Source organism: Virgibacillus salarius (genome assembly GCF_039521925.1).
GTDB lineage: Bacteria > Bacillota > Bacilli > Bacillales > Amphibacillaceae > Virgibacillus > Virgibacillus salarius.
In genome coordinates this window covers 1-42,191 of record NZ_BAAACY010000112.1, presented here as the reverse complement: position 1 = coordinate 42,191, position 42,191 = coordinate 1, and the positions used below count along the sequence as shown (strand labels likewise).

Below are 42,191 nucleotides of genomic sequence, written 5' to 3'. Positions count from 1 at the left end.
CGAAAGCGAAGTAATTAGTCGGAGCATTGCCAATATACATCAAACATTTCAAAATAACTACTTGGCTTAAAGCAGTCATTGCGCTGATTTTATACTTTCTTAACTTATAAAAAAAGCCATCTACCAAAGAATATACTTTGGCTAGATGGCTTGCTTTTTCAATCAAGAAATACGTTTCCCTACTAGATATAGGATCCAGCTATTTTAACAAGCTATTACAAAATATAGAATACGCTCCAAATCCTTTATGAAGTATTATTCCATTTGCTTAGCTAAGAAGCTTGCAGCTGTTTCTACAGCTTTTTGCTCAACCTTACTAAATGCATCCCCTTCTTTGGAAAACACCATTACACAGCCAATTGCGTCACCGTTGGCAATAATTGGACTAACACAATAAGAATTCAACTCTTGCTCATTACCATCTGTTACTTCTAGCTGCTTCGCTTCTTTTTCAAATACTTGCGTACGATTTTCAATGATCTTCGCTAACTGAGCACCAATGCTTTTGTTTAAATAATCTTTCTTTGACTCCCCTGCAACTGCAATGACTTCATCACGATCTGAAATAATTACGGGTGACTGAAGCGAATCAAACAAAGCTTCTGCATATTCTTTCGCAAAATGCCCTAACTCATTAATTGGAGAATATTTTTTAAGAATTACTTCTCCTTCTCTATCCACAAAAATTTCTAGTGGATCTCCTTCTCTAATTCGTAGCGTCCTTCTGATTTCTTTTGGAATTACTACTCTTCCTAAATCATCAATACGACGGACAATTCCTGTTGCTTTCATACTAAGTAGCCTCACTTTCTAATGATGATTACTGCTCGTTTTTACACTAGTAAATCTTATCTCTTCGTGTAAAAATCACCAGGTGTGTTTTTAGTATGATGCAAAGCAGGATATCTATACATGAAGTACCAAAATTTTACGCATCTCGATTCGCTTTAGTTAATTTACCTATAAAATCTTCAACAATCTCATATCGTTGGTGCTTGTTATCCCTTGTATATTTAAACACGATCTTCAATTTATTGTTTTCTGTTCCCAATTGAACACCACGGCCAAATGTATTAGCAATTTCAAATAATTTAGCACCATCAATTTGTTGACTTCGATTTTCATCAACGAGCATTTCAATTTTATTCCCTTTCTCACTAAGTGAAGCCACACGTTCTTTCTTTGCAACCATCTTCAGTACAGTTACTGTGAATAAATGCTCTACTTCTTCTGGATAATCGCCAAATCGATCTATCAATTCATCTCGTAAATCTTCTACGTCATTTGTAGAAGCAATAGACTGAAATTGTTTATATATTCCGATTTTTTGCTTCTCGTCCTTAATATACGTATCAGGAATATATGCATCAATGCTCAATGCCAACTCCGTGTCAAATGGTGTGATTTCTTCAATTTCTTTTCCTTCTTTACGCGCATCAATGGCGTCTTTTAACATTTGCGAATACATATCAAAGCCTACAGAATCAATAAATCCATGCTGTTGTGCACCAAGGAGATTACCCGCTCCACGGATAGATAAGTCCCGCATAGCAATTTTAAAACCTGACCCAAGTTCAGTAAACTCCTTAATCGCCTGTAATCGTTTCTCAGCAACCTCTGTTAATACCTTATCCTTCTTATACGTAAAGTACGCATAAGCAACTCGATTTGATCGTCCTACACGACCTCTTAGTTGATACAGTTGACTTAATCCCATACGATCGGCATCATTTACGATTAATGTATTTACATTCGGAATATCTACTCCCGTTTCGATAATGGTTGTACTTACAAGCACATCGTATTCACCTTCTAAGAAAGCGAAAATAATATTTTCCAGTTCCGATTCGTTCATCTGACCATGAGCTACAGCAATTCTTGCGTCAACAAGCATACCAAGGTCTCTTGCTACTTTATCTATGTTCTCTACCCGGTTATACAAGAAGAAGACCTGACCACCACGGGCCATCTCTCGTTCAATTGCCTCACGCATAAAAATTGGATTATACTCCATTACATATGTCTGAATTGGGAAACGATTTTCTGGTGGGGTTTCGATTACCGATAAATCCCGTACCCCTAGCATCGACATATGCAATGTCCTAGGAATAGGTGTAGCCGTTAGTGTAAGCACATCCACATTTGTTTTTAATTGTTTAATTTTTTCCTTATGTTTAACACCAAATCGTTGTTCTTCATCAACAATCAACAGGCCTAAATCACTATATTGTACATCCTTAGATAAAACACGGTGTGTACCAATAACGATGTCCACGGTTCCTTTCCTTAATCCATCAATCGTTTCTTTTTGTTGCTTTCGTGTTCGAAACCTACTTAATAATCCTATCGTTATAGCATGATCCTGAAAACGCTCGCGAATTGTTTCAAAGTGCTGCTGGGCCAAAATCGTTGTTGGAACTAGAATAGCAACTTGTTTACCATCCGCGATCGCTTTAAAAGCTGCACGAATTGCTACTTCTGTTTTTCCATACCCTACATCACCACAAAGCAGTCGGTCCATTGGACGTTCTCTTTCCATATCTTGTTTAATCTCTTCAATACAACGAAGTTGATCTTCTGTTTCTTGATACGGAAAAGACGCTTCAAATTCACGCTGCATTTCAGTATCCTCAGAAAATGCGTAACCCTTCTTCGCTTCTCTTTCTGCATAAAGCTTAATAAGATCATCTGCAATGTCTTCAACAGAGGACTGTACTTTTCGCTTTACCTTTGTCCATTCACTGCCGCCTAGTTTATACAGCTTCGGCTCTTTTCCTTCTGAACCAACAAACTTTTGAACTTGATCAATTTGATCTATTGGCACAAAAAGCTTATCATCACCAGAATACTTGATAAGCATATAATCCTTATGAAGATCATTTACTTGCAACGTTTCAATGCCTAAATATTTCCCAATTCCATGGTTCGCATGAACAACATAATCGCCAACCTTTAACTCCTGATAATTCTTGATTCGTTCGGCATTCGAAATTTTTTGCTGTTTTCGAGCTCGCTTGGTACGCTTTTTAAATAATTCCTGTTCTGTAATAAGCACCAATTTATGCATCGGTAACTCAATACCACTCGTAATATTCCCTGTAGCTATTGTAGGTTTGTCTACAGGAAGCTGTAAATCACTGGCTAACCCCACATCGATATCATAATCCATGAAAATGGAATGAATTTTTTCTGCACGCTTAGAATCGGGAGCTAATACGACAACCGAATACTCACCTTTTTCCCAGCGCTTTAACTCATTTTTAAATAAATGCATTTGCCCATGAAATTCTTGCATAGGTCTTGAAGACAAATTAATAATATTTTGCGGTTGTGTGTTTGGAATATGGCGTAAAAATACGGACATATATAAACGTGGCTGCTTCATATTTGACCAAATCGTATGCCAATCGAATGAAAATATACTGTCCTTCACCATCTGATTGGACTCCAACAAACTACTGTACCAATCAGCCTCCTCCGAATCCAGGTGCACCGCTGTCTCCTGTATACGGCTCATCTCATCAAGTATGATTTGTCCATCACTCGGCATATAATCTAGTAAACTAGCAGGGTTTTTGTAAAGATAGCCGATGTATTTATACATTTCCGGAAAGTGCTCTAAGTTTTTTAAGCGCTCAATATCCCTCTCCATGACCTCTAATAGTTTTTCTTTTGACTCTTTAGATTTCAACGATTTCAACGTTTTGGAAAGCGCTTCCTCAAGACGCTCCCCTCCAGCATGGATATCAGATTGTGATAAAAGTAGCTCTGTTGCCGGTCCAATTATTATTTCCTGTAATTTATCCAGTGAACGTTGGGTATCTGCATCAAAATATCGAATAGAATCGATTTCTTCATCAAACAACTCAATTCGAATTGGATGTTGTTCGGTTATTGGGTAAATATCAATAATTCCACCACGCCTGCTAAATTCTCCAGGAGTTGTTACCATCGATACTCGTTCATAACCCATATCTACCATCGAATTAAGATATTGTTCTACATCAATATCCTCCCCAACTGTAAATGGCAGCTGATAATTACTCCAATATTCTGGCGGAGGTAGTATACGCTTCAAAGCAGCAACAGGAGCAATTAATATACCAGATTTCTTCTTCGTCCAAGCGGTTAAGGATTCAATTCTCTGACTACGTAATTCAGGACTTGCTATTGCAATCTCTGAAGCAATTAATTCATTCACCGGATAGAGATGCACATCATCATCTCCCATAAAAGCTGTGAGGTCATCATATAACTGTTGCGCTTGAACTAATTGATGTGTAACTAATAATACCGGTTTATGAATAGAAGTATGAATGATAGAAACCAATAGACTTCTCGCCGAGCCAGACAGACCGGCAACAAGTTGCTCTTCCATTCCACTAGAAATTCCATGTATAATCGATTTTATATCATCTTTTGATTGTAAATAATTTTGAATACCTTTCATTACTAAACCTCCACGTACATAGGGTGTGCTAAAAGCGCATTGGCTTACTTACCTTTAACCTATCCTAATATTCATTCTTACATGACATTCTACATCTTTCATAGCTGATAAAGTCAAAGTGAGTTATCCACGATAATATGGACAAATACACCCTATGGACCAAATCCTTTTCTATCATTCTCTTTCAAACTAAAAGAAACGATCAAAGCCTCAATAACTATATCTGTGAAAGAAGCGCAAAAATGCCTTGGTTATTACACCAAAGCCTTTGCTGGTTATATTACTGAATAAAAAAATCTAGCTCATGGTAATGTGGATGATGTCCTAAGGCATCTTCACAATTTTCACAAATAGCTTCAATCTGCACATCACCATTTGACTTATATGTGATCATCTCTTCTTTTTCCTTTGCTGTCAATTGATCCAAACCCAGCATAGATGTATCAACTACCTGCTGTTTCAGTCTTCCTATTTCCTGACCGCAGTGTTTGCAAGTATACACAATAGACAAACTGGGAACCTCCTCGAATAACTTTCAACTCATATTAAAAGTTTATCCGAAAAACGCTTATCTTATACAATAAATAAAAGCTCCCGTTGCTATATGAATGTATGTATCCTATCCTATGAAAGCATCATTGATTATATTCATTCATTACCTGCGAAAACGAGGCGCTTAGCCATGCTTCACATGCATCCGCGGCTCTTCCAATACTGTCAGATACAGCTTCTGATTCTCCCTTTGAAAAATTACTAAGAACATAATCTACAACTGAAACAGAAGACGTTGGCCTTCCTACACCTATTCTGATCCGTTTAAAATCTTTTGTACCTAAATGATCGATAATGGAACGAATACCATTATGTCCGCCATGTCCGCCTTTTTGACGTAACCGGATTTTCCCAACAGGTAAATCTAAATCATCATAGATAATTAATATATCTTCTAGTTTTATATCATAATAATCCATTAATGGTCTAACAGCATCGCCGGATAGGTTCATAAAGGTCTGTGGTTCTAGGAGCAATACCTTTTCTCCGTCCAAGTGAACAATCGTATAATCACCCTTATACTTGGACTTATTCAACTTCCATGAATGACGATGAAGTAATTCATCAATGACCATGAACCCAACATTATGCCTTGTACCATTATATTTCTTACCAGGGTTACCTAATCCAATTATACATTTCATTTGCTTCTTCCTTTATCAGAAAATCTTTCCTAGAAAGTATCATACAATACAACAAACCCTCCTGTACAGGAGGGAGTCACTCATTGTTATATAATTTACATGTTTATCCCATATGAACGGGAAGTAAAACCATCAATGATGGAATGGTTGCTTTATTCCTTTTTTGCATCTGCATCATCTTCAGCACCTACTAATTTAGGCTCAGCATTCTCATCTGGAGTCTCTTCCACATCTTCCAATGTGTCAGGAGCCAATACCGTTGCAATCGTAGTGTCACTATCTTCAAGTACTTCGTAATTTCCTTTAATCGTTATATCCGAGACAGATATGCTATCTCCAATCTTAAGGTCTGTAATATCCACGATAATTTCCTCTGGAATATTTCCAGGTTTTGCTCGAACTTGTAACTCATACATTGGCTGTTGAAGTACGCCACCATCTTTTGTCCCTTGAGCTTCACCTTCTAAACGAAGCGCAACCTCAACATCCATCTCTTCAGCCATATTAACGATATAAAAGTCTGCATGAATTAGCTCGTCCTTCAATGGATCAATTTGGTAATCGTGTAACATAACATCTACCGATTTATTGTTTTCCACATTTAGCGTAATAATAGCATTTTTCCCTTCATCTCGAACCGTCTTTATTAATTCAATGCTATCTACAGATATGGATTCCGAATCCTTTTCTTTTCCGTAGATAACAGCTGGTACTCTACCACTATTTCGTATTTCCTTTGTTGCCGATTTAGTAAGATCCTCTCGTAATGTTGCTTCTAATTTAACTGCCACGTACATCACCCTCCAAGTTATTAGAAAAATCCTAGGCTTTTAGTTATAAGCCCTTTCTTCTTTTCTACTTTGTCTGTGTAATTCATGCAGTTGTCTATAAAAAAACATTCATATAGAGAATACCCATTAAATGCAATATCTAAACATTTAATCGAATAAGATACTTACTGATTGCAATTCGTGGACACGAATAATTGCCTCGCCAATTAACGGCGCAACCGATAACTGAGTAATTTTATTAAGCTGCTTGTCCTCTGGTAAAGGAATCGAATTCGTAATAACAAGTTCCTTGATTTTAGAGTCATTAATACGTTCAATCGCTGGACCAGATAATACTGGATGTGTACAACACGCATATACCGCTTTAGCACCATTTTCTACCAATGCATTTGCAGCAAGTGTAATAGTTCCTGCTGTATCAATAATATCGTCTATTAGAATAGCTGTCTTGCCTTCAATATTACCAACGATATTCATAACCTCGGCAACGTTAGGGCGAGGTCTACGTTTATCAATAATACCTATTGGCGCTTTTAGTCGATCAGCCATTTTACGAGCACGTGTAACTCCACCGTGATCTGGAGACATAATAATAATATCTTCTAAGCTCTTCGCTTCAAAATAATCAGACAGAATAGGAACACCTTGTAGGTGATCTATAGGGATATCAAAAAATCCTTGGATTTGTGGAGCATGTAAATCCAATGTAATGACACGATCGGCACCAGACGTTTCTAATAGATTTGCAACAAGCTTAGCAGCAATCGGTTCACGAGAACGAGCCTTACGATCTTGTCTAGCATATCCATAATATGGCATTACAATATTTATGGATTTAGCAGACGCTCGCTTCAAAGCGTCAATCATAATTAATAACTCCATAATATGCTGATTTACCGGGGAACATGTAGATTGTACAACGTATACATCACAACCACGTACACTTTCTTCGATGTTGATCTGAATTTCACCATCACTAAAGCGAGATACAGTACATTTACCAAGCATTGTACCAATATGCTCCGCAATATCTTCAGCAAGTTTAGGATTAGAATTTAATGTGAACACTTTCAAAGATGTATCTTTGTAAGTAGATGCCATGAGTTAGAACCCTCCGTTAGTCTTTTTGTCTGTTTTTAATTTTTGACGCATATCCTTCTTTATTCGTTTGTCTAGCTCTAGCTACAGACAAAGAATCTTCCGGTACATCTTTAGTAATTGTTGAACCAGCCGCCACATAGGATCCTTTTCCGACAGTAACTGGAGCAATTAGATTAGAATTACATCCAATAAATGCATCATCTTCTATCGTCGTCAAATATTTATGCTTTCCATCATAGTTTACTGTTATTGTACCACAACCAATATTGACATTGCTGCCAACTTTTGCGTCACCAATATAGCTTAAATGTGATACTTTACTCTTCTCAGCTAAATCGGTCTTCTTAATCTCTACAAAATTTCCAACTTTTGCTTGATCACCTATGGAGCTTTCTGGACGAATATGTGCAAATGGCCCAATTTTGACATGATTACCAATCTTACTATCACTAGCAACACTTTGTTTAATAACAGTCCCATTCCCCACGTAACAATTCGTAACTTCTGAATGTGGTCCAATTTCTGCATTGCCTTTTATAACCGTATCACCCTTTAATATCGTTCCAGGATGGATGATGGTATCCGGCTCTATCTCTACATCTGGTTCAATATACGTATTATCCGGATCGATTATCGCTACGCCATTTCGTAAGTGCTTTTTATTAATGCGTTGTTTCATGGTTTTTTCTGCTTCTGCTAAGGCTATACGGTCATTTACTCCTAGTGTTTCCTCAAAACTAGCTGTCATAAATGCACTGACCTTATCACCCTGTTTTTGAAGGATTTCGATAACATCCGGTAAATAGTATTCACCTTGTGCGTTATCATTGGACACATTTTGCAACGCCTGAAATAGTGCTTGATTATCAAAACAATATGTACCTGTATTAATTTCATCAACGAGTAGTTCTTTTTCGGTGGCATCTTTTTGTTCTACGATTCTTTCTACTTCATCAACCGCATTGCGAATAACTCTACCATAGCCATATGGATTTGGAGCTTTTGCGGTTAATACAGTTGCTTTAGCACCTGTCTGCTCATGATGGTCAAATAGTGCTTGATACGTTTCGCTCGTTATTAAAGGGGTATCTCCGCAAACTACTAGTGTTGTTCCTTCAGTTTCTTTTAATAAATCCTCTGCTTGGAGCACTGCATGCCCCGTTCCTAATTGCTCTTCTTGAATAACAAATTTACTTTCGTCGCCAATTTGCTCTTTAACCATATCTGCACCAAAGCCTACTACTGTAACAATTTCATCTGGCTTCACTGTGTTTATCTGATCAATGACATGCTTTACCATTGGACGACCTGCTACGGGATGGAGTACTTTGTATAGCTTAGATTTCATTCTCGTACCCTGACCCGCTGCTAAAACAACAGCATATCGCTTCGTCATAAGGAAACCTCCATCAATTCGATTTATCCATAATGAATATTATCTTAAAACCCTTTTCATTTCAATAGATAAAGCGTATAAAACAAGGTCCTCGGTAATGTAAAACTTTCCATACTTACCGCCTTTATGCACGTCTCAAGAAAAATACAGAGCGATTCGATTCATTCTAATAAGCTTAAGTAGACAAAAGCACAAAAACGATTCGAGCGAAAAAGGAGGCTTTGCGCTAGTTAGCAAATAAAATTATATTTTTTTAGACACAAAAACATTACTAAATCGCTTGCAAAAGAACAAAAGTCGCAAGCCTCCGATTAGAAACGCAGCGACTGGAGCGAGTCAACGGAGATAAAGGAATCACGGTGAGTTTTCTTATCGTAGGGCGATTCGTGAAGTTGCCTAGTTTCTGGGCGCTGGAGCTGGACGCGGCTCAACACGTCCATATTTATCCACATGGGCTACTTTTAAAATTTTCTAGACTACAAAAAAAGAAGGCTAACCTGATGTAGATTAGACCTCTAGTTGCATCCCAAATATTGTGTGCATATTAGGAAGCTCCAGCTTCTTCATACTCCACTTCAGCTTCTCCTGCACGATGGTATTCTTCTAATACAGCATCTTGAATCTTAGCACGTGTCCCAGAATTTATAGGATGTGCAATGTCTCTAAACTCCCCATCCGGTGTTCGTTTGGATGGCATAGCAACGAATAGTCCATTATTCCCATCAATAACACGGATATCATGAACTACAAATTCTTGATCCAAAGTAATCGATGCAATCGCTCGCATTCTTCCTTCCGTATTAACGCGGCGCAACCTAACGTCAGTTACTTCCATGATGTATCACCACCTTTTCCCATTTGAATCTATATTATCTAGTTCAACAAAACTATTTAAAATCCTGCTAAATTATTAAAAAAAATAAAATATTTTCAAATGGATGGAAAAAACAGGTGTTTTTGCCTTACTTACGACCGCCTATTTCTACAAAATTACCAGGATGAACCTCAATGCTTTTAGCTTTAAGATCGACATTTGATATTTTAATTAAGGAAGTATAATTTTCTACAACCCTTTCTTCTTCTTCATCGTCCGCCTCAGCCAATACACCTATTGCCTTCACTTGAGCATTGAATTCTTCTAATAAGTTAATCATTCCAGTAATTGTTCCACCAGCCTTCATGAAATCATCAATAATGCAGACATTTGCACCTTCTCCCAAGCTCCGTTTTGGAAGAACCATTGTTTGAATCTTTCTTGAGGAGCCAGATACATAATTTATACTAACGGATGACCCTTCGGTTACTTTGGGGTCTCTTCGCACAATTACTACAGGGACGTCAAGAAAAGAAGCCACCGAGTAGGCTAAAGGAATACCTTTTGTAGCAACCGTGACAACAACATCAATTTCCATCTGCGAAAATGCAGAAGCAAAAACCCGACCTATTTCTCTTACTGTTTTCGGATTACCTAAGAGGTCACTCATGTAAAGGTAACCACCAGGCAGAATTCGTACCGGATCCGCTAACTGGTGACACATTTCATGAATGAATGCTTCACTCTTTTCATGTAAATACTCTGGGATATACTTCACACCACCACCAGCTCCGGTGGTCCGTTGCAAATAACCCAATCCTTCATTACGAAATACAGCATCAATAATATCCATATCTTCGCTTACGGAAGCCTTCGTTGTTTCTAACCTATTTACGAAATAAGGTAACTGTTTATGCAATCTTGGATTCTCAAGAAAATAATTAGTCAACGCGACTAAACGATTACTTCTTTTCATAACTACACCTCAAAACCGAATATTTCCCTTTAATATACCATTATCATATGTGTTTTATCAATATTTAACCTAAAAGACGTACAAAATATACTTCATCACAAAATCCGCGCATACCGTTATAAATTCTTTTTGCCTTGCTTTCTTGCTCAACTAGACCATATACAGTAGGCCCACTTCCGCTCATTAATACACCTGAGGCTCCTGCTTGTCTCATTGCATCTTTGATCCGTTGCACTTCAGGGTATAATTGTACAGTAATTGCTTCTAAATTATTTCCTGTACTTCTGCAAAGCAGCTCAAAATCATTTGCTCTTAACGCTTGGATCACTCCTTGTGTTTGCTGATGAGCAAGTTCATCCACGATAATTCGCTGAAAAATGGTTCTAGATGACACACCTATGTCTGGCTTGGCTAAAATGACCCAGCATGGCGGAGGCGCTGGTAGGGCATTAATCACTTCTCCTCGCCCACTAGCTAGCGCGGTCTTACCATAGACACAGAATGGTACATCTGTTCCAAGTGTCGCGCCTAAATTTGCTAGTTCATCCATCGGTATATGTAGTGACCAAAGCCTGTTTAAACCTCTTAGAACAGCTGCAGCATCTGTGCTCCCTCCTCCTAATCCTGCTGAAACGGGTATGCTTTTCTCAATTTTGATATGAACCCCTCTACGAATTCCGTATTTCCGCTTAATTGCATCTGCAGCTTTATACGCTAAGTTCCGTTCATCGCTTGGCACAAATCTACTTTCCAACGAGATCTCTATTCTGTCCTGATTCAATTCAAATAATTCGATACGGTCAGACAAGTCTATTGACGTCATAATCATTTCAACGTTGTGATAACCATCATCTCTCTTACTTAACACATCAAGCGATAAGTTAATCTTCGCAGGGGCTTTCTCATAAAGCACCATCACCCGTCACCCTTCTTGTAGATAGATATTAAAATTGTAACATATTACATAATTGGAGGCGACTACAAGCAGGTACAAGTCCCGCCAAAACACAAAAAGGCAAACCCTTTAGGATCTGCCTTTTTGTTGCATGTTTGCTTCAGCAATTTCAATGGCTCGCTTAACCATATTACCAGCATCTCTAGCCTTGATACCGCCCCAACCTTCCTGCTGCACCGTGTCGTAAAATCCTAACTCTTTGGCGATTTCTTCTTTCAAATGGTCTGACATTATTCCACGTCGATTAGCCATGAAAGAACAACTCCCTTCGTATGATGAGTCTTACCTTACGACATTTATAGTTTGTAGCAGATTCGTTGTTTAATTCGCGTTATATGTATACAAAAAAGGAAAAATTTAAATGGAAAGTCAAACTACCTTCGTATAAGTAGTTCATCAAAATTACAGATAATTCAGTTATAAATCTATAAAATAAAAGCAGTAAACCTAAGGGCTACTGCTCAAGCACGGAAGCAATGGTACGTTCGTCTGTAAAACTAAGTTCCACTGTTTCTGTTAAAACGTCTGCATAGCTGTATGAAACACGTTCGAATGCATTTTCTTCTTGGTCAAGCTCAACAATAAACACAGAAGGATACGTTTCTGCTAATATTCCCGACCGCTCAATTGTTTTCCTTCTGCCGCCGTTCGCTCTAAGCTTTAACCGTTTACCAACATGACCTTCAAGACCTTGCTTTATTTCGATTAATGTTTTCGCCACTATACTCCACCTCACTGGATTTAGCATACCATAAACTTGTACAATAGTCAAATAAAACTATTTATTATAACAAGATATCAATTTTAATGTCAACAATTTATTTTGTCTATTTCGCTTATTATTTGGCATATGTTAAGTTTTTATGTATATTTTTTTAAATTAATTGGAACTTTGCTATTTACATGTGTATATTCCATGAAAAAATTACTCGTTCATTTACCAACTTGTACCATTTTTATCCAGCAACCTTACCTGAAGGCAAGTTGCTCATTCGTTTGATTCATCTTCTAAATAGGGTAACCCTGTTCTTAATAATCCTCTCGTTTCTATCCCACCCATTCCTTTATCACCTGTAAGTGTATTTCTTAGTGCTTCCCATACACTAACCTTTTCCATGAATGGTGTATAAGCAATCTTTGCTGCAATATAAACAGGATCTAACGCATGTATATTAATTCGTAGCGGAGAACTTGCGAAATTAGCACCTGCTCGAATTAGTGATTCAAAATGTGATTGGCATGCACCTGCAAAGATAACTAGCTGATCCACATTAGGATTAATCTTTCGTGCTTCTCGTACTGTTTCCACAAAAAACTTAGAATGTCTATATGCACGTATGTCATTTTTTCTGCCCTTGTTCTTGGAAAACGCATCATGTCCTGTAATGACGATAATGTCAGGCTGTATCTTCTCCACCAATTCACCTATTTGTATCGGCATTTCCCTTTCATGTAAATGCACTCCATGTACTTGTAATCCGATTCGTTGATATAATTCAATGCATTTCTTTAAATACATTTGATCGCCGTCTAGATGCAGAACTTTGGCTGGTAATTGAAAAAAAATCGGTTCATGCTGATAGCCTTCGGTTGCGTGATATTCACGTTTCTCTTTCATCAATTGATAGTCCTGCCGAAATAAACGGAAGGAAAATTCCTCTTTTTCCTTTCCTTTTTGTCTACGCTTCTCTAATTCTCTTTCTTGTATCTTCTTTAAATCAGATATAGGCGCATCTGCTTTCAGGCGGATATCTTCACCATATAAATCAGCACTATTTTTTTTCACACTAGCAACCCGAAACAACAAATCATGATTGTAAGATTTTCTTGTAACCAGATCACCCTTCGAATAGTTCATAACTGACACCTCACAGCCTTCCAAAACATTCTGATATAGCGTATGAGTCCATCATAAAATCTGTGCGTTTATTACAGATCACCTATATAATTACTTTTAACTACCTTGGACAGCAAAATGAGAATAAAACATAAAGTAAGTTACTTATAGAAAAAAGCTGAACGATTATTCGAAGCGTTTCAGCTCGCATTCGAATCCGTTCAGCTTTTGTGGGTCAAAACGTTTGTTGCGTTTCAATTTAACCTCATATAGGCAGAATGACTTGAATGCTGCCTAGAGATAATGCTTCGTAATAACCGTCGCAGAAAATGAAGTAGTCTCTCGCAGAGACACCTCTCATCCCAGCATTTTTTATATAGAACCATTCATTTACCATTTTTTCCGTCTCTTAACGGTTAGCGTTTATGTTCTATACCTAATTCACTCTTCATAAGCACATCATGTATTATTATTAACAGCTGAATAAAATGCATTTGCTAATACAGCAAATTCCTCAATAGACAATGATTCTCCACGTCTATTGCCATCAATTCCAGCTTCTTCTAATAGTTGTACAATCGTTTCTTTATCCCAATCAGGTTTAAAATGATTGACTAAATTATTGCGAAGTGTTTTTCTTCGTTGTGCAAAAGAAGCTTTAACAAGCATAAAAAAGAACGTTTCATTGTGCACTTGGACAGGCGGCTTTTCCCGTCTCACTAACTTTAATATGCTGGAATCCACATTAGGCTGTGGCATAAATGCTCGTTTAGGAACATGCATGACCACTTCTGCCTCCGTATAATACTGAACGGCAATGGTCAAGGACCCATAGCTTTTGCTATTGGGCTTAGCTGCCATTCTTTCAGCCACTTCTTTTTGAATCATTACAGTGAAGCTCTCTACAGAAAGATTGTCATGCAAAAGCTTCAGCAAAATAGGTGTAGTGATATAGTAAGGTAAATTTGCAACTAAATGTACCGGTTGTTCCTGCGAAAAGCAGGAGGAAATGACTTCTGATACATTTGCCTTCAAAATATCCTGATGGATAATTTGAATATTTGAGTAGGGTTGTAGGGTATCCTGCAAGACGGGTAATAAACGCTGATCTATTTCAAAAGCAACTACTTTATCTGCATGAATAGCTAATTGCTCTGTCAACGCACCGATACCAGGTCCTATTTCAATTGCACCTGCGTTTTTATCAATTCCTGCATGGGATATGATATTTTCCAATATGTTAGTATCAATTAAAAAATTTTGTCCCAGGCTCTTTTTAAACGAGAAGTTATACTTTGTTAGTATTTCCTTTGTACGTGATGGTGTTGCAATATATTTATTCACTGTCATGCTTTTCCTCCCGCTGTATTTGTGCTAACGCATTATCAAATTCCTCTTTGGTTATTTCGAACATCGACAACCTTTTTAAAAGCTGCTTTCCGTTTGTATGACCAATTTGTAGCAGCTCACCCAATCGTTCCCGTCGTTTCTTTGCTTGCGCCCCTCCGATTAGTCCACTGTTGATTACATTTTCCTTTGCAATTTCACTCGCGTGCGCTTCCTTTAGCTCATATACATCAGCGAGAGCCTTGCGAATCGTTTCAGGTGAAGCGTGTTCTATCCCTAAACTTTTGTTATTAGGATGCTTAGCTCGTGCCTCATGTTGAGTTAAAAACGCATGCTTGCAGCCTGGTACAGCCTGGTCAATAATATGACGAATGCGATCACCAGGATAATCTGGGTCTGTAAAAATAATAATCCCCCGTTTATCCTTCGCATGCTTTATTTGCTTTATAATCGTATCATTAATCGCTGATCCATTTGTTTCAATTGTATCAGCATTAACCGCCTGAAGAATCTTTGTTGTATCATCTCTACCTTCAACAACAATCACTTCTTTTATTTTCACATTTGTTCCTCTTTCTATACCCATAATAAATAATGCTCTTACCACTATATCATGGTAAGAGCATAAATATTAATTAATAACCTTTACTGTTACTGTTTTCCTTCCCCAATTATACGCTGCCTGCTTCGAAGGAACATGAACATCGATGCGATTTCCAACAATATGACCGCCAGTATCAGCAGCTATTGCTTCTCCATAACCTTCTACCCAAACTTTTGAACCTAATGGGATAACACTTGGATCGACAGCTATTACTTTTTTATTCGGATTTGCATTTAAATTGATACCCGTAGATGTATAACCAGAACAGCCGTTACAACTAGCTGTGTACGCACTTGCACTCATTGTAAACACTTTTCCGCCAGAAGGCTTAGAACTTGATTTTTTCTTTGAGCTCGAATGTGACTTCTTGCTCGATAAGGTCACAAGCTTATTTTCCTGTTTCGTACCTACAGCTATAACTCGATTCTCACTTTTTTCAACAACATCCTTGCTTAGAAGCTCGCGGCTAACTTCTTTTCCGTTTTCTTTGACAATCTCATAGACTTTTTTCAGCTTACCGTCTTTCCCTTCCGAAAGAACCCTTTCTTCTCCCTTTGGAAGACTGCTATCTTTTCTTTTCTCTGTCTCGAAGGCAACCGCTTCTGTAACTTCATCCTTAACCTTTTTAACGCGAACAATCGTAATATTCGTATCTTTTTTCACCTTTTCATCCAATGCTGGCTTAATTCTATCCAAGCCTTCCGGATCAAATGAAATGTCTGATTGAGCTAAGATATCTTTTACTGTTCCACCTGTGGTCGGTTTTGATTTTGTTTGGTTGTTTCCATCGTTAATGGTAATCTGGTATGCCTGTTTTACTTGAATATGTAGTCCATCTTCAATGGTATCCCCTTGATTATGTGAGATATCATCATGCTGTTGAAATGAGAGATTCTTTTCTTGTAAAAATTCATCTATTGTGTCTGCAGTTGTATAGAATTCCTGCTTTTCTCCATCGATAGTTACAAAAACCTGCTTGGCTTTGTTGTACTCAATTTCCATACCGTTTTCAATAGAAGCATCTTTACTGTGTGACAAATGATCATGCTCCCCGACGGTAATTCCTACTTCTGCAAGCAGTTCTTCAACGGTATTTTTATGCGTTTTCACTGTTTGTTCTTTACCGTCTTCAGTTATGACTACTTCTGCCTTCGTAGCATCAAATAGTACTAATCCGGAAAATACAACAAGTGCCAAAACACCAATACCTGAAATAACCAGCTTCATTGTCGACGCCGGCATTAGCTTTGAAATCATTCGCATGCTTCTGCCTCCTCTTAATGCATTTTGATTATATTAACAGTTATATGCAAAGTCAAAGTATATCCGATTACGATTAAGTTACAATTAGATTACACATTAATTTGAGGAGCGGATTACTCTTTAATAAGTACAATGAAAGCATTGGTACAACTGGTTTTTCGCCATCTTTTAATTATCAATAAAAAAAAGGTTAGCTTAAATGCTAACCTTTTTTTATACCGTTTTTTTCCTATTTTTTAACAAAATATTTTTCTTATTTTACAACCGTCATAATTTTATCCCGAAGAGAGAAATAGCGTTTTTTGTCGTGTTTTCACTAATTTCTTCCAAGGTTAAACCTCGCAGCTCAGCTATTTTTTCTGCTACTAATTTAACATAGGAAGGCTCATTTCTTTTACCTCTATTTGGATGTGGAGCTAAAAAAGGTGCATCCGTTTCAACCAACAGTCGGTCTAATGGCACCTGTACCGCTACTTCCTTTGGCTCTATTGCATTTTTGAATGTTACTGGACCTCCAAGAGAGATGTAAAAGTTCATATCCAGACAGGCTTGTACATATTTTGCTGAATCATTATAGCAATGCATAATACCGCCAATAGATGCTGCACCTTCTTCTTGAAGAATTTCAATAACATCTTCGGTCGCCTCACGATTATGAATAATGATTGGCATATTTAATTTCTTCGCCAACCGTATTTGTTTACGAAAAACGTCTTTTTGTACATCCTTCGGTGACTTGTCCCAATGATAGTCTAATCCCATCTCTCCGATAGCTACAACCTTTGGATGAGCAGAAAATTCCTCAATCCAGTTTAATTCTTCATCCGTCATATCTATAGCATCCACCGGGTGCCAGCCTACAGCCGCATAAATGGTTTCATATTGTTCTGCAATTTCGATAGCTAACGGGATCGTTTCCCGATCAAAACCGACTACCACCATATAGTTTACGCCGGTATCAAAAGCACGCTGAATTGTTTCATCGCGATCTTCAAAGAAATCCCTCGCATTTAAATGAACATGTGTATCAAATAACAAACCACTTCACTCCTTAAACACAAAGCTCAAACGCTATGTCATATATTTCACCTGTTTATCTTCAAATAAGCTTGGACAGACCGAAGCAAATAAAATTACTTTACTATATGACAAAATAAAACTTCCTTATGCTTAGAAAGGAGCTGTCCCAAAAGCCAGCTCCCTACTTATTCAAACCGAATATACTTCACTTTCCCTACAAGGTTCAACATGTCATGAACAAATTTACTCATAGCTAATGCCTTTCATACGAACCCCATTTCAACTAGAGTCATGTACTTTAAAAATTTAAAAATTGACGAACCTTACAAGCAGCCCGTTTTCCTATTTTTATTTCACGACAGATCCATTCGGCAGTGATTCTTCTACAGATGCTAAAACGAGCTTACCATGTTCATCTTCCCCACAAAGAATCATACCTTCTGATTTTTCGCCTCTTAGTTTTACAGGTTTTAAATTCGTTACACAGATTACTTTTTTACCTGGTAATTCATGTGGTTGATAGTACTGTGCAATACCCGAAACAACTTGCCGTTTCTCCGCTCCAAGATCTAATTGAAGCTTCAATAACTTATCAGCCTTCTTGACAGGCTCTGCTTTTATTACCTCTGCCACTCGCATGTCTATCTTCATAAAGTCATCAAAGGTAATTTCTTGTGTACTTTTGGTTTCTTCCTTCGTAGCTTTTTCCTTAACCTGTGCAGGATTTTGCATCATTGCTTTAATAGTTTGTACTTCTTTATCTACATCCAAGCGAGGAAAGATTGGCTTTCCTTTTTGAACTTTAGTACCTACACTAATTTGCCCTTCACGATAAATGCTATCCCATTCCTTTAATGCCGCTTCTGTGACATGGAGCTGTCGGAAGATTTCTGTAGGTGCGTCTGTTAAGAACGGCTGTAGCATAACTGCAATTTTTCTAAGATATTCAGCTAGATGGGCCATTACATTACCCAATCGTTCCTTCTGATCCTCATGTTTAGCTAATACCCACGGTTCTGTTTCATCAATATATTTATTTGTTCTACTAATTAACTGCCAAAGGGAGGATAGTGCTACAGAGAACTGCATATTCTCCATCGCTTCTTCTACTTTCTGAATCGTTTCTTTTCCAAATGCTTCAAGTGAAGCCTCAATCTCTGTTTCACTTGCTTGATATAACGGAATCTGACCATCAAAGTATTTATTAATCATAGCAACAGTACGGTTTAATAGATTGCCTAGATCATTAGCCAAATCGTAGTTAGTACGTTCTACAAATCCTTCAGGTGTAAATACACCATCTGATCCAAATGGAACTTCGCGAAGCAAATAATAGCGAAGTGCATCAAGGCCGTACTTATCTGTTAGTTGTACAGGATCAACAACGTTCCCTTTAGATTTTGACATTTTTCCATCTTTCATCAGTATCCAACCATGCGCAAAAACCTTCTTCGGCAAGGGAAGATCTAATGCCATTAACATAATTGGCCAATATATCGTGTGAAAACGAACAATTTCCTTACTCATTAAATGAACATCTGCTGGCCAGAACTTTTGATATTTACTATCATCGTCTGTACCATAACCTAAAGCTGTAATATAGTTAGTTAAAGCATCAATCCATACATATATCACATGCTTTGGATCACCGGGAACTTTAATACCCCAGTCAAAAGTGGTACGAGATACTGCTAAATCTTCAAGCCCTGGTTTTATAAAGTTATTCAGCATTTCATTTTTACGACTTTCTGGCTGAATAAACGTTGGATTATCCTCATAGAACTGCACAAGTCGATCGACATATTTGCTCATCTTGAAGAAATAGGATTCTTCTTTTACTTTTTCAACTGGACCGCCACAATCTGGACAATGCCCATCTTCCAACTGTCTCTCTGTAAAGAAGGACTCACAAGATGTACAATACCAGCCTTCGTATTGATCTAAATAAATATCCCCCTGTTTAACAAGCTGATCAAATATTTTGGACACTACTTTTTTATGACGCTCTTCCGTCGTCCGAATAAAATCATCATTTGATATTTTAAGTTTCTTCCATAAATCTTTAATACCACTTACAATGTCATCAACGTACGCTTGTGGAGTTACACCCTTTTCTGTAGCCTTTTTTTGGATTTTTTGACCGTGCTCATCCGTACCTGTTAAATACATTACATCATAGCCACGCATCCGCTTATACCTAGCAATTGCATCGCCAGCAACCGTAGAATACGCATGACCAATATGCAAATTCCCACTAGGGTAATAAATCGGTGTTGTTATATAAAACGTTTTTTTGTTATTTGGCATTCCCATTACCTCCTAAATCCACCAGCATCCTTTATTAAAACTATATACTATTGTAGCTTTTATCCGTTATTTTGCCAAATAGAGTGCAATGTCATCATGTTTTGTAAGAGAAACATAGAAAAACATCGAATTTTGTCGAAAAATATTAGATTGTTTATTTGCTTTTTTCAGATTTATACCTTATTTTAACCAATTAAGTAAAAGACAAAACCTGATATAATAGTATTTATACAGGTATTTCAAATTATTAAATTTTCAGGTAAATATTTATTGACAGAAAAAAGAAACACTGGTATTCTATTGCATAGAGTGATGTCGAAATATGACGATTTTTTTGCTTTACAAATTTTAAGGAAGAACGAAAGCCCTTGCTGACAATTGGCTCGTTTTTCTAACCTTAGGGGGAAAGAAATTGAAATCTACCGGAATTGTACGTAAAGTGGATGAGCTTGGCCGTGTTGTCATCCCAATGGAACTTCGTCGTACGCTTGAAATTCAGGAAAAAGATGCGATGGAAATCTACGTGGAAAATGACAAAATTATCCTTAAGAAGTACAAACCAAACATGACTTGTCATCTTACTGGAGAGGTTTCCGATGATAATCTCTCTTTAGCAAACGGCAAACTTGTCCTCAGCCCAGAAGGTGCACAAGAGCTGGTTAAAGAGATAGAAGCAAGATTTAATAAATAGTAAGATTATTGTCTCAAAAAGGTCTGACGCCTGTTCTACACGTTAGACCTTTTTTTATAGCAACAAATTAATCCTCGATATGATAGGCTTGATACACTTCACGTTTCGGAAGCTTTCGCTCTTTTGCAACTAGCTTTATTGCTTCTTTGCTAGGCATGTCTTTCTCATCTATATAGTAATCTACATGTTCAACAATAGTATAGCCATCCCACCATAATGAAGTTTCTTGAATTAACTGGTCTGTTCCATCAATAACCATACAAAATTCGCCTTTAAGCTCTATGTCTTTTGTATAGGTGATGACCTCATTCAGTGTACCTCGAATATATTCTTCAAACCGTTTAGATAGCTCCCGTGCTAGGACCACACGGCGATTACCAAGTACAGACTTGGCAGCCTTTAATGTCTCCTTTATACGATAAGGTGACTCATAAAATAATAAAGAGGCCTGTATCCGTTGTAATCTCTCTAGTTCTGCCTCCTTGTCTTTCTTTTTACGGGGTAAGAAACCATAAAAATAAAATTCATTTGCTGGTAAACCAGAACCGATCAGCGCACATAATGCTGCATTTGCTCCAGGCAGTACTACTACAGAAAATTCTTGCTCAATCGCCGCTTGAATTAACTCATGACCAGGATCGGATATCGCAGGCATTCCTGCATCACTTACAATAGCAATTGATTCATCGTTTTCCAATCGCCGTAACAGTTGTTCCTCTCTTGCCAGCTTATTGTGCTCATGATAACTAATTAACGGTGTTGAGATGTCAAAATGGTTCAATAGTTTTTTAGAATTTCGTGTATCCTCTGCTGCGATAATTGACACTGAGCGCAGTATATTTAATGCACGGAACGTAATATCCTCTAAGTTACCAATAGGGGTCGGAACAATGTATAATTTCCCTTTTTTTTCGTTATCAAAGCTTTGTTGAATGTTCATATTTTATCACTTCTTTCAAGGCTGCTCGAATAAGTTGTAATTTTTCCTTGCGAGTTAATTGTTTAATGGTATACTCTTTCTTCATTGCTTTTTCTTTACTGGAAAAGCGCTCGATATAAACAACTTGAAACGGACCTCTTCCACGGGTATATTTTGCACCCTTTCCTTCATTATGCATTTTCAGCCGGTTTTCCAAATTGTTTGTGTAACCTGTATATAATGAGTTATCTTTACATTTCAGAATATAGACCGTATGTTCATGTTCAGGCATATATAATCTCCTCTGCCTCTTCTGTATACGTACCATCCTCATTGTATACATATAAAGGTGGCAAGATTTTTAAATCTGGCTTCCCATCTCTAATTGCTTCAATTAATAGCATATTTGCATCTTTCCCTTTTTTGGGGTAAACAAATTGAATACGCTTTGGCTCGAGCTTGTACTTACGAAATAGGCTAATAATATCAATAAGCCTGCCTGGTCGATGTACCATAGATACCTTCCCTCCTGGACGAACATGCAGCTTACATGCCTTCACAACGTCCTCTAGACTACAGAAAACTTCGTGTCTGGCAATTGTTAAATATTCATTTTGGTTATGTTCAGTAGCTGACGGGGTCGGAAAATAAGGTGGGTTACAGGTGACTACATCAAAACTACTTTGACCTATTATCGGTTGCATGCATTTTAAATCTCCATGCAGTATCTTTATTTGCTCACGTAAGTTATTCAAGTCGATATTCCTTTTCGCCATCTGGTAAATACGTTCTTGAATCTCCACACCTGTTATGTTACTTTTACTCCTTCTCGACAGTAATAATGGAATAACACCATTGCCTGTGCAGAGATCAAGTATGGCTCCTCTTTTTTTCGGAATATAAGCAAAGTTTGCAAGTAGTACTGCATCCAAAGAGAAAGAGAATGCAGAAGGACTTTGAATAATTTTCATGCTGTTATCAGCCAGTAAATAATCTAAACGCTCATCATCGTATAATTCAACCATATGTATGTCCTTTCTCGTAAGCAAAAAGTAGTCAACTGTAATAAAGGCTGTCCCGAAATCGAGACAGCCATACATTGCATTATTTCGTTTTATTCAGAAAGTCCAGACAAAAAATACAGTCTTCATTTCGTCTCGGACTACCGAATTCCAAGTTACAAATATGAAAGCCTTCTTCATACAATCTAGCTAGGTTATCATAACCTTCACCAGGAAAGCTCTTATTCACTTCTGCTTTGTTGTCAGATGTTTCCTCTTCATCTTCTTTTGAATGATCTAAGTGATTACGCAAATTGTGGTTCTCCATGGCAAGTCGATGATTTTCTTCCAATAAATCACTTAATTTGCCTTTAAGATCACCTAACTGCTCATATAATTCACCAATTTGCTTTTCCATATCTGATACCTGATCAAAAATTTGCCTGTTTTTCACGCTACTCACCCCGTTATTCTGTGGCTTGCGCTAAAATTCCTTCATCTATTAGTTCATCTAAAGTATATTCGATTACTCGTTCTTTTTCAGGGATTTCGATTTGGATGAGTCGTTCCAAGATGTTTAACCCTACAACCTTGCCTTTACCATAAGGTGTTTCTATCGTTTTCCCAATATCCGGCAATTCCCGTTTCGCTGTCTCATAATCATCATTTTCGTATTTTAAACAGCACATCAGTCTGCCACATAGACCTGAAATTTTTGCCGGATTTAGGGATAAATTCTGATCCTTTGCCATTTTAATTGAAACGGGTTCAAAATCTCCTAAAAAAGTAGAACAGCAAAGCATTCTACCACACGGTCCGATACCGCCAAGCATCTTCGCTTCATCCCGTACCCCAATTTGACGTAGTTCTATACGTGTTTTAAACATAGCAGCCAGATCTTTTACTAAATTTCTAAAATCAACTCTTCCGTCTGCTGTAAAATAAAATATTATTTTATTTCTGTCAAATGTATATTCCACTTCTACTAGATTCATATCCAAGTCATGCTCTTTAATCTTATCCATGCAGGCTTGAAAGGCCTTTTCTGCGCGTTCTTGATTTTCTAAAACGGTTAACTTATCCTTATCCGTTGCAATACGAATCACTTTCTTAAGTGGTAGAACAACATCTTCCTCGTCAACCTTTTTATTGGTAAGAACAACCTTGCCAAATTCGATTCCACGAATTGTCTCTACAATAACATAACTATCTAGTGAAATGGTAGCTTCCCCTGGATCAAAATAATATATTTTACCCGCCTTTTTAAAACGGACACCAATTACCTCTATCATTCCTTATCACCTCTGTATTTGAAGTGTTAGCTGTTCCATCACTAAGGTCGGATGGACATTTTGCTTCAATTTTCGCTTTGCTTGTAAAATAGCTTGTAAGACTGCTACTAATTGATTCTGAGAAAAGCGCCTTGCTGCCAATTCAAGCAATTCATCAGAAGGGGCGAAAAACACTATCCCAGCTTCATTTTCTATATGGTAATAAAGAATATCTTTCATTGCGATAAGCAAGAGATCCAATCCTTCTTCTTGCTCATTTCTATCTTTGAAATGAGTCACCCAATGCTGATGAATAAATAAGAATATATCTTCTGGATTGGTCGAAAGTACTTCTATTAATTGTACCACTATCTTTCTTGCAGAGGCAAACCACTCATCGTTAATTCTAGTAAAAGCATCATCTATACGATTCGTTAGAGTACTCATCAAAACAGCATTTCTCTCATGCATTCCTTCTTCAATGAGTTGTTTTTGCAACATCGTTGGATGAAGAGGCCTTAAGTCAATAACCTGACATCTTGAACGAATAGTCGGCAAGATAGCTTGACTGTTATCTGTTAGCATAATAGCAGTTGTTCGCTTACTAGGCTCTTCCAAAAATTTAAGAATACGATTAGCAGCATTTACTGTTAGCGTATCTGCACCTTTAATGATATATACCTTTTTATTAGATTCTAGACCCGAATAGGTAAATTCCTTTTGTAAATTCCTTATTTGATCGATCTTAATTGATTGTCCATCTGGTTCAATCCAATGAACATCTGGGTGATTCCCTGAGGTAATACGTTTACAAGCATTACACGTTTGACAAGGTTCATTTACAGCATTAGTTTCACAAAATATGCCTTTGGCAATTAATAAAGCGATTGCTTCTTTGCCGGTCCCTCTTTCTCCTTGAAGTAAATACGCATGAGAAATGCGGTCTTTTTTCATACTGTTTGTTATTATTTTACTTGCCAACGGTTGTACTTCTGCAACCTCAGACCATGTTTCCATATGTATCCCCTTCAATAATCTATCTTAAGATTCTACGTATATATGTTAACTAATAAACCTTTTATCTCTCCAATTAAACCAAGTATGTCTACCGTCTTTTTCTCTTGATTCATAATTTCCTCTGTTAATTCTACTAGTTTTTCATCTATTTGCTTTACTAGCATTAACTTACGATTTTGACGATCCATGCCAAAACTATGTGATTTTTGCAAATCTAATCCACTATACACAGCTTCCTGCAAAAATCCTTTCACCAAGCGTTTGAATTTAGCAAGGTCACGAAATGTTCGAAAACGTGCCAGCTTGTCTCCCTGCATGGTAATGCTTTTCATGAGTACTTGTAATTCCTGCTGCTTCAAATTCAAAACCTGGGACTGTAGCGTTTTCTGAAAAGACCTGTTGTCCTCATTCGTCGTTCTGGTATATTTAGTTTCCGGTTGTGTTCTTAAATCCTGGCTAATTTTCATCTGCTCAGTCCCTTTTTCAAGTAAATGAACTTCATAAGTAAACGTGTTATTTCCATGAAATCACCGAATAATGCTATAAGGCGGTTTCGATGATTGCTTAATTGGAACAAACAGCGGCTACTCTACACGAAGCGTGTTCAAGCTAGACATAGCAAGGAGGTCACATAGCCCCCTTGGAAATCAGTATACCAATATTCACAGACAGATTGTTCGGATTTCAACTAGTTGGAGTAATTTTTCTTTACACCATATTAAAATTGAAAAAACGATTCGATTGGCAATATAAATACAGTGGCTCCGCCTACTTCAACTTTGACTGGCTTTGGTATATAGGAATCTGCATTCCCACCCATTGGCGAAATAGGGGCAACCATTTGTTCTCGATGAGAGCAATTATCTTTAATAATATCTAACGCCTCATCAACATACTCATCCTCACAACCAATCATTAAAGTTGTGTTTCCTTCTTTTAAAAATCCACCAGTAGTAGCGAGTTTGGTTGTTTTAAAATTCTCTTCACCTAAAGCATCAACTAAGCGATTAGAATCTTTATCCTGTACCACTGCGATCAATAACTTCATTCTTGCCAGCTCCTTTATTTTTCATTAGTTAAGTCAATAAAGAAATAATACGATCGTAAGCATCTTTTTCAACCATTTCTATCGTTTGGTCTGCATTAATTGTTTGAATTCGTGCAGGGAATCTTTCTGCAAGTATATGATACGCTTTATAGACTTGTTCATGGAACTCTAGATTTTCTAAATCTAATCGATTCTGTTCTCTATCTTTATTCGCCGCTATTCGTTGTAGTCCTTTTTTCGGTTTAATGTCAAAGAACAATGTCATGTCCGGCATACAATCTCCAATAGCAAACTGATTGATTGCAAATACCTCATCCATCCCTAATCCTCTTGCATACCCTTGATAAACCAGGCTACTATCAATAAAGCGATCGCATAGCACTATTTTACCCTGCTTTAATGCAGGTAACACCTTTTCAACTAGATGCTGACTTCTTGCGGCTGCATATAACAAAGCTTCTGTATGCTCTTCCATTTCTGTATGCATCGGATCAAGAATAATGGTTCGAATCTTCTCAGCAATTTCAATACCTCCAGGTTCACGTGTTGCTAGCACTTCGAACCCATGATCACTTAGCTTCTTTCTTAAAGAATGGAGAATCGAGGTTTTACCAGCACCCTCGCCACCTTCAAATGTAATAAATTGTCCACTCACGTATCTTCTTCTCCTTCTTTTATACCTGTAAAAACATGGATGCCATCTGTATGACGTTGCTGCATACGAATACCCTGTTTGCGTAATTGGTTAATGGCTTCTATATGTAATGTTGTAATTTTTTCTCCTTTAAGAATTAATGCAATACCTGGCGGATATGGAATTACCGCTTCTGCTGCGACATGTCCTACTGCCTCATTAAAAGGCATGTAAACGGTATGCAGATTTTGCATCAATGGATAGGACAAAGCTAATTCCTGTATTCGCTTCGGAAAAAAGCTTTGTACTTTTATTGTATCATGCTTGGCACTATTTTTTAATTGATCCTTCACGCTTTTTACAGCTTTTTTCAAGCGCTTTTCCCAAGGAAATGGTGCCAACCCGTGAATAAATAGTAGTTGATTATGTGTCACTAACTCTGGGTATATTTGTTCGAATTCAAAGTGTTTTGCTACTTCATTTGCTGCAATACCTTCATTCATCTGAAGTGTTATTTTCAAAGGGTCATCACTTGGCACAATTCTCCAATAGCTCGAATCATCAAAAATAGTTTTGACCTTATCAACACTAGCTAGAACCTTTTTAATAGCTACTTGTTTAAAGTCTGCCAAAAAGGCGCGAGCAATATCCAACGATGCCATAATTGGATATGATGGGCTACTGGATTGAATAATTTGTAAAAAATGTGCGACACGATGCTTCGAAACAATAGCTGAATTCAAGTGAAGATATGCACCCATTGTTAAAGCCGGAGCCATCTTGTGGGCAGACTGTACAACGATATCCGCACCAAGAGCTATTGCAGACTCTGGAAATGGAGTACCCAATGAAAAGTGAACACCGTGGGCTTCATCAATAAGGACGGGAATATGATATGAATGAATAAGATCGATCATTTTTTTTAGATTGAATGTTTTGCCAAAATAATCCGGATAAGTAAGCACTACTGCTTTCGCCTGTGGATAAAGTGCTAACGCTTCCTGTAACGTCGATATACTCGGGCTCGTATATCGATCTACTATCTCATTATATTCTGGAGCAATAAACACTGGTTTTGCACCACTTAATTCCAAAGCATTCATAATCGATTTATGACAATTGCGTTGCACAATAATTGTATCATTTGCTGTACAAGTTGCTAGGACCATCGCTAGATTACCAGTCGTACTTCCACCAACAAGGAAAAATGTATGATCAGCTTGAAAATAATCGCCTGCCAGTTGTTCAGCATTTGCAATTGCACCCTCGGGGGCGTGCAAATCATCTAGGCCAGGTAGCTCCGTTACGTCAAGCCTTAATAAGGATGAATAATAATCCTTTGCGAAGGAAGGAAATATCTCACCATTTTTATGACCAGGTACATGAAAAGAAACGGGTTGATTCAGTTGAAATTGTTGTAATGTAGAAAATAATGGGGTTAGCTTTTGATTCATTCTTTTATCTCTCCAAGCATGTTACTTCTTTACATATCTCTTATCTTATCATAGCAATACCGTCTTTTCATTTAGTCATTGCCAACCCTTCATGGCTTCTTATAAAAATAGGATGAGAAAAAAGTAATGAAGAAACAACAAAAAACAAACGATAATTATTTTAAATTAATTATCATTCGTTTTTTGATTAAAATCATTCATTTAGCACCTGAAATATGCGAGACTCCGGCGGGAACAGCACGAGTTCGAAAATCCACTTGGTAACGTGTCTTTCTTTACCAAGTTAGCTGAGTCCGTGCCCACGGCGTGCCCACAGAAAGAGCGTATATTTTCATGGTGCGGCGATGATAGTCCTATTAATAAACCTGATCATTCGTATTTTAAGTAATGAAGTTGTGTTTTGTCCGAGCCTCTTGATCTAGGAATATAGTTTTGGTTTATTAATATTTTTTAATTTTTGCAGATAATAGTTGTACTTCGCTTCTCTGGGCTCTGTGTGTATCATATTATGCTCACATTCAGAACAAATAAATAACGTGTACAAATGAATACCTGTCTCCTTTTCTTCCTCACAAATGCCACAGCGCTCATATGTCATATTCTGTTTCATTTCCCCACCTCCGTTACAAATTAGTATCTCCTAATCTAACGGATTCTATACAGGCAATCTTTGAAACTTTTTGTAAGAAATAGATAACAAAAACGTACCTCCATATCCTTTTACGTAATAATAAACAAATGAATAGCTGATAAAGAAGCTAGTCCAAATATACCGAGAAAGCCTGCGATAATTGCAGTAAATACATTAATCGGAATATGCAACCCAATAGCTCCACCGAATACATTAATAAAAAAGAGAAATAAGATGCCTATCCCTAATTTCACCGTAGTATGTCCAATAAAGCGCATTGGTTTGATTGGCGCGCCAACAAGTAATAAAATAATAATTAATGCTACCATTATTGAAATAACTAGTGTAGAACTCATACCGATCAACCCCTCTCCCTTGTCCTTTTATATTACATATGCAGGACAAAGGAGAATAAGAACAACCTAACATCGAAAAAGCCCAACACCATCTGTTTTCTCTGGTAGAAATATCGAAGGTTTACTAAAGAAAGCGGAAGCATGATGCGGTTAGTATGGGTGGCAAAACTATTACACGTGTGAAGCATTAATGGAGGCGATTATAGCTTACATCCAATTTTATAATATCTACGAAGCGGAGAATAAAATATTTCATTCCAAAAAACGAACAACTAGAAATGATGTCCGTGAACGAAGCTTCTCCGGAAATATACTTTGCTTTCCTCCCGCAGGATAAGGAACGCTTCGATAGCGATACATCACATATAGAAAAAGCGCTCCTTTTTCAAGGAGTTTACGTATATTTCCGGAGAGGTTAGAGTAGTGTATTTTCCTTCATTAGAATAAACCGTTTTAGTTATGTCCCAATCCTAAAGCAGCCGCCTAACGTGACCATGCATCGTTCACCCTTAAATTATGTTTCAAGGCTCCCTTATCTAAAATACTTGTCTCTCCCTAAAAGTCTTTTTTACTGTTCATGCAAATCAGATGCTTGTTTATCTGGTGTTTGCACTTGGTTCTTCACCTGTTTCTCTATCTCTATATCTACAGATCTATTTACAGCAGTTTTTTTCAATAGAGATGGTTGGAGTGGAACAACAATAAATTCATCAATAAACCGATTAAATCCTATTAATTGAAAACGCAATTCGTTTGCTTCACAAGATACCTTTCGTTCAAACACTTCAGAGAATACTTCTTCAGGAGCTAGATAAATAGACCTTTCATCTATCTCTATTGGAATTGCCACATCAGAGATATTCTTTATCTTCATTTCTATCCATATTACACAGTCTGTGTCATAGGATAATACAGTAGCGTCAACATCCAAAAGATCCTCTGTAGTAGCATGGACGACCTTCCCCTGTGATTGGGATTCAGTTATAAACCATGCCTTTGTCGTAGATGTAGCTATACTAGATCCTACCAAATATACAAACAAGCAGCATAAAAGCAATTGAAAAGCTTTCTTCTTGTATATCACAAGTTGTCACCCCTACGAATTATTGCTCGTATGCTGCACCGTCATCTGTTTGTTTACCAATCACACGAAAGGTAGCATCGTATTGCGCTCCCTGATATTCATTACCTGCACTCTCATCAAGTTTGATAGCTATCATAATATCAATATATTGGCCTTCATCTAGCTGCCAAAACGAATCCTCTTCACCCTCTCCAAATACAATCTCTCCAGAATTTCCCCCGTTTAATAGTTCCCCAGAAAACTCCACACCTTCAGCTGTGTTCGCAGCAGTAAAAGTCCGCTCATTTGTTTCCCCATTAAAAAGGTTTTCTAATTGAATTTTTGATTCTTCATAGGTATCTTGGTCCGGCGTAACCGTGTATTTCATAGCCATATATCCTACCTCATATGCATCTAAGGATGCCTTGTCAATGGAATGGGAATAAGTCGCCCTCAGAAACGTGTCTAAATCACCCGTATTCTCGATCGTCACCCAATTCCCATATTCAAGCTGGGAAGGGGCAAATTTAACCCCAGAAAAAATTGGCGTTTCTATATTGCTATTATCATTTATTTGCAACACTCCGTTTTCCATGTCCCCGTGAGCCTCTGTTTCTGAAGTGAACCACGCGTATGTTCCTAAACCAGTTGATGCTACCAATACTCCGGCAAAGGTTGTACCTAATAGTGCTTTCTTCCATTTTTTCATAAATATCCTCCTTAGCTACAATTCATTTTTTTGATTCGTTGCATCTTCGTTTGTCGTTCGCGATATTCGCTCATATACCTCTAAACAAATGTATCCAGTAAATGGGAGAACAATAAGTAGAATAAACCCAACTGGGCCACTTATAAATTTAGCAATATATCCTGCATATGGAATGGTGGCTACCTGTTTACCCATGACCTTATTTGCAGTTACCATTGACTCATCAATCACATTATTATTGTCTCCCTTAGTAACAAACTGGATATTGCCTTGATGGGAAACTACTTCATTTACTCTGTGTGTAACATACTGATTTGTACCTTTCTTAAACGTAATCACGTCATTTTCCTGAATCTCTGCTGGAGCTAATCTTTTTACAATGACCATATCGCCAGTCTCGAAAGTCGGATTCATACTATTAGATAATACAGAGAAAGGCTGATATCCAAACAATGAAGGAGGCTGTTTAGGATATAGCAACAATTGAACCACCATATATAAAACGATAATAATTAGTAAGGTAAGTAAAGTACGTATCATTATTTTCCATGCTTTCCTGAATCCGTTGTTAATTTCCATCCCCCTCACTCCCATAATGTTTTTAAGAGAAGCTGTCTCTCGAGACAGCTCTCTTACTAAACAACTGGTATACGCTTTGCCCCGAGGTAACGGTCTCACCAAAGGTCTTATCAAGGTTGCTCTTTAATGAATATTCCAATTGCTGTACGATACGCATCGTTTAAGACTGCTTATTTTACTTGTTTGGCTCTAGACCTAAGGATTTTAGAAAATCATTTAATCCTTTATTGCCTAGTTTTTCTAGTGGTCTTTTATTACCTGGTGCATCAAATCCAATTTCTAAAAAGTTCTTCTCTATAAATCGGATGTCTGCTTCATCCACTACCCCGTCCTTATTAACATCTGCTTTATCATTTTCTTTTCCATAATGGGCAACAACTCGCATCACGTCGTGGATGTCAACCACTTTATCTCCATTGCTATCTCCAGCAAGATTCATCTCAGGATAAACACGCTTCGATTGCCCAATTAGTTCACCATTTTTTTCTATTCCTACCTCTGCCTCCAACACGTTATTTAAATGACCTGGAACATCTACATAAACCTTATATTTTTCTTCCGTCACAGGTAAGCCCTTGATGGTAAAGCTTCCTTGCTCCGTAATAGTACCCGTATATTTCTTGCCGTTTTGCGATTTTGCGTATACCTTTACTCCGATTTCGTTATAATCTTTTCGTAATAAAAATCCATCTTCATGAAGAAAAGCTTCTGGTTTAATAAATCCAGTGATCGTCGAATGTTTTGGAATAATGGTATACTTATCATGAGAAAAAACAGGAATGATTGTCTGTTCTGTTTCCCCAGCTTGTTTATAGCTAAAATCAGCAACAGACAAGCTTGCCAAACCACTATAATAATGGTCATCTGTCAATTTAAACGTGACATCAAGAAACTTCATATCCCCATCAATACCGGAAAAACCATTTCCTTCTACCGAAGCTCCTACCTTTACAAAGTCTGTCCAATAGTCTTCCCTAAAGGTTGGTTCATCTAATTCAACGCTCCATCCATTTTCATTTGCATGTTCCGCAAATGCCTCATTTACTTGGACATTTTCAAACGAATAAAGATCATTCGCATATTCAACCTCAAATTCGCCAGACATTAGTGCTTGAACATTTTTTAAGCTCAATGTCACTGTAAATGTGTCACCTTTTCTTATTTCTTCTTCATCGTAGTTCGTAATTCCATATGCCGTACCATCCTCCACAAATGTATACCTCGTTTTATTCATAAAATTAGCATTCGTGGCTAAATCAACTGGTAACAACTCTAGATTTACTGGTCCATTTTCTAGCTCTTCTGGTAATAAACCAAATTTCATATCCCCATTCGCCTCTACAGGAATCTTGCCTGGGAACGGTGAATTCTGATAATAAGCTACGATATTTTCCGACTGATCATACTCTAGTCCTTTGGAATTGAGTACATCAATCGTAGAATCATAGACATTTGTATGAACCCATAGCGCATGATAACCATCTTCATCGGTATACATCGATTCATCCACTTCATGTACACCAGGCTCAAGATCGTTAAATGTTATTTCTGGCGGTGTATTATCGACAACAGTGACATTTTGTACCGTGTACGTTTCTCCGTTTTCATCATGACCAATCACTTCTAGGATATAATCATCTTCTGGTAGCTTCATTCTTTCTTTAGCTATTGGGTTTTCAGGGTCATTGGTAAATGGAAATACCGTCCCCATAAATGCTTGTAATATATAATACTCTCGATCAACATCCATATTGCTGCTATCTAACGTACCAACTAACCCGATTGGCTCATTTGTTTCTCCATCTTTTACAATTACATCCATTGTTTCCATCGGGCTCTTAATCTTTAAAGCCATATTAATAAATGGAATTAAAAATGGATGGAATGTCCATTCATTGGGAACTGCTTCTCGATCTAAATCAACATAATCAATCCCTTTATCGGTAACGCGAATAGCAAACGGTACTTGGAAAGCCTCTTCACTTTGTTCATTTTCAATATGAATATAACCTTCAAATGTGCCGTACGATGCATTATCTGGAACTTCAATAGTTGCATCTATATTTCCTGACTGTTCAGCTCCTATAGTTAGCGATTCCGGTATATTTACTGCAATTCCTTCGTTGTCTCCTTTTAGGAATTCAACATTTACGGCATACGTTTTCTCCTCCGTTGAGCGATTCTCAATTCGAAGGGCTTTCTTTTTTTCTAGCCCCTGACCTTTTTCAAGATAGTAACTACCATAACCAATGGATCCTGTAACTTCATCGATCATGATAGACTCTTCACCATCTATCATCTCTGTTTGATCAAGGACTTTAATTGCTGTCTTAGCATGAACGGCATCATAAGCATTAATACGTCCTGCCCCTACTTCATAAACAGAATAATCCTCTTTTAAATCAACAGATGTATTCATTAAAGCTGCTTTCACTTCAAACGGACTGTAATCTGGATGGGTTTGTAAGATAAGTGCTGCTGATGCTGCAACATGTGGCGAAGCCATCGAAGTACCTTGAATCCGAGCATATGCTAAATCATAGTTATTACTTTCCGGATCATTAACATAGGAAGGGTACGTAGAGAAAATGGCTACTCCAGGCGCCACGACATCTGGCTTAATATCATAATTTTGTGCTGCAGGTCCTCTTGAACTAAAATCTGCTAAATGATCGCCTTCTGAATTCGTATTTGTTAGTTCACCAAACACCAGCAAAAGATCCTCTGAAAGCGCTTCTTTGAGAGCTTGTCCATCTCGATTAGATAAACGGAATGCTGGGAGATATGCTGTACTTTCTCCAATATAATAAGGAATTTGTCCTTCTTCATGATTAAATACAATGACAGCTTCAGCGCCTGCATCCTTTGCATTCTTAACTTTTTCGTCAAACGTAATCTCACCACGCTCAATTAGAGCAATTTTCCCTTCTACATTAATCTTTGAAAAATCCTCTGCATACCCTAGGCCTGCATCTACTACAGATAAAGATTGACCTCGGAGCGCTTCAAGGTCGTCTGTAAAATTCTTGGCAAGCAGTTGCAAATCTGTTAATACAATATCTCCTGCTGTAGCATCGAATGTTGGTATTGCCTGTGACACATCGCTAGCTCCAACAGAAATTGGAAGCGCTGCCGCTCCTGGTGATCCTACCGTTTTTTCTCCCGGTCCAGCATTACCTGCAGCCACTACCGTTACTACATCTGATAATACGGCATTATTAACAGCTACAGATGTCGGAGACAACGGATCATTTGTACCAGATCCTAATGAGAGATTAATAACATCCATTTCATCCTTGACAGCTTTATCAATCCCCGCGATGACTCCATTAGTAGATCCCGAACCATAAGGTCCTAACACACGATAATTATATAAATCTACTTGGGGAGCTACACCTTTAACTGCATAATCAACATCATTACTTTTCGTACCGGCAATTGTGCCAGAAACGTGTGTGCCATGTGAGGTGTAGTAGCTTATCCCATTAATAAATTCCGCTTCTCCTGACTTCTGCCAGTCCTCATACGTAGTCTCCATCGGATCCGCATCATTATCTACATAATCCCAACCCTTAACCTGATCTGGATCAATATCAGCAGGGTCTTCCCCTACTGTAAAACGGTAACCATCATAGGCATTTGTTAAATCAGGATGATTATAATCTATTCCTGTATCAATTACCCCAACTTGTATTCCTTCCCCTTTTATTCCTTCTTCATGTAATTGATCTACCCCAATTTGCGGAACACTATCAGCCATTTTGGGTTCTATTTTGTTTTGATCTATGATTGGAAGATCTAGGTTAACGGTTTCATCCTTCCATACCCGTTTAACAACACCTGTTTGAATTAAATCTTTTACCTTGTTTCCAGGTAATGTCATCGCCACACCGTTTATCGCATGTCGATACTCATAAGTAATAGCTGGTTCATTAGCAGCTTTTGTTTTCTTCATCTTTTGTAAGGATTCTTTAAATTGTTTATGTGATGCTTCTACCTTGTCTGATGCTTGAGTTAACGTCACCTTGCTACGTGACTTCATCGCTTTCGCCTTTGCTACCTCTACTTTTGCTGGATCCTGCTTAAATTCAACAATAACCTGTACAGGCTCTGACGTTTCTACATTAATATCTGGATGAATAGTAAAACCTTGATTTGCCTCTAATTCATGGATGGCTTTGCGCTCTTCTGCTGATAAGTCACTTAATACCTCTTTTATTTCCTTCCCCTTAGCTGAGGCGGCAAATGGGTATACAGGAACTAGGGACATGAGCAGTAATATAATAGATAAATAAACAGTGAGCCATTGCAATCTACGTTTTAGCATGACCTATTTTCTCCTCTCTTTCCTTTTGAATTAGATTTGTAATACTTCCCTCCTTTTTGCATTTGTAACTGCAAGTACAAATCCGTTCTTATTCCATATGTTATATTCACATCACAATACTGTAAATTGGGGTAATTCTTTCATTTCTGAATATTTAAAATAGAACTTTTGCATTACTATTACTCCCTTGGGGTATTAACAAGGTTGCGAGGATATTAATAAAAACCTATCTTGCTAGGCATTAGCTTGGTGTAACACCTTTACGAATGAAAAAAATTCGCATCAAAAGCACTATTAATAATTACCCCAAGTTAGCTATAATTGGTATAAAGTTAGCTATTTATATCGGAAGTTCTATTAATCCTCGTACAAAATAATGATAAAAATTATGTAATGAAGATCTCTTTAAAAGGGGGCCGCATCGATGTATGAAGGAAAGATTATTAAATTTTACAGAGAAAAAGCTAAAATCACCCAGGAACAGCTTGGGCAAGGCATTTGCTCTGTAACACATATTAGTAAAATAGAAAGAGGATTAACGGAATATTCACCAGAAATCACGATGTTATTAGCTCAAAAACTAAGTATTAATTTAGAAGAAGAAGCAGCTAGTTTAAAAAATGTAAAAAAGAAGCTTGACCAATGGAAAGAAATGATAATTTCCCAAGATTATAGCAGTGCGACTACCGTTTATCATGAATTTCAAACAAACGAAATGATTGCTATTTCAGGATATCACCTCTACTATTTACTCTTAAAGGCCATCTATTATTTAAAGCAAAATAGTGTGGATAATGCTGTAGAGTTAATCGACTTTCTGGATAAAAAACGGAATAAGCTCAATAACTATGAAGAGAACCTCTTGCAACATGTAAAAGGTATCTACTATATGACGATTGATGAGCATCTTAAATCTATCGATCTACTAAAAAGTATTAATTTTGATATGTATTCCAATGCTATGGTCTATTATGATTTGGCAGCAGCTTATCATCATATCCATTCTCCCGTATTAGCATATTACTATGGGGAAAAAGCGTTGAATGCCTATAAGCAAAGAAATTATTTTCTTGGGGTTATTGATACGGAAAACCTTATGTTAATTGAAGTAGAGTCCGGCCAGCATCGAAATTTTAAGGAAACGAAGGAGCAATACGATGAATTAATTCGGCTTTGTGATCTATGTAACTCTCCAGAAAAGAAAGCTAAAATTCTACATAATTATGCCTACGAACACTTAAAGAGAAAGAAATACCGTGAAGCTGGTAAACTATATAAAGCGTCCATGGATTTAAAGCAACAGAAATCAAATATTTATTTATTATCATTAGAAGGGTATGTACGTTGTGGTAATGAAGGAGGATTTATTGCAAAAGAAGCATTACTAGCTTTAGTAGAAGAAGGCTTAGCAGTAGCTACAGAAATAGGAGATCCCTTATATCAGCATGTATTCTGGCTACATTATTATACGATTCTTGACCTAGAAGAAAAATATTATTTCTATCTTACAAAAAAAGCATTACCTTATTTTAAAGAGCATGGTTTTTTTGTAACCATGCAACGCTATGAAAGGGAATTATTTAATTATTATCTGAAAAATAATCAGCTACAAAAAGCAGTTGAAACTGCAGATTATATTATTAATAAAGACGAGAGCACTTTGTTAGTTTAGATTTAGCCAATTCTATTCATAGGTTAGGGATAACTGAATGAGTAAGTTATGCGATGGTTAGCTTCAGTTATTCCCTAACGACAGCAATCCTATCCCTTTGCTTTGTTTCTCGTCAGTTCAAGTGTAAAGAATATAGGAGCCTGCGTGTTTTATTATGCTTAATTTTTTCAAAGCTCAACATATATAATCGAGCCAAAAAGACAAGTGCATCCATGCCTTGTCTTTGAAGTATACGTATCAATTAATATAGTAGTTTATGAAAAAACCTTCAATTAATGATAGTTTGCTCGTAAATTACGATGCCTTGCCTCTCGTAGTAAGAATAAATATTTCGCTTGTGCAAAAGCCTCCCAATGATATCCATCACTTGTCGATTCAATGCTTCTAGAAACCATTGACTCGATTTGCTTCCTCTCTTTCTCCAAACGAATCATCGTATCTAACAACTCACCGTCAACATCTTTTCTCGTTATCTTTTTCTTTGCCATGTATTCACCTAATTCCTACAGATCTCTTCTACCTTCTAATGCCTTCGATAGGGTTACTTCATCTGCATATTCCAAATCTCCCCCTACTGGTAAACCATGAGCAATTCTTGTTGTTCGAATTCCAGATGGTTTTACAAGTCGGGATATATACATTGCAGTTGCTTCACCTTCGATATTAGGATTTGTAGCCAATATTAACTCCTCAACTTCTTCATCCTTTAGTCGATTAATTAAATCGGGAACGTTAATATCCTCTGGTCCAATCCCATCCATAGGGGAAATCGCTCCATGTAATACATGGTATTTCCCATGGAATTCCTTCATTTTTTCCATGGCAATAACGTCCTTCGGATCCTGTACAACACAGATAATCGATTGGTCACGGGAAGTATCCTGACAAATAGAACATGGATCTTGATCCGTAATGTGGCCACAGGTGGAGCAATGTGTTAGCTCTCGCTTTGCATTGACCAATGAATTGGCAAATTCCAAGACATCGTCTTCTTTCATATTTAACACAAAGAATGCCAGGCGGACAGCCGTTTTTGGCCCGATTCCAGGCAATTTTGTAAAGCTATCAATCAATTTAGAAATTGGTTCTGGATAATACATCTACGCGCCTCCTAGAATTAGAACATTCCAGGCATGTTTAACCCTTTCGTGAATTGTCCCATTGTATCATTCGTTTTATCATCAATTTGTTTTAATACATCATTCGTAGCAGTCAAGATTAAGTCCTGTAGCATTTCAGCATCATCAGGATCAATAACCTCCTCTTTGATTTGAATATCTGTTATTTCTTTTTTGCCGTTGGCGTATACTGTAACCATTCCACCGCCAGCTGATGCTTCGAATGTCATTTCATGTAATTCATCCTGTGCCTTCATCATTTTCTTTTGCATTTTTTGCATTTGCTTCATCATATTACCCATATTTCCCTTCATGGAAAATTCCTCCTTTAATTCGTATAATGCTTCGATTAATCATGTATTTCCAATACGTCATCACCAAAAAGCTTTCTTGCTTCCTCAACTAATGGATCTGCAGTTTGTTCCGCTTTTGGTTCCGATTTCTCTTGACTTGATAAATACTCTGTTCGTAAATCTGTCCAATCCTTTTCTGGAATTGGGATAATCGTTAATGATTTTCCTAGTACATTGGAGAGTATCGATTCTACTGTCTCCCGATTATCTAAGAACAGAGAACAGTGTATTTCATATTTAAATGCAACGACAAGCGCTTGATCCGATGCTGCTGCTGGCTTACTATCTTGGATAGTAGCATGAGCGGGAGCATTAGCTTTCTTTAAATTTGCTAAAAAGGTAGCCCATTGAGAATGAACTTCCTTCAATGCTGGCTTCTCCGCTTGTTTAAGTACCTCGCGAATTCGCTCATATGGGATCTTATAACTGTTCTTCGATGATCTGGATGGTGCTCTTCTAGATTCACGTTGTGGTGCAGGTTGTGCACTAACAACAGGGTTTTCCTTTAATAAGCTCAATTCCTTTTCAAGCTGACCAATTTTTGCAGTTAACTCTGCAATTGCATCAGATTCTACCACTTGTTCTGAACGTCCTTGTTCCACATTAGCGTTTGTGATGGACAAGATGGCAATCTCAATATACACTTTCGGGCTATTCGTCCACTTGATTTCCTGCTGGCATTGATTTAATTGTGTCATTGCTTCCTGAACCCAAGCATTGGATACGTGATTAGCTAAATGCTTAAAACTTTCGTCAGCGCGTGCACGCTCTAGCATTCCTTCAAGTGTTGGCGCACCCTTGTATAGTAACAAATCGCGTAGAAAGTAGATCATATCATAAACAAATCGAGCTGGATCTTTTCCTCCCTGGAGCAGTTCATCCAACTGCATTAACGCTTGTTGTACATCTTTTTCATACATGGACTGGACAATTTTCATTAAAGTTTGTTGCGATACACCACCGGTAACCGCTAAAACATCCTCCAGTTCAACCGTATCCTCACTATAGGAAATAGCCTGGTCAAGAATACTTAGTGCATCACGCATTCCACCTTCAGCAGCTAAAGCAACCGTATCTAGTGCTTCTTTTGAAACGGATATTCCTTCTGCTTCTATAATGGTTTGCATTCGCTCGACGATAGCCTGATTAGAAATTGGCTTAAAATCAAACCGTTGGCACCTTGATAGTATCGTTAATGGAATCTTATGTGGTTCTGTTGTAGCTAAGATAAAGACAACATGCTTTGGAGGTTCTTCCAGTGTCTTTAACAATGCGTTAAATGCATTTACCGATATCATGTGTACCTCATCAATGATATATACCTTATAAGGTACCACACTAGATGCATATTTTACTTTATCTCTAATTTCTCGGACATCATCAACGCTTGTATTAGATGCAGCATCAATTTCGATAACATCGGAAATGGACCCATCCTGAATGCCACGGCATGCCGCACATTCATTACAAGGTTCTTTTACCGGCGAACGCTCGCAGTTAATCGTTTTGGCAAAAATTTTCGCAGCACTTGTTTTCCCTGTCCCACGTGGTCCGGAAAACAAATAGGCATGAGAGAATTTTTCTTGTACAATCGCATTCTGCAAAGTTCGTGTAATATGGGTTTGCCCAACCACATCTGCAAAATTCGTTGGTCGCCAAACCCGATATAAAGCTTGATAGCTCATGATACAATTCTCCTTTAAAATCTCCTTCTAATTATACTCTATTTAAGGGGGGAATGTGAACCATAGCGATAAAACAAATGGAAAAAAGAGATGAATAAAAATAATATTTCTGGTTTTAAAAATATAGGCCATTTAGAGTAAAAAATACGAGGAAAGAACAAAAGATTTACTAAAAGTGCAATAGAATTCATACACAAAACAAAAAAGTTACGGACTCAAATCAAATACGCCTGAAGATTTAAATACATTTTTTGGAAAATATTGAAAAACGATAGGATCAAGGTAAAAGTTAAATTTATTTACATGTTTGTATCTAATTGTTTGACTATTTATATGAAGCTTTCTTTTTAGCATGAAGTATACCCCAAAATAAAGTAAAAGAGCAATAAGTAAAACATCCATAATGGCAATTGAATTAGCCTCCTCTATTGACTTGCAATGACATTTTCACTTTCTCCATTCAATGAAACATCTATAAAACGATGCCTCTTTGTAAGATTATTATTTTAACATAATTAAGAAATTACATATGTTGATAATTTTCAGTTTGTTTTTAATAATGATATATATCTAGTAATTCCACCTAAATTATGTCTTCTTGTAATTTTTCCTTTATAATGGATAGAGATTATTAAAAAGAGGAGCTTGATCATGAGTTTATTAGAAGAGATTTTAACCTATAATAAAGAATTTGTTGACAATAAGGAATATGAAAAATATCAGCGCAATAAACTCCCAAACAAACGAGCCTTAATTCTTTCTTGTATGGATACTCGACTCGTCGAGCTATTGCCAAAGTCCATGAATATAGCGAATGGCGATGCGAAAATTATTAAAACTGCCGGAGCACTTGTATCCCATCCTTTTGGTAGCATCATGCGAAGTATTCTCGTTGGAGTGTATGAACTTGAAGTAGATGAGGTTTGTGTGATTGGCCATTATGATTGTGGGATGGCCGGTGTAGAGGCTGATCGAACAGTTGAAAAAATGAAAACTCGTGGAATTAGTCAAGAAAAACTAGATACACTTCACCATTCAGGTGTTGATTTCAAACATTTTTTACGAGGTTTTGATAGTGTCGAGGATAGTGTGAAGCATAGTGTTTCTACGATTAAGAACCATCCGCTTATGCCAGAAAGCGTACCAGTCCATGGCTTAGTCATCGATCCAAATACAGGTAAACTCGATCTAGTTGTAGACGGTTATCCAAAATCATGACATGACCCATCCATAAGGGACTGTCTCATAAGGTACATGAAGACACAGCAACCGGAATATACGAGACTCCTGTGCAAGAACAATGGTGTGAAGCCTGAAATGTTGGGGTTTATACGCAAGAAGAGGCTGAATCACTGCCCACGGAAAAGGAGTTTATTCCCGTTGACTAGGAACAGGGGGCTGGGACAAAACCCAGTAACTAAAAAAAGTGGTACGCCAATTTAGGGCGTATCACTTTTTTTACTTTTTTCAATATTTATATACGCAAAAAGGATACCTTCTGATAAAGTTAAAGTAACTACACAAAAACTTAGAAAAGAGGTATCCCTTATGTTTAAACATTATACCATGAATCAAGTCGTTTTGCCTTTAGATTTTGAAATGAAAT

41 protein-coding genes are annotated in these 42,191 nt (G+C 37.4%); 3 read left to right on the top strand and 38 right to left on the bottom strand.

Annotation, left to right across the window (positions count from 1 at the left end; genetic code table 11):
• Nucleotides 1-255: 255 nt before the first annotated feature.
• The 18 genes from spoVT to metG all read right to left on the bottom strand — a co-directional run bounded on the left by spoVT (nucleotide 256) and on the right by metG (nucleotide 20,057).
• Complete coding sequence (gene spoVT, locus ABDZ84_RS14850; RefSeq protein ID WP_205389398.1) at nucleotides 256-792, bottom strand: stage V sporulation protein T; 537 nt, start codon at nucleotides 790-792, stop codon at nucleotides 256-258.
• Nucleotides 793-928: 136 nt separating this feature from the next.
• Complete coding sequence (mfd, locus tag ABDZ84_RS14845) at nucleotides 929-4,450, bottom strand: transcription-repair coupling factor (protein WP_281949699.1); 3,522 nt, start codon at nucleotides 4,448-4,450, stop codon at nucleotides 929-931.
• 280 nt (nucleotides 4,451-4,730) lie between these two features.
• On the bottom strand, nucleotides 4,731-4,952 hold the full coding sequence (fin, locus tag ABDZ84_RS14840; RefSeq protein WP_308036030.1) for an anti-sigma-F factor Fin: 222 nt from the start codon (nucleotides 4,950-4,952) through the stop codon (nucleotides 4,731-4,733).
• Between the two features lie 133 nt (nucleotides 4,953-5,085).
• Entirely contained in the window at nucleotides 5,086-5,646 is a 561-nt protein-coding gene (gene pth, locus ABDZ84_RS14835) for an aminoacyl-tRNA hydrolase (RefSeq protein WP_026680179.1), read from the bottom strand.
• A gap of 152 nt (nucleotides 5,647-5,798) precedes the next feature.
• On the bottom strand, nucleotides 5,799-6,437 hold the full coding sequence (locus ABDZ84_RS14830) for a 50S ribosomal protein L25/general stress protein Ctc (protein ID WP_026680178.1): 639 nt from the start codon (nucleotides 6,435-6,437) through the stop codon (nucleotides 5,799-5,801).
• Nucleotides 6,438-6,584: 147 nt separating this feature from the next.
• On the bottom strand, nucleotides 6,585-7,538 hold the full coding sequence (locus tag ABDZ84_RS14825) for a ribose-phosphate diphosphokinase (RefSeq protein ID WP_026680177.1): 954 nt from the start codon (nucleotides 7,536-7,538) through the stop codon (nucleotides 6,585-6,587).
• Nucleotides 7,539-7,554: 16 nt separating this feature from the next.
• Nucleotides 7,555-8,934 carry a bifunctional UDP-N-acetylglucosamine diphosphorylase/glucosamine-1-phosphate N-acetyltransferase GlmU gene (gene glmU, locus ABDZ84_RS14820; RefSeq protein ID WP_026680176.1) on the bottom strand — a complete coding sequence of 460 codons (1,380 nt, stop codon included), beginning with the start codon at nucleotides 8,932-8,934 and terminating at the stop codon, nucleotides 7,555-7,557.
• A gap of 544 nt (nucleotides 8,935-9,478) precedes the next feature.
• Nucleotides 9,479-9,769 (bottom strand): septation regulator SpoVG, encoded by a 291-nt coding sequence (gene spoVG / locus ABDZ84_RS14815; RefSeq protein WP_026680175.1) that lies wholly within the window; start codon nucleotides 9,767-9,769, stop codon nucleotides 9,479-9,481.
• Nucleotides 9,770-9,896: 127 nt separating this feature from the next.
• On the bottom strand, nucleotides 9,897-10,724 hold the full coding sequence (gene purR / locus ABDZ84_RS14810; protein WP_343782054.1) for a pur operon repressor: 828 nt from the start codon (nucleotides 10,722-10,724) through the stop codon (nucleotides 9,897-9,899).
• Between the two features lie 64 nt (nucleotides 10,725-10,788).
• Nucleotides 10,789-11,640, bottom strand: coding sequence for a 4-(cytidine 5'-diphospho)-2-C-methyl-D-erythritol kinase (ispE, locus tag ABDZ84_RS14805; RefSeq protein ID WP_026680173.1), 852 nt, complete (start codon nucleotides 11,638-11,640; stop codon nucleotides 10,789-10,791).
• Nucleotides 11,641-11,748: 108 nt separating this feature from the next.
• Nucleotides 11,749-11,931, bottom strand: coding sequence for a small, acid-soluble spore protein, alpha/beta type (locus tag ABDZ84_RS14800; protein WP_026680172.1), 183 nt, complete (start codon nucleotides 11,929-11,931; stop codon nucleotides 11,749-11,751).
• 202 nt (nucleotides 11,932-12,133) lie between these two features.
• Complete coding sequence (gene veg / locus ABDZ84_RS14795; RefSeq protein WP_026680171.1) at nucleotides 12,134-12,400, bottom strand: biofilm formation stimulator Veg; 267 nt, start codon at nucleotides 12,398-12,400, stop codon at nucleotides 12,134-12,136.
• A gap of 267 nt (nucleotides 12,401-12,667) precedes the next feature.
• Nucleotides 12,668-13,537 (bottom strand): sporulation peptidase YabG, encoded by an 870-nt coding sequence (gene yabG, locus ABDZ84_RS14790; protein WP_026680170.1) that lies wholly within the window; start codon nucleotides 13,535-13,537, stop codon nucleotides 12,668-12,670.
• Nucleotides 13,538-13,975: 438 nt separating this feature from the next.
• Nucleotides 13,976-14,860 (bottom strand): 16S rRNA (adenine(1518)-N(6)/adenine(1519)-N(6))-dimethyltransferase RsmA, encoded by an 885-nt coding sequence (gene rsmA / locus ABDZ84_RS14785; RefSeq protein ID WP_026680169.1) that lies wholly within the window; start codon nucleotides 14,858-14,860, stop codon nucleotides 13,976-13,978.
• Nucleotides 14,853-15,425 carry a ribonuclease M5 gene (gene rnmV / locus ABDZ84_RS14780; protein WP_121605829.1) on the bottom strand — a complete coding sequence of 191 codons (573 nt, stop codon included), beginning with the start codon at nucleotides 15,423-15,425 and terminating at the stop codon, nucleotides 14,853-14,855. The genes rsmA and rnmV overlap by 8 nt, the downstream gene beginning before the upstream one ends.
• A gap of 69 nt (nucleotides 15,426-15,494) precedes the next feature.
• Nucleotides 15,495-16,730: a resuscitation-promoting factor gene (locus ABDZ84_RS14775; protein WP_026680167.1), complete on the bottom strand. Its 1,236-nt coding sequence runs from the start codon at nucleotides 16,728-16,730 to the stop codon at nucleotides 15,495-15,497.
• Nucleotides 16,731-16,997: 267 nt separating this feature from the next.
• On the bottom strand, nucleotides 16,998-17,768 hold the full coding sequence (locus ABDZ84_RS14770; protein ID WP_121604272.1) for a TatD family hydrolase: 771 nt from the start codon (nucleotides 17,766-17,768) through the stop codon (nucleotides 16,998-17,000).
• 330 nt (nucleotides 17,769-18,098) lie between these two features.
• The gene (gene metG, locus ABDZ84_RS14765) at nucleotides 18,099-20,057 is read right to left on the bottom strand and encodes a methionine--tRNA ligase (protein ID WP_281949700.1); all 1,959 of its coding nucleotides are present in this window, start codon (nucleotides 20,055-20,057) and stop codon (nucleotides 18,099-18,101) included.
• A 412-nt stretch (nucleotides 20,058-20,469) separates the two neighbouring features.
• Here metG and abrB point away from each other — a divergent pair, with 412 nt between their 5' ends.
• Nucleotides 20,470-20,748, top strand: coding sequence for a transition state genes transcriptional regulator AbrB (gene abrB / locus ABDZ84_RS14760; protein WP_026680165.1), 279 nt, complete (start codon nucleotides 20,470-20,472; stop codon nucleotides 20,746-20,748).
• 67 nt (nucleotides 20,749-20,815) lie between these two features.
• On the opposite strand, the gene rsmI is transcribed toward abrB, so the two are convergent.
• The 16 genes from rsmI to ABDZ84_RS14680 all read right to left on the bottom strand — a co-directional run bounded on the left by rsmI (nucleotide 20,816) and on the right by ABDZ84_RS14680 (nucleotide 35,757).
• Nucleotides 20,816-21,688, bottom strand: a complete 873-nt coding sequence (gene rsmI / locus ABDZ84_RS14755; protein ID WP_121604270.1) for a 16S rRNA (cytidine(1402)-2'-O)-methyltransferase — start codon at nucleotides 21,686-21,688, stop codon at nucleotides 20,816-20,818.
• Nucleotides 21,666-21,959: a GIY-YIG nuclease family protein gene (locus tag ABDZ84_RS14750; RefSeq protein WP_026680163.1), complete on the bottom strand. Its 294-nt coding sequence runs from the start codon at nucleotides 21,957-21,959 to the stop codon at nucleotides 21,666-21,668. The genes rsmI and ABDZ84_RS14750 overlap by 23 nt, the downstream gene beginning before the upstream one ends.
• The gene (locus ABDZ84_RS14745) at nucleotides 21,952-22,692 is read right to left on the bottom strand and encodes a tRNA1(Val) (adenine(37)-N6)-methyltransferase (protein WP_121604269.1); all 741 of its coding nucleotides are present in this window, start codon (nucleotides 22,690-22,692) and stop codon (nucleotides 21,952-21,954) included. The genes ABDZ84_RS14750 and ABDZ84_RS14745 overlap by 8 nt, the downstream gene beginning before the upstream one ends.
• A 79-nt stretch (nucleotides 22,693-22,771) precedes the next feature.
• Complete coding sequence (gene yabA / locus ABDZ84_RS14740) at nucleotides 22,772-23,122, bottom strand: DNA replication initiation control protein YabA (protein WP_026680161.1); 351 nt, start codon at nucleotides 23,120-23,122, stop codon at nucleotides 22,772-22,774.
• Nucleotides 23,123-23,135: 13 nt separating this feature from the next.
• Complete coding sequence (locus tag ABDZ84_RS14735; protein ID WP_026680160.1) at nucleotides 23,136-23,960, bottom strand: PSP1 domain-containing protein; 825 nt, start codon at nucleotides 23,958-23,960, stop codon at nucleotides 23,136-23,138.
• A gap of 6 nt (nucleotides 23,961-23,966) precedes the next feature.
• A complete protein-coding gene (gene holB / locus ABDZ84_RS14730; protein ID WP_026680159.1) occupies nucleotides 23,967-24,956 on the bottom strand; it encodes a DNA polymerase III subunit delta' in 990 nt (329 codons plus the stop codon).
• Nucleotides 24,957-24,988: 32 nt separating this feature from the next.
• Nucleotides 24,989-25,423, bottom strand: coding sequence for a YaaR family protein (locus ABDZ84_RS14725; RefSeq protein ID WP_281949703.1), 435 nt, complete (start codon nucleotides 25,421-25,423; stop codon nucleotides 24,989-24,991).
• Between the two features lie 251 nt (nucleotides 25,424-25,674).
• On the bottom strand, nucleotides 25,675-26,004 hold the full coding sequence (locus ABDZ84_RS14720; RefSeq protein ID WP_026680157.1) for a cyclic-di-AMP receptor: 330 nt from the start codon (nucleotides 26,002-26,004) through the stop codon (nucleotides 25,675-25,677).
• Nucleotides 26,005-26,032: 28 nt separating this feature from the next.
• Nucleotides 26,033-26,659, bottom strand: a complete 627-nt coding sequence (gene tmk / locus ABDZ84_RS14715; RefSeq protein WP_026680156.1) for a dTMP kinase — start codon at nucleotides 26,657-26,659, stop codon at nucleotides 26,033-26,035.
• Entirely contained in the window at nucleotides 26,656-28,092 is a 1,437-nt protein-coding gene (locus ABDZ84_RS14710) for an aminotransferase class I/II-fold pyridoxal phosphate-dependent enzyme (RefSeq protein WP_026680155.1), read from the bottom strand. Before ABDZ84_RS14710 ends, tmk begins: the two co-directional genes overlap by 4 nt.
• A gap of 418 nt (nucleotides 28,093-28,510) precedes the next feature.
• Nucleotides 28,511-28,702: a sigma factor G inhibitor Gin gene (locus ABDZ84_RS14705; RefSeq protein ID WP_026680154.1), complete on the bottom strand. Its 192-nt coding sequence runs from the start codon at nucleotides 28,700-28,702 to the stop codon at nucleotides 28,511-28,513.
• Between the two features lie 110 nt (nucleotides 28,703-28,812).
• Nucleotides 28,813-29,079, bottom strand: a complete 267-nt coding sequence (locus tag ABDZ84_RS14700; RefSeq protein ID WP_026680153.1) for a pro-sigmaK processing inhibitor BofA family protein — start codon at nucleotides 29,077-29,079, stop codon at nucleotides 28,813-28,815.
• A gap of 568 nt (nucleotides 29,080-29,647) precedes the next feature.
• Complete coding sequence (locus ABDZ84_RS14695; RefSeq protein WP_343782043.1) at nucleotides 29,648-30,163, bottom strand: hypothetical protein; 516 nt, start codon at nucleotides 30,161-30,163, stop codon at nucleotides 29,648-29,650.
• Nucleotides 30,164-30,182: 19 nt separating this feature from the next.
• The gene (locus ABDZ84_RS14690; RefSeq protein ID WP_026680151.1) at nucleotides 30,183-30,851 is read right to left on the bottom strand and encodes a hypothetical protein; all 669 of its coding nucleotides are present in this window, start codon (nucleotides 30,849-30,851) and stop codon (nucleotides 30,183-30,185) included.
• Nucleotides 30,852-30,866: 15 nt separating this feature from the next.
• Nucleotides 30,867-31,430, bottom strand: coding sequence for a signal peptidase I (locus tag ABDZ84_RS14685; RefSeq protein WP_343782041.1), 564 nt, complete (start codon nucleotides 31,428-31,430; stop codon nucleotides 30,867-30,869).
• Between the two features lie 175 nt (nucleotides 31,431-31,605).
• Nucleotides 31,606-35,757 carry a S8 family serine peptidase gene (locus ABDZ84_RS14680; protein WP_343782039.1) on the bottom strand — a complete coding sequence of 1,384 codons (4,152 nt, stop codon included), beginning with the start codon at nucleotides 35,755-35,757 and terminating at the stop codon, nucleotides 31,606-31,608.
• 424 nt (nucleotides 35,758-36,181) lie between these two features.
• Here ABDZ84_RS14680 and ABDZ84_RS14675 point away from each other — a divergent pair, with 424 nt between their 5' ends.
• On the top strand, nucleotides 36,182-37,429 hold the full coding sequence (locus ABDZ84_RS14675) for a helix-turn-helix domain-containing protein (protein WP_026680149.1): 1,248 nt from the start codon (nucleotides 36,182-36,184) through the stop codon (nucleotides 37,427-37,429).
• Between the two features lie 272 nt (nucleotides 37,430-37,701).
• Here ABDZ84_RS14675 and ABDZ84_RS14670 read toward each other — a convergent pair whose 3' ends face one another.
• Genes ABDZ84_RS14670 through dnaX form a run of 4 tightly spaced genes read right to left on the bottom strand, consistent with a single transcriptional unit; the run spans nucleotide 37,702 to nucleotide 40,585 of the window.
• The gene (locus tag ABDZ84_RS14670) at nucleotides 37,702-37,917 is read right to left on the bottom strand and encodes a YaaL family protein (protein ID WP_026680148.1); all 216 of its coding nucleotides are present in this window, start codon (nucleotides 37,915-37,917) and stop codon (nucleotides 37,702-37,704) included.
• A 15-nt stretch (nucleotides 37,918-37,932) separates the two neighbouring features.
• Entirely contained in the window at nucleotides 37,933-38,529 is a 597-nt protein-coding gene (recR, locus tag ABDZ84_RS14665) for a recombination mediator RecR (protein ID WP_026680147.1), read from the bottom strand.
• 17 nt (nucleotides 38,530-38,546) lie between these two features.
• Nucleotides 38,547-38,861 (bottom strand): YbaB/EbfC family nucleoid-associated protein, encoded by a 315-nt coding sequence (locus ABDZ84_RS14660; protein ID WP_026680146.1) that lies wholly within the window; start codon nucleotides 38,859-38,861, stop codon nucleotides 38,547-38,549.
• Between the two features lie 35 nt (nucleotides 38,862-38,896).
• On the bottom strand, nucleotides 38,897-40,585 hold the full coding sequence (gene dnaX / locus ABDZ84_RS14655; RefSeq protein WP_166530501.1) for a DNA polymerase III subunit gamma/tau: 1,689 nt from the start codon (nucleotides 40,583-40,585) through the stop codon (nucleotides 38,897-38,899).
• Between the two features lie 651 nt (nucleotides 40,586-41,236).
• Here dnaX and ABDZ84_RS14650 point away from each other — a divergent pair.
• A complete protein-coding gene (locus tag ABDZ84_RS14650) occupies nucleotides 41,237-41,803 on the top strand; it encodes a beta-class carbonic anhydrase (RefSeq protein ID WP_166530502.1) in 567 nt (188 codons plus the stop codon).
• The last annotated feature ends 388 nt before the right edge of the window (nucleotides 41,804-42,191 follow it).

Excerpts from the sequence above, each read along its gene's own strand:
- glmU (WP_026680176.1), bottom strand. The coding sequence starts at position 8,934 with ATGACGAAGCGATATGCTGTTGTTTTAGCAGCGGGTCAGGGTACGAGA.
- mfd (WP_281949699.1), bottom strand. The coding sequence starts at position 4,450 with ATGAAAGGTATTCAAAATTATTTACAATCAAAAGATGATATAAAATCG.
- spoVT (WP_205389398.1), bottom strand. The coding sequence starts at position 792 with ATGAAAGCAACAGGAATTGTCCGTCGTATTGATGATTTAGGAAGAGTA.
- ABDZ84_RS14680 (WP_343782039.1), bottom strand. The coding sequence starts at position 35,757 with ATGCTAAAACGTAGATTGCAATGGCTCACTGTTTATTTATCTATTATA.
- dnaX (WP_166530501.1), bottom strand. The coding sequence starts at position 40,585 with ATGAGCTATCAAGCTTTATATCGGGTTTGGCGACCAACGAATTTTGCA.
- ABDZ84_RS14720 (WP_026680157.1), bottom strand. The coding sequence starts at position 26,004 with ATGAAGTTATTGATCGCAGTGGTACAGGATAAAGATTCTAATCGCTTA.
- ispE (WP_026680173.1), bottom strand. The coding sequence starts at position 11,640 with ATGGTGCTTTATGAGAAAGCCCCTGCGAAGATTAACTTATCGCTTGAT.
- ABDZ84_RS14745 (WP_121604269.1), bottom strand. The coding sequence starts at position 22,692 with ATGGTTGAATTATACGATGATGAGCGTTTAGATTATTTACTGGCTGAT.
- ABDZ84_RS14710 (WP_026680155.1), bottom strand. The coding sequence starts at position 28,092 with ATGAATCAAAAGCTAACCCCATTATTTTCTACATTACAACAATTTCAA.
- ABDZ84_RS14800 (WP_026680172.1), bottom strand. The coding sequence starts at position 11,931 with ATGGCTAATCGACGTGGAATAATGTCAGACCATTTGAAAGAAGAAATC.
- ABDZ84_RS14705 (WP_026680154.1), bottom strand. The coding sequence starts at position 28,702 with ATGAAACAGAATATGACATATGAGCGCTGTGGCATTTGTGAGGAAGAA.
- rsmI (WP_121604270.1), bottom strand. The coding sequence starts at position 21,688 with ATGAACATTCAACAAAGCTTTGATAACGAAAAAAAAGGGAAATTATAC.
- ABDZ84_RS14775 (WP_026680167.1), bottom strand. The coding sequence starts at position 16,730 with ATGCGAATGATTTCAAAGCTAATGCCGGCGTCGACAATGAAGCTGGTT.
- ABDZ84_RS14690 (WP_026680151.1), bottom strand. The coding sequence starts at position 30,851 with ATGAAAAAATGGAAGAAAGCACTATTAGGTACAACCTTTGCCGGAGTA.
- yabG (WP_026680170.1), bottom strand. The coding sequence starts at position 13,537 with ATGAACTATTCGAAGGGTGATCTGGTTACAAGAAAATCTTACAATCAT.
- ABDZ84_RS14825 (WP_026680177.1), bottom strand. The coding sequence starts at position 7,538 with ATGGCATCTACTTACAAAGATACATCTTTGAAAGTGTTCACATTAAAT.
- ABDZ84_RS14675 (WP_026680149.1), top strand. The coding sequence starts at position 36,182 with ATGTATGAAGGAAAGATTATTAAATTTTACAGAGAAAAAGCTAAAATC.
- ABDZ84_RS14725 (WP_281949703.1), bottom strand. The coding sequence starts at position 25,423 with ATGAAAATTAGCCAGGATTTAAGAACACAACCGGAAACTAAATATACC.
- purR (WP_343782054.1), bottom strand. The coding sequence starts at position 10,724 with ATGAAAAGAAGTAATCGTTTAGTCGCGTTGACTAATTATTTTCTTGAG.
- ABDZ84_RS14750 (WP_026680163.1), bottom strand. The coding sequence starts at position 21,959 with ATGCCTGAACATGAACATACGGTCTATATTCTGAAATGTAAAGATAAC.
- spoVG (WP_026680175.1), bottom strand. The coding sequence starts at position 9,769 with ATGGAAGTAACTGACGTTAGGTTGCGCCGCGTTAATACGGAAGGAAGA.
- ABDZ84_RS14735 (WP_026680160.1), bottom strand. The coding sequence starts at position 23,960 with ATGATAGAGGTAATTGGTGTCCGTTTTAAAAAGGCGGGTAAAATATAT.
- recR (WP_026680147.1), bottom strand. The coding sequence starts at position 38,529 with ATGTATTATCCAGAACCAATTTCTAAATTGATTGATAGCTTTACAAAA.
- holB (WP_026680159.1), bottom strand. The coding sequence starts at position 24,956 with ATGGAAACATGGTCTGAGGTTGCAGAAGTACAACCGTTGGCAAGTAAA.
- ABDZ84_RS14700 (WP_026680153.1), bottom strand. The coding sequence starts at position 29,079 with ATGAGTTCTACACTAGTTATTTCAATAATGGTAGCATTAATTATTATT.
- ABDZ84_RS14670 (WP_026680148.1), bottom strand. The coding sequence starts at position 37,917 with ATGGCAAAGAAAAAGATAACGAGAAAAGATGTTGACGGTGAGTTGTTA.
- ABDZ84_RS14660 (WP_026680146.1), bottom strand. The coding sequence starts at position 38,861 with ATGAAGGGAAATATGGGTAATATGATGAAGCAAATGCAAAAAATGCAA.
- pth (WP_026680179.1), bottom strand. The coding sequence starts at position 5,646 with ATGAAATGTATAATTGGATTAGGTAACCCTGGTAAGAAATATAATGGT.
- metG (WP_281949700.1), bottom strand. The coding sequence starts at position 20,057 with ATGCCAAATAACAAAAAAACGTTTTATATAACAACACCGATTTATTAC.
- ABDZ84_RS14650 (WP_166530502.1), top strand. The coding sequence starts at position 41,237 with ATGAGTTTATTAGAAGAGATTTTAACCTATAATAAAGAATTTGTTGAC.
- ABDZ84_RS14685 (WP_343782041.1), bottom strand. The coding sequence starts at position 31,430 with ATGGAAATTAACAACGGATTCAGGAAAGCATGGAAAATAATGATACGT.